The following is a 55047-nucleotide window of genomic DNA, read 5'->3' as shown; positions in this document are numbered from 1 at the left end:
GCCGAGATCGCCCAGCAATACCTCAAGAAGGGCTCCAAGCTCTATGTCGAGGGTCGCCTGCAGACCCGCAAGTGGCAGGACCAGAACGGCCAGGATCGCTACAGCACCGAGATCGTCGCCAACGACATGCAGATGCTCGATTCCCGCGGAGGCGGCGGTGACTTCCAGGGCGGCGGCATGGCGGCCCAGCAGGCCGGCGGCTTCGGTGGCCAGCCTCAGCAGGGCGGTGGCTTCGGCGATCAGCAGCAAGGCGGCAACTACGGTGGCGGCCAACCGCAGCCGCGTCCCGCACCGCGGCCGACGCCCAACCAGGGCGGTGGCCAGCAACAAGGCGGCAACTATGGCGCCCCCGATCCGGGCAGCTTCGACGACTTCGATGACGAGATCCCGTTTTAGCCGCGTAACGCCGAGGAACTGCCGTGAAGCTGCTGATTCTGGATGCCGGCCACTGCCTGAGCCTGGCGCTGGCTCGGGAAGCCAACCGGCGTGCCGATACCGAGCTGACCATCGAGCCGGGATTGGTGCTGGAGGCCGGCCTGTTGGAGGCCGTGCAGCCGGATGCCCTGGTGATTCCACCGTTGTCACGCCCCATCAGCGCCGACCCGGCTGCCGTCACGGCCCATGCCGAGGCGGTCGAGGCCTGCCTGGTGGCGTGTCGCGAGGCGGACATTCCGCTGGTGTGGTGCGTCTCCGACCAGCTCTACGAGGATGGCGTCGATGCCCCCATCGACGAGCACGTGATTCCCGAGCCTCGGGATGATGGCCTGCGTCGACTGGTGCGGGTCGGCGACCGGATCCGCACCGAGTTGCCCCGGCACCTGATCGTGCGGCTGGGGCCACTATTCGCCTTGGAGGGCAGCCATGCCTGGCTGGGCGAGTTAATCGATACCCTGGTGGCCGGTCGCGAAGTGCGGGCCGAGTCCGACGTCATCCTGTGTCCTACCTCGGCGGATGCGGTGGCCATGGCGCTGATCGGGATGCTCCAGCAGCAGCAGTGCGGCGCCGAGGCCTGGGGCAGCTACCACCTGGCCGGCACCGAGCCGGTGAGCACCTACACCTTCGTCTCCGTGATGCGTACCCAGCTCGCCACGCGACTCGAGGGTCGCGGCGAGACGCTCGCGCTGGGCGGCGTCAAGGCGCTCAGCCATCACCATGACCAGCCGCTGCGCCGGGTATTGAACTGTCGCCGGGTCCTGGAGGTATTCGGTGTGCACCAGAAGCCGTGGCGCCTCGAGTTGGGGCGCATGCTGGATACCTGGTGCCTGGCTAGGGACGACGGCAAGACGGCAGAGGAGTCGATGCCACGATGAACGTGATCCGCAGCCTGGTCTTCTATGCCGGTTACTTCCTGGCCATGCTGGTGTGCGGGGTGCTCTTCCTGCCGCCGGCCCCCTTCCTGCCACTGAAGTCCCGCTATCGTCTGCTCAACCTCTACAACCACTTCATCGTCGCCTGGTTTCGTCTGGCCTGCGGGGTGCGCTACGAGATCCGTGGCCACGAGCGGCTTCCCGAGGGGCCCTGCGTGATCCTGGCCAACCACCAGTGCGAGTGGGAGACGGTCTACCTGCAGCTGCTCAAGCCGCCCGTCTGCACGGTGCTCAAGCGCGAGTTGCTCAATATCCCGATCTTTGGCTGGGGGCTGCGTCTTCTGCACCCCATCGCCCTGGACCGTTCCCGCCCCGCCCGCGCCATGAAGCAGGTGCTCACCCAAGGCAAGGTTCGCCTCGAGGAAGGACTCTCGGTGCTGATCTTTCCCGAGGGCACCCGGGTCGCGCCGGGGCACCGGCGCCGCTACAACAAGAGTGGAGCAGTGATCGCCTGCCGCGCCGGCATGCCGGTGGTGCCGGTGGCCCACAATGCCGGGGAGCGCTGGCCGGGGCGGCACTGGGTCAAGCGTCCGGGGCGCCTGACGTTGGTGGTGGGGGAGCCCATCGAGACCGTCGGCCGGACTCCCGAGGCGGTGCTGGCCGAGACCGAGGCCTGGATCGAGGCGCGACTCGCCGAGATTTCCGAGGTGCCGCGTCCCTCGCAGTCGGTCACCGGTCGCGAGACGGTGACCGGCTGACGACGATAACGGTGCATAACGCCAGAAGGCGCCCCTAAGGGCGCCTTCTGGCGTTTCACCGGCGGTGACGACCACGTCAGTCGGTGTACTTCTCCAAGACCAGGCAGGCGTTGGTGCCACCAAAGCCGAAGCTGTTGGTGAGCACCCGCTTGACGCCGGGGGCATCGCGACGCCCGGTGACGATGTCAAAGCCCTTGGCCTGGTCGTCCAGCTGTTCCACGTTGGCGGAGGCGGCGATGAAGTCGTGCTCCAGCATCAGCAGCGAGTAGATCGCCTCCTGTACGCCGGTGGCGCCCAGGGAGTGGCCGGTCAGCGACTTGGTGGAACTCATCGCCGGTGTGGTGTTGCCGAACACCTCGCGGATCGCCTTGAGCTCGGCCATGTCGCCCACCGGGGTGGAGGTGCCGTGGGTGTTGATATAGCTGATGTCGCCGTTCACGGTGGCGAGCGCCTGGCGCATGCAGCGCACCGCCCCCTCGCCGGAGGGCGCGACCATGTCGTGACCGTCGGAGGTCGCCCCGTAACCGATGACTTCCGCGTAGATCTTCGCCCCGCGGGCCTTGGCATGCTCGAGTTCCTCTAGGACCACCATGCCGCCGCCACCGGCGATAACGAAACCATCGCGGGCCTGGTCATAGGGGCGCGAGGCCTTCTCAGGTGTCTCGTTGTAGTGGGTCGACAGGGCGCCCATGGCATCGAACAGGCAGGATAGGGTCCAGTGCTCCTCCTCGCCGCCACCGGCGAAGACCACGTCCTGCTTGCCCATCTGGATCTGCTCCATGGCGCTGCCGATACAGTGGGCCGAGGTGGCGCAGGCCGAGGAGATGGAGTAGTTGACGCCCTTGATTCGGAAGGGCGTGGCCAGACAGGCAGAGACGGTACTGCCCATGGTACGGGTGACCCGATAGGGGCCGACCCGTCGCAGGCCCTTCTCGCGCATCACATCGGCGGCCTCCACCTGGTTGGCGCTGGAGGCGCCACCCGAACCGGCGATCAGCCCGGTACGCTCACTAGAGACCTGTTCCGGCGAGAGCCCGGCATCCTCGATGGCCTGGGCCATGGAGACATAGGCATAGGCCGCGGCGTCGCCCATGAAGCGGCGCAGCTTGCGGTCGATCAGCGCCTCCAGGTCGATGTCGACCACGCCTGCAATCTGACTACGGAAGCCGAGCTCGGCGTACTCTTCCTTGAAGCGAATGCCCGAGCGCCCGCTCCTGAGCGCCTCGAGGACCTGTTGTGCGTCGTTGCCCAGGCAGGACACGATGCCCAGTCCGGTGACTACCACTCGTCGCATGGAAGCCTCCTTCAGAAATTCGCGGTGGAGGTGAACAGGCCGACGCGCAGGTCGTTGGCCTGGTAGATGTCGCGGCCATCCACGGAGACAGTGCCGTCGGCCATGCCCAAGATCAGGCGCCGGGTGATGATGCGCTTGATGTTGATGCGGTAGGTGACCTTCTGGGCCTCGGGCAGGATCTGGCCGGTGAACTTGACCTCGCCGCAGCCCAGGGCGCGGCCTCGGCCGGGATGCCCGAGCCAGCCCAGGTAGAAACCGACCAGCTGCCACATGGCATCGAGCCCCAGGCAGCCGGGCATCACGGGATCTCCCGGGAAGTGGCAGTCGAAGAACCACAGGTCCGGGTGGATATCCAGCTCGGCGATCAGCTCGCCCTTGCCGTGCTCGCCACCCTCTTCGTGGATGTGCGTGATGCGATCAAGCATCAGCATGTTGGGTGCCGGCAACTGGGCGTTGCCGGGGCCGAACAGCTCGCCGCGGCTGCAGGCCAGCAGTGCTTCGCGATCAAAGGAGTGTTGCTTGGTCACTGAGTCGTTCCGAGAGTCGAGATTTTGTGTGCCGCGGCCGGCAGGTGCACCCGGGCGGCCCCGTGCCCGCCTAGTCTACTGTTCACGCACGGTGAATGCACGCCAGGGCCGTCGCGACAAGCCGCACTGCTAACGTCGGCTTTAGCCGTTCGCGACGAATCCTTGCCGGCGCCGCTGGCCGAGGCGCCGGCATAGCCACAGGCAGATCAGCGCCCAGGCCAGCGCCTCGACGGGCAGCAACCAGGGAGCCAGCTCCACGCCCGCCAGGCGCGCTCCGGCGAAATAGGAGAGCGGTCCGCTGGTGGCACCGCCCAGGACCGCCAGCCAGGGGCGCTGCCACAGCCAGGCCAGCGAGTGGTGGAGCAGGGTGGCGAAGAGCGGCCAGAGCAGCCACAGCCAGGGGGGCAGGGGCCCCAGGGTCAGGGTGCCGGCGGGGAAGGCGAACCCCCCGGCCAGCGCCAGAGCGCCGTCGACCCCGAGCCCCAGGACCGCGAAGCCGACCAGCCAGCGCCACTCGCCGGGACGGGCGAGAAGCCGCAGGTGCAGGCCCAGGATGACGGCCGTGACCGCGGCGCCGAGGGCCGACCCCCCCAGTACACAGGCGAACCAGCCCAGTTGGAAGGCGGCGAGGTTGGCGATCAAGCCCAGGGCGTGAGGCGACATGGTGGTTTCTATACCGCGCCGGTCAACGGCGCGGGGCGGGCGCCGGGCTTGGCCAGTAGCAGGTGGCAGGTGCCGATGGTGCGCTCCAGGAAGGCCCCCTCGCAGTAGCAGAAGTAGTAGCGCCACATGCGGATGAAGCGCTCGTCATAGCCGAGCTTGCGTACCCGATCGAGGCTGCCCTCGAAGCGCTGGCGCCACTCGCGCAGGGTACGGGCATAATGCGGGCCGATCTCCTCCAGTGACACCACGTTGAGGGAGGTGCGCCGCGTCAGGCCGTCGAGGATCGCGCGGTGTGAGGGCAAAAAGCCACCGGGAAAGATGTAGCGTTTGATGAAGTCCATCTCCCGCTTGGCGGCCTCGAAGCGTTGGTCGCGGATGGTGATGGCCTGCAGCATGGCCAGGCCGTCGTCGACGAGCAGGCGGTCTAGGGTCGCCAGGTAGGTGTCGAGATACTGGTGGCCGACCGCCTCGATCATCTCCACCGAGATCAGCCGGTCGTAGCGCCCCTCCAGCTCCCGGTAGTCTTGCTTGAGCAGGGTGATGCGATCACCCAGCCTCGCCTGGGCGATGCGTCGGGCCGTATGGGCGTACTGCTCCTCGGAGATGGTGGTGGTGGTGACCCGGCAGCCGCGGGTCCGTGCCGCATGGAGGGCCAGGCCGCCCCAGCCGGTGCCGATCTCCAGCAGGTGGTGATGGGCCCGCACGTCCAGCCGGTCGAGCATTCGGTCGAGCTTGTGGGTGGAGGCCTCCTCCAGGCTGGCCTTGGCATGGGGGAACACCGCGCTGGAATACATGCGGTGGTCGCGGTCGAGGAAGGTCGCGAAGAGCTCGTTGCCGATGTCGTAGTGGGCCGCGATGTTGCGCCGTGACCCATCAAGCGTGTTGCGCTGCAGGCCATAGAGCCCACTGAGCAGCCAGCGACCCAGCCGGGCCAGACCCCCCTCCATGTCGTCGTTGATCCGCTCCAGATTGCGGGCGAACAGACGCACCAAGGCGACCAGGTCGTCGGTGTCCCAATCGCCGTCCAGGTAGGCCTCGGCGGCCCCCACGGTGCCTCCCAGCGCCAAGCGCTTCCAGAGGCGACTGTCGCGGACCACCAGGGTCACCCTCAGCTCGCCGCCCTGTCCGAGGTGATGACACTGGTGGCCGTCGATGAGGGTGATCTCGCCCCCTTCGAGACGGTCCAGCGGGTCGAGCAGCCGGGGCTTGAGCCAGCGGGACCATCGGTCATCGTCGAGGGGCAGGGAGTGAGGGCGGGTGGAACGCAGGGTACTCACGACGATCTCTCCTCGTGGTGGGGAGCGGGGGCTCCCGAGTGGGGGTGACCGGGGTGGGCATGCAGGGGGACGCGCTTGAGCCACAGGCGCAATGCCTCGAAGTGAATGCCGGCCAGGGTCTTCAGCGCCATCCAGGGCTGGCGGGCCAGGGTGGCAACCAGTACGCCGCGGGTCGCCGGACGGGCCTCGAGGGTCAGGGTGGCGTCGAAGTGTCGCGTGCCGTCCTTCCAGGTCTCCATGTGCATCGCGAGCGTCTCGCCCGGCGTGTCGAAGCGCCAGCGGTAGGTCAGGTCCATGGGGTTGAAGGGGGAGACATGCATGGCCTTGACGAACGCGGCCTGGTGGCTGTGGCGTCGTGGGTCCACGGCGCAGGCGTAGGTGGTCCGCTCGCCCCAAGGGGTGTTGCTGACCTCGCCGAGCAGCGCGCGCAGCTCGCCTCCGGCGTCATAGGCGTAATACAGCGAGATGGGGTTGAAGCCCACGCCCAGGGTGCGTAGCTGGGTCAGCAGGCAGATCCGCCCGTCAGGGGCGCTGCCCAGCTGACGGGTGAGCTCCTCGCGCACCGCCTGCTTCAACGGGCGGTCATGGGGCGCCAGATCGTCCCTGAGATAGTCCTCGCGACGGAAACGTGCCAGCGCCGGCCGGCGGGTGCTGTAGCCGGGCACGCCGTCGAACAGCTCGGGCAGCTCGTCCAGGTCGAGCCAGGCCATCCAGACCCCGTAGGTGAAGGCGTGGTGGCGCGGCAGGAAACGCCGGTGGCGCAGTTGCCCACGATAGATGCGCGAGTGCGGTGACCGGATCATGCCAGGGCCTCCGGAGACATGAGACGCGCGTCGGGTGCCGCCTGCTCGTCGCAGCCCAGGGCACGCGCGACGCGCAGGGCGCTCCAGACGCCATCCTCGTGGAAGCCGTTGCGCCAGTAGGCGCCACAGAAGTGGGTGCGCCGTGCCGGCATCGATATCTCGCTGTGACGCGCCTGGGCGCGTTGGCCGGCCAGGGTGAACTGGGGGTGGGCATAGGTGTAGCGACCGAGCACCGTCGCCGGGTCGATGCTTGCGCCGTCGTTGAGGGTGACACAGAAGGTCTGCGGGGCCTCGAGACGCTGCAGGATGTTCATGTCGTAGGTCACCGAGGCCCGGGCGTCGCCGCCGCGGCCATCCAGGCGGTAGTTCCAGCTGGCCCAGGCGCGGCGACGACGTGGCAGCATCCGGGTGTCGGTGTGCAGGACCACCTCGTTGTCTCGGTACGGCAGGGCGCCGAGGATTGCTCGCTCGGCAGGGGAGGCGTCCTCCAGCATCGCCAGCGCCTGGTCGGCATGACAGGCCAGCACCACCTGGTCGAAACGCTCCACGCCGGCGGCGCTGCGCAGTCGCACGCCGTTCGCCTCACGGCGGATCCCCTGCACCGGGGTGGCCAGGCGAATGCGCTCGGCGTAGGGGGCGGTCAGGGCCGGGATGTAGGCCCGCGAGCCGCCCACCAGGGTGTACCACTGTGGCCGGTGAGTCACCGACAGCAGGCCGTGATGGTAGAAGAAGCGCACGAAGAAGCGCAGCGGGAACCCCCGCAGGTCGTGGATGCTGGCCGACCAGATCGCTGCGCCCATGGGCAGGAGGTAGCGTTGCTGGAAGTCGCGGCCGAAGCCACCGCGATCGAGATACTCGCCGAGGGTCAGCCCCGCGGGCAGGCGCTCAGCGACCAGGTCCCGGGTGGCCTCGCGATTGAAGCGCAGGATGTCGCGCAGCAGGCCATGGAAGCGCGGGCGTAGGAGGTTGCTGCGTTGGGCGAACAGGCTCGCCAGGGTGTGGCCGTTGTACTCGAAATCCCGGGCCGTCTCGTGGACCGAGAAGCTCATCTCGGTGGGCTGGCTCGCCACACCCAGGCGCTCGAGCAGTCGCCGGAAGTGGGGGTAGGTCCAGTCGTTGAAGACGATAAAGCCGGTATCGATGGCGTAGGCGCGACCGTCGACGGTGACATCCACGGTGGCGGTATGACCCCCCAGCCGCGTGTCGGCCTCGAAGAGGGTGACCTCGTGGCGACTCGACAGATACCAGCTGGCGGCCATGCCGGCGATGCCGCTGCCGACCACGGCGATGCGTTGGGCGGCACTCCGTTGGGCGGCACTCCGCTGGGAGGCGGCGGGCGAGAAGGGCAGAGTCATGAGCGGGCCTCCCGTGGGGTGCTGTTCGGGTCGCGGGCCAGGCGACGGCCAAGGCGATAGCGCACGCCCGGCGGCAGCACGCCCAGCAGCTTGAGGAGTAAGGTGAAACGCCGCGGGAAGTGGATGTCCAGACGGTGGGCGGTGAGGCCGGCGAGGATGGCCTCCGCAGCTTGTTCGACGCTCACCCGCATCGGCATCGGGAAGTCATTGCGGTCGGTGAGCGGTGTCTTGACGAAGCCGGGATGGATGATGCTCACGTCGATGCCCTCGCCGGCCAGGTCGAGGCGCAGCGACTCCAAAAAGTGACTGAGGGCCGCCTTGGAGGCGCCGTAGGCCTCGGCCCGGGGCAGGGCCAGGTAGGCCGAGGCGCTGGAGGTGGCGGCGAGCAGCGGGCGGCCGCCCTCGGCTCGGGCCCGGCGCAGCAGCGGCAGGGCAGCCTCGATGCCGTACAGGACACCGAAGACGTTGGGGGCGAAGACCCGCTCGACCAGCTCGACATCGAAGTGCCGGGCGTCCAGGTACTCGCAGGTGCCGGCGTTGAGGATCACCAGGTCGAGCCCGCCGAAGCGGGCCTCCAGCCGCCGCCCGGCCGCCAGCACGGTCTGGCGGTCGGTAACGTCCAGGGGCAGCGGCAGGGCGTTGTCCCGGTCGCCGGCCAGGTCGGCCAGGGCCTCGGGACGGCGGGCACTGAGCGCGACCCGATGGCCCTGGTCGAGCAGGCGCTCGGCCAGGGCCCGGCCGATACCGGAGGTGGCCCCAGTCAGCCAGATGCGTTGTGTTGTGTACGCTGCCATCATGTCGTCTCCCGAGGCTCTTGGGGGCCTGGTGTTACGCGGGAGACGGTGGCCTGGGGTCACCCTCCCGCGCGTCGCTTAATCGCGCCTATCAGCCGTCCGATCACCGGCAGGTGCTCGTAGAGCAATGCACCAGCATCGAAATAGTCTTGGTGCCGTCTTGCCCGCCCCGAGCCGTCACCGGCGAAAACCAGGTGCGAGCCGCCTTCCACCGAGATCTCCTTGCCACCCGCCAGACGCGGATGCGCCAGGTGCATGGTCCAGGTGACGAAGGCGTGGTCCCCCTGTCGCAGGCGGTCATGAAAGTCGAAGCGACACGCTGTCACGTTCTCGTACAGGGTCCGGAAGTAGCCTTCCAGGGCCGGCAGTCCATTTATCCGGTGAAGCGGGTCGACGAATTCCACGTCTTGAGTATATATCCTGTATAGCTTTTCTGTACAGTTTTTGTCTAGCTTTTTGTAGAAGGCGCAGAAGGCTTCCAGCGCGGGGTCATGGCTCATGGGAGGATCCTCGGTAGCGGGCAGGGTCAGCGGTCGGGGGGCAGGGCCTTGAAGGCGTCCAGCGCCCGGGTCCGGGCCGCCTTGTGCGCGACGATAGGTGCGGGATAGTCGAGGCGGTCCAGTAGGTCACGGCCAGGGGCATGGCGTGCCTTGGCCGGCAGTGCCGCCAACTCGGGTAGCCACTCGGCCAGGAAGCGGCCATCGGGGTCGAAGCGCTGCGACTGGGTGGTCGGGTTGAAGATGCGGAAGTAGGGAGCGGCGTCGGTGCCGGTGGAGGCCGCCCATTGCCAGCCGCCGTTGTTGGCGGCGAACTCGCCGTCCACCAGGTGGCGCAGGAAGAAGGTCTCGCCGCGCCGCCAGTCGATCAGCAGGTGCTTGGTGAGGAACATGGCGGTGACCATGCGCAGGCGGTTGTGCATCCAGCCGGTGGCCACCAGCTGGCGCATGGCGGCGTCGACGATGGGGTAGCCGGTGCGTCCCTCGCACCAGGCGCGAAAGCCGGCGTCGTCGTCGCGCCAAGGCAGTGCCTCGGTATGGGCCTGGAAGGCGCGGTGACGACAGACCCGGGGGAAACCCACCACCACATGCTGGTAGAACTCCCGCCAGACCAGCTCGTTCACCCAGGCGGTCAGGCCGGCGTCGCCGCCGGCCAGGGCGCCATCGTTCTCGGCGAGTACCGCCTGCAGGCATTGGCGGTGCGAGATCATGCCCAGCGCCAGGTAGGGCGAGAGCTCGCTGGTCCCCCGAATGGCCGGGAAGTCACGTTGATCGGCGTAGTGGCGGCCGCGAAAGCGCAGGAAGCGTTCCAGGCGGTCGGCGGCCGGTCCCTCGCCGGCAGGCCACTGTCGCCCGTCCACCGGCGTGTCCGTCAATTCGGGCGACGCCGGCAGCGGGTCCGGGGCGATGGCTTGGCGGGGCTGGGGGGCCGGCGTGTCGCGCAGGGTCAGGCGCTCGGCGGTGAGCTGGCGGTGCCAGGCCTTGGCGAAGGGCGTGAAGATGCCGTAATAGTCGCCCTTGCCGGTGAGCAGCTCGCCGGGGGCGAAGGCCACGGCGTCGTGGTGGCCGGTGGCGGTCAAGCCGGCGGCAGTGAAGGCCTCGATCACCCGGGCGTCGCGGCGGACCTCGTCGAGGGGATACTCGCGGTTGAAGTGCAGAGCCGCGGCGCCGGTTTCCCGGGCGAGGGCAAGCAGGACCTCGGGCGCCTCATCGAAGGTCGTGATGTCGCGATGCAGCAGCGGGGTATTCAGCCCGGCCAGGGCCTCGCCCAGGGCCGCCACGCCGCGATGCCAGAAGTCCAGCTTGTTGGCTCCGTGCCCGTGCGCCTGCCACTGGGGCAGGCTGCGCAGGAAGACGGCGATGATCGGTCCTCGGCGGGCGGCGGTTATCAGGGCGGTATTGTCGTGGATGCGCAGGTCGCTGCGGAACCAGAGCAGGGTCGGGGACATGATCGGCTCCGAGTGGCAGGCGGCGGCGATTCAGGCGTCCTGAGTCAGGGGCTGCAGGCGTGCCATGGCCTGGGGCAAGTCATCGCCGAGCACCTCGACCCGGGTCGGATCCAGCTCGGCCTCGCGGATGCGTGCCACCGGGCCACATAGCGCCAGGGGCACCGCCAGCTGTTCGGCGAGCCGCGGCAGCTGGCGGCGCACCAGGTCGGCCTTCTCGGCCTGTCCGCTGACCAGCAGCAGGGCGCTGGCATGGAAGCGTTCCACGGCCAAGGGAAGCTCCGTGAAGGGCAGTGGAGTATCGAACAGCTGCACCCGGTAGCCTTGGTCGCTGGCGGCCAGGGCTACCAACAGCACCCAGAGCGGGCCGGGATCGTCGGGTAGCGACACGATCAGCAGCATCGGCCCCCGGGCGACCTGGTTGGCATGGTAGAGACGGGTTCCGATACGGGTGCGCAGGAAGGCCTCCAGGGTACGACGCTGCAGGACGGCGCCCAGGTGGTCGTCCCAGCCCTCCTCGAGCTCACGGACCACCGGTTGCCACAGCTCCTCGATGCAGGTAGCCACCGGGTAGAGCGCCAGCGCCTGGTTGAACAGGGCTTCCAGGCGAGGCTGGTCGAAGGCCTCGACGGCGGCGATCAGCTGACGTCGCTGACTCTCCCAGTCGCCGGCGGCGGGGGGCGGGGCCTCCACGCTGTCCGGCTGCTCCAGCAGGTCGCGGACCTGGCTGACCGGCACGCCGCGATTGAGCCATTGCAGGATGCGTTCGATGCGATCGATGTCCTCACGGGCATAGAGGCGATGCCCCTTCGGGGTGCGTTGCGGGCGGATCAAGCCGTAGCGGCGCTCCCAGGCACGCAGGGTGACCGAGTTCACGCCGGTCAGTCGCGAGACCTCGCGGATCGGGTAGAGCGGCGTGTCGGCTGGGTGGGTCGCCTTGTCACTCATGCTTGCCTCTGCCTTCCTGATGCCTTCCGCGTCGCGGCGAGGCGTGGTCCTGGGGCGCCGGTACGATGGCGGTATCTGATTTTGTACAAATCATTCAGGATGTACAAGGCAAGGGCGCCTAGGCTTCGCGGGCCCCGGTCGTCTCCGCCTGCTCGGCCACCACCGCGGCCAGGGCCTCGACGAAGGCCGGATGTTCGCCTACCGGCGGCAGCAGGGTCAGTGTGATGCCGCGGTGGGCCGCCGCCAGGGCCTCGACCTGCGCGGGCACGTCCTTGCGCAGATGGCGTCCGGCGGCGAAGAAGAGCGGCAGGATCTCGGCGCGTCTCACACCGGCTTCGGCCAGCTCGGCTACGGTGGCCTCCAGGGAAGGCTCGCAGAGTTCCATGTAGGCCAGGCGCAGCGGGGTCGTCAGCCGGCCAGCGAGGGCGTCGGCGAAGTGCTCGAAGGGGGCGCGCCAGTTCGGGTCGCTGGAGCCGTGGGCCAGCAGGATCAGGGCGTCGCGCATGGCGGGGTCTCCGTTCAGGTGAGGGTCGGTTGGTGGACAAGGGCCTCGCCCAGATGGTGGCCCGAGAGCCAGGCATCTTCGATGCGTGGGCCACGCCAGGCGTCGCCGCACAGGGCGAGCCCCGTGGAGGCGCGTCGGTAGTCGCGGTTGACGGGCTCGCCGGCGGCGAAGACATCGGGTTGGGCATAGCGCCAGCGGTGAGCCCCCCGTGCGACCGGCTCGGGCAGGCGGGTGCCGGTCGGCAGACTGTCGCGGAAGGCGTCGAGCAGCTGGCAGGCCACGGCCTCGGCCGCCTCTTCCAGATGCACCCGGCTCCATTCCAGCCGGGCCAGCAGGCTGAGGCTCTCGCCCTGGTCGTCGCGGCCGGGCTTGGTCTGGTTCCGGGCGACGAAGCGTAACGGGCCTTCAGCCAGGCGCAGCGCCTGCCAACCATCCTCGACATCCGGTAGCGAGGGCAGGGGACGGTCGAACAGCACCCAGCCGGTCCAGCAGGGGCGCTGGATCACCTGGTCGCAAGCGTCGGCCAGCGCCGGCTCATGGGCGGCCAACAGAGCTCGGGCCTGGGGGGCGGGAGTGGCGATCACCACCCAGGCGAAGGGGCCTTGACGCTGACCGGCCGCGTCGACCAGCCACCAGCGGTCTTCCCGGTGATCGAGGGAGGCGATGCGAGTGGCGCAGCGAAGCTCGAGGCCATGGGCGAGGTGGCGGGTCACTGCGCTCATGCGAGGCGCACCGCACCAGCGGGGACGGCCGTCGTCGTGGCGTGACCAGCCCTCGGGGCCCGCCTGCCAGGATGAGGTAGGCCATCGCGCGACGACCCCGGCGCGTTGCCAGCGCTCGATCTCCGACCGAAAGGCCGCATCGCGTACGCTGAAGAACTGCGCGCCGAGGTCCACTACCGCCTCACCCAGGCGACGGCTGGCCATCCGCCCACCTGGCCCTCGGGCCTTGTCGAACAGCGTCACCGACCCGCCGGCGGCCTGGAGGTGGCGGGCACAGGCCAGGCCGGCGATACCGGCCCCGATGATGGCGGTGGAACCTGGGGCATGTGACATGGCAACCTCGCGGGTAGTCGGTCTCATCCGCTAGACTAGCAGAAGTGTACAATGGCTGTATAACTCAGTGAGGCAGGGGGAGGGCACCGCATGCGTGTACTGATCACAGGAGGCAGCGGCTTCGTCGGGCAACGCCTGTGCCGGCGACTCAAGGAAGCCGGTCACCGGTTGCTGGTGGTTTCGCGGGACCCGGAGCGGGTGCGCGACCGGCTGCCGGAAGGGACCGAGATTCGCCGCTCGGCGCTGGACTTTGTCGACACGCCGCCGCAGGCGGTCGTCAACCTGGCCGGCGAGTCCATCGCGGCCCGGCGCTGGAGCGAGGAACAGAAGGAACGGCTGATCGACTCCCGGGTCAATGTCACCCGTGACGTGGTGCGCCTATGCGAGCAGTTGCAGGCCAGCGACGGCCATGCGCCGGCGGTGATGGTCTCCGCCTCCGCCATGGGCTACTACGGTGACCAGGGTGATAGAGAGGTCACCGAACAGACACCGCCCCATGACGAGTTCGCCCACCGGCTTTGCAAGCGCTGGGAGGAGGTCGCCCAGGAGGTGGAGGCCTTCGGCACGCGCCTGGCCATCCTGCGCCTCGGGCTGGTGCTGGATGTCGGGGGCGGTAGCCTGCAGAAGATGCTACCGCCCTTCAAGCTGGGGCTCGGCGGGCGCTTCGGCAGCGGCAAGCAGTTCATGCCTTGGGTCCATCGCGAGGACGTGGTGCGGGCCATCCTCTTTCTGATCGAGCGCGACGACCTCTCGGGACCCTTCAACGGCAGTGCCCCGCATCCGGTGACCAACGCCGAGTTCACCCGCACCCTGGCGCGCCACCTCCACCGGCCGGCGATCTTCCCGGTGCCGGCCATCGTGCTGGAGACCGCCTTCGGCGAGATGTCCCGGCTGCTGCTGACCGGTGCCGATATGCGTCCGGCGCGGCTGCTCGAGGCCGGCTTCACGTTCCGTTTCCCGACACTGGAGGAAGCCCTGGCCGATATCCTGGGGTGATACTTCCCGAAAAGCATCGAGGGGCGTCGGGGACAGGCCGAAGAGGAGGTCCTATGCCAGGGATGGCATCGGTAGCGCCCATGGAGGGGTTCACAGCGCCTCCGGAGGGCCGGCCCCGCTCGCAGGCCTGTCCCCGGATCAGCCCCGGCTCGCCGACGTCACCGTGTTTCGTCACCCACGGTGACGATCACTCGCACCGCATCCAGGCGCAGCCGGGCGGTCTCGATGGCCGCGTCCAGGGCCTGGCGCTCATCGCGCAGGGCGGTGAGCTCATCCTCGCGTACCGCGGGGTTGCGGCGTGCCAGCGCCTCGAGGCGGGTGTGCTCGGCATCGAGTTCGGCGCGCATCCGGCCCTGGGCCGCCTCGATGATGCTCGGCAGTTCACGCTCGGCCTCGCCTTCCCCCCTATCGATCAGCTCGCGCAGCTGCGCGAGGCGGCTCTTGATCAGGTCCCGGGCCACCGCCTTCTTGACCTTCTGCAGGTTCTTCGCAAGGCCGGTGAAGGAGACCTTGTCGGTGAGGTTGGCGCCAGACTCATCGAGCAGCACCCGCACCGCCGTGGGCGGCAGGAAGCGGTTGAGGTGCAGGCGCTTCGGGGCCGGGCAGTGGGTGCGGAAGACCAGCTCCACCATCAGCCGCCCGGCAGGGATCGCCGGGTGCTTGAGCAGCGCCAGGGCGGTGTTGCCCATGGTGCCGTTGAGGATGCGCTCCATCATCTCGCGCAGCAGGGGATGCTCCCAGGAGAGCCGCTGGATATCGTCGCGGGCCAGGGCCCGCCCTCGGGAGAGGGTGGCCGAGAAGCCTTCCTCGCCCTTGACCAGGCCCGGCAGGCCGTCGAGCATCTGCGGGCTGGGCTGCAGGTGCAGAAGGCCGCCACCGAGTTCGTGGCTGTCGACGCCGAAGATGTCCAGAGCCTGGTCCAGATAACGGGCCAGCGCCTTGTCGGCATCCAGGGTGCGGATCGCCTCGATCACCGCCTCGGCGCGCTCGTGTCGGCAGGCGTTGAGTTCCAGCAGCCGGTTGCGTCCGGCGTTGCGCTCGGCCAGGCGCGCCTCGAACAGCGCCCGGGTCTCCTCGATGACCTCGTCGAGGCTCTCGTCGTCGAGCAGGACGTCGGCTAGGGCATCGCCGAAGGCGGCGAAGATCTCGCTGCCCAGGCCGTGGGGGGCGCTGAAGGCGTCCATTCCCTCCCGGTACCAGCGCAGTAGCTTCTCGCCGGGACTGCCTGTGAACACAGGCACATGCACGTGGATGGCGTGGCGCTGGCCGATGCGATCGAGGCGGCCGATGCGCTGCTCCAGCTGATCCGGATGCAGTGGCAGGTCGAACATCACCAGGTGACGGCAGAACTGGAAGTTGCGGCCCTCGGAGCCGATCTCCGAACAGACCAGCACCTGGCAGCCCTCCTCCTCGTCGGCGAAGGCCGCGGCGGCCCGGTCGCGCTCGACCAAGGTCAGGCCCTCGTGGAACACCGGCGCATGGAAGCCGCCCAGCACCCGCAGCGCCTCGGCCAGGCCTTGTGCGGTCTCGCGGTCATGGGCGATCACTAGCACCTTGTCGTCAGCGAAGCCGCCCTCGGCGGTGTCGGCCAGGCGCTCGAGCAGCCAGGTGACGCGGGGGTCGAACTGCCACCAGGGTTCGGTGTTAAGGGGATCATCGGCCAGCGCCCGGTACATGGTGTCGAGATAGATCAGCACCTCGGGGTGATCGAGGCCGGTCTCGATCAGCAGCTCGTCCAGGTAATCCTCGTCCCGGCCCAGGCGGCGCAGCACCCGGCGATAGGGGGAGGGCGCCTCGAGGGAAACGACCTCGAGATGTCGCTCGGGGAAGCCGCCCACGTGGCGCCGGCTGTTGCGGAACATCACCCGGCCGGTGCCGTGACGGTCGAGCAGTTGGTCGCGCAGCTGATCCCGGGCCGACTGCCGTTGGGCCTCTGCCCGCTCGGCATCCGCCAAGGTATCAAGCAACGCCAGGCTATCCGGCTCGTCGATCACCGCGGTGACCCGCTCGCGGTCGGCCGCCTCACCGGGCAAACGCTCCAGGGCATCGATGGCCTCGGCGACCTCCACGTAGTGCTGCTCCTCGTCGCGGAACTGCGCCAGGTCATGATAGCGGTCGGGGTCGAGCAGGCGCAGGCGGGCGAAGTGGCTCGTGAGACCCATCTGCTCCGGGGTCGCGGTGAGCAGTAGCACGCCGGCGATCTTCGCGGCCAGTCGCTCCACGCAGGCGTAGCCGGGGCCGACCTCATCCTCGCTCCAGTCCAGGTGATGGGCCTCGTCGACGATCAGCAGGTCCCAGTCGCAGGCTTCGGCCTGGGCCTGGCGATGGGTGTTGGCGAACAGCCAGTCCTGGCTGGCCAGCACCAGCTGGCCGGCCTCGAAGGGGTTGGCCTGGCCATGGGCCTGGCTCTGCGCCTCGTCGAGCAGGGTCACCTCCAGGGAGAAGCGGCGCAGCAGCTCGACCAGCCACTGGTGGGTAAGGCTCGCCGGCACCAGGATCAGGGCCCGCTCGGCGCGGCCGCTGAGCAGCAGCCGATGCAGGATCAGCCCGGCCTCGATGGTCTTGCCTAGGCCCACCTCGTCGGCCAGCAGCACCCGGGGGGCGTGGCGGCGGGCGACCTCGTCGGCGATATACAGCTGGTGGGGAATCAGATCGATGCGCGCCCCGGCCAAGCCCAGCGCCGGATTCTGCTCGATGCGGTGATGGTGGTGCAGGGTACGAAAGCGCAGGTCGAACCAGTCGTTGCGGTCGACCTGGCCGGTGAGCAGGCGGTCGCGGGCCTGATCGAACTGCATGGTGTCGGCGAGGCGGGCCTCGGGGAGCTCGGTGAGCTCGCCGCTGTCGTCCTCGCCGATGTAGACGATCAGGCCATCGACCTCCTTGCTGTCGTCGACGGTCATCTGCCAGCCGTCGGCGGCCTGGAGGCGATCGCCGCTGCCGAAGGCCACTCGGGTGAGGGGGGCGTGCCGGAGGCCGTAGGTACGGGTTTCCTGGCTGGCGCCGAAGAGCACGGTGACGCTGCGGGCGTCGACGTTGAGGATGGTACCCAGGCCGAGTTCGGCCTCGCCGTCGCTGATCCAGCGCTGGCCGGGTGAGAAGTCGCTCATGGTCCCTCGGAGATGCTTAAGATCGATTCATGTACCGCCGGCCAGGCCCGGCAACGACAAGGCGCGGTATCTTACAGCAAAGCCCGGCCGGGCTTAAGCATCCCCACCGATCTCAAGGCGCTGCCAGCCACTCCGTGAGCTGGGCGCGGGTCAACTCGCCCACATGGCGCGCCACCGCGTGCCCCTCGGCATCGAACAGTAGGGTGGTGGGCAGACCCGGGGACTCGGTCAGCACCATCAGTCGCTGTCGCGGGTCGAGCAGGGCATGGCGGAAGTCGAGGCCCTGTTCATCCAGGTAGCGAGCGGCCTGCAGCAGCTCCTCGCCCTGATTGACCACCACCACCGTCACGTCATCTCGCGCGTCGGCCTCGGCCAGCAGTGGCATCTCGCGCCGGCAGGGCGGGCACCAGGTGGCCCAGAGGTTGACCACCACCCGCTCGCCGGTGAGCGAGGCCAGGTTCACCGGCTCCCCCTCGAGGTTTTCCAGGGCGAGGTCGGGCAACTCGCGAAGGGCCATGCCGCCGCTCAGGGGCGCCAGGGTCACCAGTGTCAACCACATCAACGAGGCGCCGATGGCGAGGCCCATGCCACCCAGCATCGCTCCGAGACGGTCGCGCAGCGTCCAGGCGGTCCAGGCCAGCGCCGCCAGCAGCCCCCAGGCCCCGTGGAAGCCCGGCTGCCAGAGCTTGAGAGCATCCAGCGGCGCCTCAGCATAGGCCGGCAGGTGAGTCAGCACGTGGCCGAGCCGGGCACCAAGCAGCCAGGTCACCAGCAGGCCATTGAACCAACGGGCATGGCGGCGGCGTGGCAGGCCGAGCAGGAAGGCGCTGGCCGCCAGCAGCACCAGGGCGGCGGCGAAGGCATACAGGCGAGGCACGGCGATCAGCACCGGGCCCAGGGCGATGGCATCCATGGCGTGGCAACGGCTCCAGAGGGTCGGCGCGGTGCGCCGGACCGGTTACACTCGGCGGATTCGTGTCGCCAAGCCTACTGCCGGCGGGCAGTGCTGTCATCAGCGGGAGCATTCATGGCACAACCGGCCTTCGATACCCTGCGGGCCCTGGCCATCGCCAGTCAGGCGCTGGGGTTCATCCTGATCATCACTCTGGAGACCCTGATGGGCGATGCCGCCCGGCCCTGGCAGGGCTGGACCCTGGCGGCGATGGTGGCAGCGGCGTTGTGGATCGCCCTGGTCCGCCTCTACCGGCGCAACCGGGCGCGCAAGGCGATGGCGCGCCGGCAACTGACCGACGACGAGGAGTGAGCGGTTGCGGGCGTCGTATATCGCCCTTTGCCGACATGGTGGCAGCGTCTAGTCTAGGAGGTAACGTGCCGTTACCGGCTCCCGCCATCCCCAGTAAAGGAAAGGGCTCACTCATGTACCAGTCAATCCTCGTTCCCGTCGACGGCTCCCCGCATGCCGAGAAGGCGCTGGCCTTGGGGGCTCAGCTGGCGCGTGCCAGTTCCGCCATCCTGCACCTGATGACCGTGGCCGAGTTCCCGCCGGACAACATCGGGCTGTTCACCGGCGGCACCGCCGAACCCTTCGACGAGAAAGCGCGCGAGAAGCTGGCGGCGGGTCTCAAGGAAACCGCTCACGAGAACATCGCCAAGGCCCGCGAAGCGGTCGATCTCGAGGGCATCGAGGTCAGGGAGGTGGTCTGCCAGGGGCGTCCCGCGGAGCTGATCCTCAAGGAGGCCGGCAAGCTCGGCGTTGACGTCATCGTCATGGGCAGCCGGGGCATCAGCGATGTGCGCGGCATGGTCTTCGGCAGCGTCTCCCACAAGGTCAGCCATGCCGCCGACTGCTCGGTCATCACCGTGACCTGAGGCCGTGTCTCCTCTTGCGTGTCTTTCGCCCGAGTCGGTCCGTCTTCAGCGATCGGGCCTGATGACTCATTCCCGTGGTGGTGAGGGGTAGACGTAGCGGTCACGACGCCCGGGACTCTGCGCCTGCTCCTGATTCAAGCCCTTAATCAACCCCCAGCTCATCAGCACCAAGGCCAGCGAAAAGGGCAGACCCATGGCCACGGCGGCGGTCTGGAGTGGGTTGAGCGCCGCCGTGGCATCGCCAGCGACGGTCCAGCCGGCGGCCAGCAGCACGGCGGCGATCACTCCTTCCAGCACCGCCCAGAACAGGCGTTGGCCCTTGTTGGGATGGGGGTCTCCGCCATTGGTCAGCATGTCCACCACCAGGGAGCCGGAGTCCGAGGAGGTGGCGAAGAACAGCGAGACGACCAGGATCGCCAGCAGGGAAGCCAGGGTGCCCAGGATGGGCCAGATGGGCAGTTGGTTGAGCAGGATGAACATGGCGTCGTTGGTACCGGCGTTCGCCAAGGGATTGTTTGGGTCGGAAAGGATTCGCTCCAGGGCGCTACCACCGAAGATGGCGAACCAGACGATGGAGGCGCCGACCGGCGCCATCAGGGTCCCGCCGATGAAGGCACGGATGGTGCGACCCCGGGAGACGCGGGCGATGAAGATGCCGACAAAGGGCGACCAGGAGATCCACCAGCCCCAGTAGAAGAGGGTCCAGTCGCCCAGCCACTCGGAACCGGCTGGCGAGAAGGAGTACATCTGGAAGCTGCTTTCCGGCAGGTGCTGAAGGTAGTGGCCGGTGCTGTTGACCATCAGCTCGAGGATGAAGATCGTCGGCCCGACCAGGAACACGAAGACGGCCAGCAGGCTCGCCAGGTACATGTTGACCACCGACAGGCGGCGGATGCCGGCGTCGAGACCCAGCATGACCGAGGTGACCGCGACCGCGGTGATCAGGCCGATGATGATGACCTGGGAGGTAGCCCCGATCTCCAGGCCGAAGACTTCGTTGAGACCGGCGTTGATCTGAGTGGCACCGAGCCCCAGTGAGGTCGCCAGGCCAAAGAGAGTGCCGAAGACCGCCAGGATATCGATGAGGTGACCGACAGGACCGTAGATCTGCTTGCCGATCAAGGGATACAGCGCGGCGGCCGGGCGCATGGGGAGGTCCTTGCGGAAGCAGAAGTAGCCCAGCGAAAGTCCGACGACGATGTAGATGGCCCAGGGGTGCAGGCCCCAGTGGAAGATGGTGATCCCCATGGCCTCGAGGGCGGCCTGGCTGTTGCCGCCCTCGCCGACGGGGGGATCATTGAAGTGGAAGACCGGCTCGGCGACACCGAAGAACACCAGGCCGATGCCCATGCCGGCGGTGAACAGCATCGAAAACCACGACAGAGTGGACCAGTCGGGGCGGCTGTCGTCGGGCCCCAGGCGGATGCGCCCCCAGCGGCTACACATCAAGATCACCACCAGGACCAGGAAGGCGCTGGCGCACAGCATGTACCACCAGCCGAAGACCCGGGTGATCCAATCGTTGATGTCGGAGGCGATCGTGCCGAGGTGAGAAGGAGCCGTCACGCCCCAGCTGACGAAGGCGAGAGCCAGGATGGCCGAGAAGAGAAAGACGGGCGGGTTCGTATGTTTCCGCAGGTAGTCGCGCATGGCGCCACCTCCTGAGCCGTTGGCTGTCCTGGCAGTGTAGAGCACACCATTGCGGCAACGTCCAACACGCCTAGAGCCGGGAAAGCAGGCCAGTTCGGTGGAGGCGATGAGCTTGCGGTTCTGGTGGCGCAGCTGCGCCGGCGCCCCTTCGTACCCTGCCACCTCGAAGTCCAGATGGTGCTGGTCGTGGTAGCGGCGCAGCAGGTCGATGGCCAGCTTAGGAGCGTCTCGATAAGGGCAAACAGGAGGTAAAATAGGAAAGCCCCCGGGAAGACCGAGGGCCTTGAGTCACGATCTGGTCACGTGAGATTCAGGCAGCAGAAGAGAAGATGGGCCTAAATCATTGAATTCGTTGGTCGGAGTAGCAGGATTCGAACCTACGACCTCTGCCTCCCGAAGGCAGCGCTCTACCAAGCTGAGCTATACTCCGAACGTTTCTTGCGTCGTGCCTGTGCTGGCCGACGGAGCGCATTATACGCAAGCCGTGCGAGCATGCAAGCCCCGTGAGCCGCTTTCTGCGGCTCAGTTCTGCCGGTCGACGGCCAGGCGGGCCAGCTCGGCCATGCTGTCGCGGTAGGGGCTCGCCGGCAGGTGTTCGAGCTGCGCCAGCGCCTTGTCGGCCATCTCTTCGGCACGGGCCCGGGTGTAGTCCAGCGCGCCGGTGTCGCGGACGATGGCCAGCACCGCGTCGAGCTGGTCGAGCCCGCCCTTGCGGATCGCCCGGCGGATCAGCTTCGTCTGTTCCGGGGTGCCGGCGACCATGGCCTGGATCAGCGGCAGGGTGGGCTTGCCCTCCGCCAGGTCGTCGCCCACGTTCTTGCCCATGGCGTCGGCATCGCCCTGGTAGTCAAGCAGGTCATCCACCAGCTGGAAGGCCAGGCCCAGGTAGCGGCCATAGTATTGCAGGGCGGCCTCCTGCTCGGGGGTGGCCTCGGCCAGGATCGCCCCGCTGTGGGAGGCCGCCTCGAAGAGCATCGCGGTCTTGCCCTGGATCGTCTCGAAGTAAGCCGCCTCGTCGATGTCGGGGTTGCCGACGTTGGTCAGCTGCTGCACCTCGCCCTCGGCGATGGTGCAGGTGGCCGTCGAGAGCACCCCCATGATCCGCATCGAGCCCACCTCGACCATCATCTGGAAGGAGCGGGAGTAGAGGAAGTCGCCGACCAGCACCGAGGGGGCATTGCCCCAGGCGTCGTTGGCGGTAGCCCTGCCCCGGCGCATATGGGACTCGTCGACCACGTCGTCGTGCAGCAGCGTCGAGGTGTGCATGAACTCGATCAGGGTGGCCAGGGTCACGTGCCGGTCGCCCGTGTAACCCAGCGCGCGGGCCGCCAACAGCACCAGCAGGGGGCGCAGGCGCTTGCCGCCGCTGGCGATGATGTACTGGCCGATGGTCTCGACCAGCGGGATCCGTGAGGCCAGCTGATCCATGATCGTGCGGTTGACAGCCGCGAAGTCCTCGCCGACCACCGCATGGATGGGCGTGGCGGGGACCTCGGGGTGGGGCGACGGACGGTTGGCAGGCATGTAGGTGGCATCGATTGTCGGGTGGGGGCCGAGGCGCGCTGTGGGCCTGTTCCGGCCGGAGATTGTCGGCCATGCTATGGGCCCCCTCGGGGGGCGTCAAGGCGCGGCTGGCAGGCCTCGGGGCCGGCTCGGTGGCGTCCCTGCCCGCGCGGGCCGGTGGGTTGTGCCATCCAGGCGCTACCGTTATAATCCGCGACCCACTCATCACGCTCCCTGTCAGATGGCTGCCGGAAGGGGCGCCACTCGCAGCAGGCCGATCAAGAGCCAACTCCCGATGAGTCCTGGAGAGACAAGTATGTACGCAGTTATCAAGAGCGGTGGCAAGCAGTACCGCGTTCAGGAAGGCCAGACGCTCAAGCTCGAGAAGCTGGAAGTGCCGACCGGCGATACCGTCGAGTTCGACGAGGTGCTGCTGGTAGGCAGTGACGACGACGTGAAGGTCGGTGCCCCGCTGGTCGACGGCGCCAAGGTCTCCGCCGAGATCGTCGCCCACGGTCGTGGCGACAAGGTGACCATCATCAAGTTCCGTCGTCGCAAGCACCATATGAAGCGTCAGGGCCACCGTCAGTGGTTCACCGAAGTCAAGATCACCGGGATCTCCGCGTAAGCGTCAGTCCCCTCAACGAGCGAGGTATTTGCAATGGCTCACAAGAAGGCAGCGGGCTCCACACGTAACGGTCGCGACTCCGAATCCAAGCGCCTTGGCGTCAAGCTGTTCGGCGGCCAGGTCGTGACCCCGGGCAACATCATCGTTCGCCAGCGTGGCACCAAGTTCCATGCCGGCACCGGCGTGGGCATCGGCAAGGACCATACCCTGTTCGCCCTGGACGAAGGCGTGGTCAAGTTCGAGACCAAGGGTCCGAAGAACCGTAAGTTCGTGAGCGTCGTCTCCGCCTGAGACCGCCCGGACCGCAAGTGCCACCCGGCCGGCCGCGCGCCGTGCCGGGTGGTCAGAGAAGGCCCCGCCAGCGCGGGGCCTTCTTGTATCATGGCGGCACAGGCCGCCAGGAGAGTGACAGATGCAGTTCGTCGACGAAGCCTCGATCATCGTGGAAGCCGGCAAGGGCGGCAATGGCTGCCTGAGCTTTCGCCGCGAGAAGTACGTGCCCAAGGGTGGGCCCGACGGTGGGGATGGCGGCCACGGCGGCAGCGTCTACCTGATCGGTGACGATGCCCTCAATACCCTCATCGACTTCAAGTACCAGCGCTTCTACAAGGCCCAGAACGGACAGCCCGGCCAGGGGCGCCAGATGAGCGGGCGGGCTGGCGAGGATCTGCACGTCAAGGTGCCGGTCGGCACCACGGTGATCGATGAAGACACCCTGGAGGTGATCGCCGACGTCACCGAGATCGGCCAGGTGGTGCCGGTAGCCCAGGGGGGGCGCCGGGGGCTTGGCAACATCCACTTCAAGTCCTCTACCAACCGGGCCCCGCGGCGCACCACGCCGGGCACCGAGGGCGAGCGGCGCAACCTGCGCCTGGAGATGAAGGTGATGGCCGACGTGGGCCTGCTGGGCATGCCCAACGCCGGCAAGTCGACGCTGATCCGCGCGGTCTCCGCCGCCAAGCCCAAGGTCGCCAACTACCCCTTCACCACCCTGGTGCCCAACCTCGGCGTGGTGAAGCTCGGCCCCCACGAGCACTTCGTGATGGCCGATATCCCGGGGCTGATCGAGGGGGCCTCCGACGGCGCCGGCCTGGGGCTGCGCTTCCTCAAGCATCTGACGCGCACCCGCTTGCTGTTCCACGTGGTGGACGTGGCGCCCTTCGACGAGAGCGACCCGGTAGCGGCTGCCCGGGCGATCGCCCATGAGCTGGGCGAATTCTCGCCGGCGCTGGCCGAGTTGCCTCGCTGGCTGGTGCTCAACAAGCTCGACCTGCTGCCCGAGGCGGAGCGCGAGGCGGCCGCCGAGGCGATCGTGCAGCGGCTCGGCTGGGAAGGACCGGTGTTTCGCGTCTCGGCGATCAGTGGCGACGGCACCGACGCGCTGGTGCAGGCCGCCCACCGCTGGCTCACCGAGCAGCGCCGACTGGAGAACGAGGATGAGGAGGCCGCCGCACTCGCCCGCGAAATGCGTCGTCGCATGGAAGACGAGGCCGTGGCCCGCACCGAGGCGCGGCTGGGCCGCAAGCGTCGGCGCGATGACGAAGATGACGTCGACGACGATGATGACGATTATGATGTCGAGGTCGAGTACGTGCAGTAGGGGTGAGTGATCCAGGGGTGAGTGAATCAGGAGCGAACGAGATGACGCCCGAAGAACAGGCCCCCGGCCGTGAGGCCCTGCGCGGGGCGCGCCGGGTGGTGGTGAAGATCGGCAGCGCGCTGTTGACCAATGACGGTCGCGGCCTCGACGAGCCCGCCATCGGTGGCTGGGTCGACCAGATCGCCGCGCTGCACCGGCGCGGCATGGAGGTGGTGCTGGTCTCTTCCGGCGCCGTGGCCGCCGGCATGGTGCGCCTGGGTTGGCAGGCGCGCCCTTCGGCGGTGCACGAGCTGCAGGCCGCCGCGGCGGTGGGCCAGAATGGCCTCACCGAATGCTACGAGGGCCACTTTGCCCGCCACGGCTTGCTCACCGCCCAGGTGCTGCTGACCCACGATGATCTCTCCAACCGCAAGCGCTACCTCAATGCCCGCTCGGCGCTGCGCACCCTAGTCGATCTGCGCGTCGTGCCGGTGGTCAACGAGAACGACACCGTGGTCACCGACGAGATCCGCTTCGGTGACAACGACACCCTGGGGGCGCTGGTGGCCAACCTGTTGGAGGCCGATGCGCTGGTGATCCTCACCGACCAAGAGGGGCTTTTCGACGCCGACCCCCGCCATGACCCGCATGCCCGGCTGATTCCTGAGGGGCGCGCCGATGATCCGGCCCTGGCCGCCATGGCCGGCGGAGGCGGTACCCTGGGACGCGGCGGCATGACTACCAAGGTGCGCGCGGCCCGGCTGGCCGCCCGCTCCGGGGCGGTCACGGCTATCGCTAGCGGGCGCCAGCCCGACGTGCTCACCCGGCTGGCCGCCGGCGAGCGGCTGGGCACCCTGCTGCGGCCCGAGCGGGCGCCCATGGCGGCACGCAAGCGCTGGCTGGCTGGCCAGTTGCAAGTGCGTGGCAGCCTCACCCTGGACGCCGGGGCGGTGAAGGTGCTCAAGAGCCGTGGCTCCAGCCTGCTGCCGGTGGGCGTCAAGGCGTTGTCCGGCGACTTCGTGCGCGGCGACATGGTGCTGTGCGTCGACGAGCAGGGCCAGCGGGTGGCCAAGGGGCTGACCAACTACGGCGCCGACGAGGCGCGGCGCATTCTCGGCAAGCCCAGTCACCAGATCGAGGCGCTTCTCGGCTATATGGAGGCCCCGGAGCTGATCCATCGCGATAACCTGGTGGTGCTCTAGCTGCGCCGCAGCGCGCGCTAGCCGCGTGGCACAGCTATGGCAAGCGGGGAGGGGGCGTGATAGGATACGCCATCCTCTCAGACACGGCCCGTGAGCGACGGCTGCCCCGCAGGCAGTCGGTCGGATGGCCAGGCCGACGGGGATTTTTGCATTTCCCTGTTGAGTCAATCAGTTAACATAGATCGCCGGCATCGGCGATAACAACTTTCTCCAAGGAGACAGTCAGTGGCGAACAGCAAGCAAGCCCGCAAGCGTGCCCGTCAGGCCGAACAGCGTCGTGTCCTGAAGGCGGGGCAGCGCAGCATGGTCCGCACCTACGTCAAGCGCGTCATCAAGGCCATCAACGGCGGTGATCACGCCCAGGCCATGGACGCCTTCAAGCAGGCGCAGCCGGTCATCGACCGCATCGCCGACAAGGACGTGCTCTCCAAAAGGAAGGCCGCGCGCCTGAAGAGCCGCCTGAACGCACGCGTCAAGGCCCTGGCCGCGTAAGCACGCCGGACGCCTCCGGGTGCCCGCCATGCGCGGGCATGCCGACGAAAAACCGGCTGCGGCCGGTTTTTTTATTCGTGAAGAGCCCGACACTCTCCTGTGGGAGCGCAATTTATTGCCGGTTCGACGCTTCGACGAATGGCGCCGGCAGGCGCCCGGCGGTGTTGCCTGAGCCGCCGGGGAGGCCTTCGGCCTCCTTCGCGATCTGAAGTCGGAGCGCCGAACCGTCGCTCCCACCGGGGCCATGGCCAGGTGAGGACGCAGACGTGACGGATCGCGAGCAGTCGCCACCGGCCCCGGTGGATGAGAGTGACAAGGCCGTGGCGCCCAAGGCCGCGGGCCTGATGCGCTCCGGCCTGGTCGTCGGGGCCATGACCCTGCTCTCGCGGGTGCTGGGGCTCGCCCGCGACGTGGTGATCGCCGCCTTGTTCGGGGCCGGCCAGGGGGCGGATGCCTTCTTCGTCGCCTTCAAGATCCCCAACTTCCTGCGTCGGCTGTTCGCCGAGGGCGCCTTCAACCAGGCCTTCGTGCCGGTGCTCTCGGAGGCCGCCACCCGGGGCAGTCGGCGTGAGGTGCGCGAACTGCTCGATGCGGTGGCCGGCAGCCTCGCCGCGGTGCTGGCACTGATCACGGCGCTGGCCATGCTCGCCGCGCCCTGGCTGGTGTGGGTTTTCGCGCCAGGCTTCGGGCGTGACCCGGAGAAGCTGGCGCTGACCGCCGATATGCTGCGGCTGACCTTTCCCTACCTGCTGCTGATCTCGCTGACGGCCTTCGCCGGCAGTACGCTCAATACCTGGAACCGCTTCGCGGTGCCGGCCTTCACCCCGGTGCTGCTCAACCTCTCGCTGATCGGCGCGGCCCTCGCGCTCACCCCGCTGTTCGAGGAACCGGCCCTGGCGCTGGCCTGGGGGGTGCTGATCGCCGGGGTGGCCCAGCTGGCCTTCCAGGTGCCCTTCCTGGCGCGGTTGGGGCTGCTGCCGCGCCCCTGGCCCGACTTCGCCCATGCCGGGGTGCGGCGCATCCTGGCCCTGATGGCGCCGGCGCTGTTCGGTGTCTCGGTGTCGCAGATCAACCTGCTGCTGGACACCGTGCTCGCCTCCTTGCTGGCGGCAGGCAGCGTCTCCTGGCTCTACTATTCTGACCGGCTGGTGGAACTGCCGCTGGGGGTCTTCGGCATCGCCATCGGCACGGTGATCCTGCCGGCGCTGTCGCGGCGTCACGCCGAGCAGTCCCGTGAGCATTTCAGCGCCATGCTCGACTGGGCGATCCGCAGCGTGCTACTGCTGGGCTTGCCGGCCGCCCTGGCGCTGGCGGTACTGGCCGAACCCTTGCTGATCACCTTGTTCCACTACGGGGCCATGACCGAGCACGATATCGCCATGGCGGCCATGAGCCTGCGCGCTTATGCCCTGGGGCTGGTGGCCTTCATGCTGATCAAGGTCCTGGCGCCGGGCTTCTTCGCCCGCCAGGACACCAAGACGCCGGTCAAGGTCGGCATCCTCGCCATGGTCGCCAACATGGTCTTCAATCTGATCCTGATCTGGCCGCTGGCCCATGCCGGGCTGGCGCTGGCCACGGCGCTTTCGGCCTTCCTGAATGCCGGCCTGCTGGGCTGGCTGCTCAAGAAGCAGGGGGTGCTGGTCTTCCAGCCGGGCTGGAGGCGCTACGGGGTGCAGCTGCTCGGCGGCTGCACGGTGATGGGCGTGGGGGTCGGCTGGCTGGCGCCGGCGTGGTCCGAATGGCTCGGCTGGAGCGTCTGGATGCGCGCCGGCTGGCTGTCGGCGCTGGTGGTGACCGGCGCGGCGGTCTATTTCGCCTGGCTGGCGACCTTCGGGGTGCGTCTGCGGCATTTTCGAATGAAAAGTTGAAGTGAGCGGATGAAGGGGTAGGCGAAGACCATGCCGCGCCGGCTGTCAAGGGGCCCCCGGTCCGTTATAATCGTGGACTTTATTTCCCAGCGTGATGACGCCCATGCGAGTGATTCGAGGACTGCACAACCTGCGCGAGGAGGATCGCGGCTGCGTGGCGACCATCGGCAATTTCGATGGCGTGCATCGTGGCCACCGAGCGATCCTCGAGCAGTGCCGCGAGCAGGCCGCCCGGCTCGGCCTGCCGGTGACGGTGGTGGTCTTCGAGCCCCAGCCGCGGGAGTTCTTCGCCGGCGACCAGGCGCCGCCGCGGCTGACCCGGCTGCGCGACAAGGTGGCGCTGCTCGGCGAGTGCGGTGTCGACCGTATCCTCTGCCTGCCCTTCAATGATGCCCTGCGTAGCCTCACTGCCCGCGAGTTCATCGACCGCGTCCTGATCGACGGGCTGGACGTGCGCCACCTGGTGGTGGGCGACGACTTCCGCTTCGGCTGCGATCGCCGCGGCGACTTCCACCTGCTCACCGCGGTGGGGGAGTCCCGGGGCTTCGGTGTCGAGCACACCCGCACCTTCACCCTCGACGACGAGCGGGTCTCCAGCACCCGGGTGCGTACCCTGCTGACCAGTGGCAATTTCGCCGCCGCCGCGCGTCTGCTGGGCCGCCCCTACCGGCTGGGCGGCCGGGTGGTGTCCGACCGTCAACTCGGTCGCACCATCGGCGTGCCCACCGCCAACCTGCCGCAGCCGGCACTCTCGCTGGCCCTGCAGGGCGTCTATGCGGTGGTCACCGACCTGCCCGATGGCCGCCGGCTGCCTGGCGTGGCCAATATCGGCTGGCGCCCCACGGTGGGCAGTGAGCGACCGGTGCTCGAGGTGCACCTCTTCGACTTCGACGGCGACCTCTATGGTGAGCGCCTGACGGTGTTCCCCTGCGCCAAGCTGCGCGGCGAGGTGAAGTTCGCGCACTTCGACGCGCTCAAGATGCAGATCCGTGCCGACTTGGCCCGTGCTCGGCACTATTTCGCGGCGCATCCTCCGGGTGACACGCTCGACGATAGGCTTCCTCTGGCATCGGCGCCGCTGGCGCGCGAGGCCGTGATCCCCGATTCCTCGGCGGGTGCGCCCGCCGACCACGACGACGGCTGACCCCCACAATATGAGCGACTACAAGCACACTCTGAACCTGCCAGAAACCGACTTCCCCATGCGCGGCATGCTGCCCAAGAAGGAACCCGCACGGGTGGCGCAGTGGCAGCAGTTGGACCTCTATCATCGCCTGCGTGAGGCGCGTCGTGGCCGCGAGCTTTTCGTGCTCCATGATGGTCCTCCCTACGCCAACGGCAGCATCCACATCGGTCACGCCGTCAACAAGATCCTCAAGGACATCATCGTCAAGTCGCGGAACCTGGCCGGCTTCGATGCCCCCTATGTGCCGGGCTGGGACTGCCATGGCCTGCCCATCGAGCACAAGGTGGAGACCACCCACGGCAAGCACCTCGAGCCCGAGCACGCCCGCGCGCTGTGCCGCGAGTACGCCGCCGAGCAGATTCAGGCGCAGTTGACCGACTTCGTGCGCCTGGGCGTGATCGGTGACTGGGACAACCCCTACCGCTCCATGGACTACGCCAACGAGGCCGGCGAGATCCGCGCCCTGGCCGAGATGGTCAAGGGCGGTTATGTCTTCAAGGGCCTCAAGCCGGTGAACTGGTGCTTCGACTGCGGCTCGGCCTTGGCCGAGGCCGAGGTGGAGTACGCCGACAAGCAGTCCGATGCCATCGACGTGGCCTTCCCCTGTGCCGAGGACGACCGCCTGGCCGCGGCCTTCGGTCTCGACCGGCTTCCCAAGCCCGCCGCCGTGGTGATCTGGACCACCACGCCTTGGACCATCCCCGCCAACCAGGCGCTGAACGTCCACCCCGAGTTCACCTATGCCCTGGTGGACGTGGGAGATCGCCTGCTGGTGCTGGCCGAGGAACTGGTCGAGTCGTGCCTGTCGCGCTTCGCCCTGGACGGCGAGATCATCGCCACCGCGACCGGCGAGCGGCTCGACGGGGTTGCGTTCGCCCATCCCTTCTATGACCGCTGCTCGCCGGTGTACCTCGCCGACTATGTGGCGATCGACGAGGGCAGCACCGGCATCGTCCACTCGGCCCCGGCCTACGGCGTCGACGACTTCGTGACCTGCCGCGCCCACGGCATGAGCTTCGAGGAGATCGAGAGCCCGGTACAGGGCAACGGCGTCTATGTCGACGACCTGCCGTTCTTCGGCGGCCAGATGATCTGGAAGGCCAACCTGCAGATCGTCGCCAAGCTCGACGAGGTGGGGGCGCTAATGGCCCACACGACCATCACCCACAGCTACATGCACTGCTGGCGCCACAAGACGCCGGTGATCTACCGCGCCACCGCCCAGTGGTTCGTGGGCATGGACATGGCAGGTCATGACGACCGGACCCTACGCGAGCAGGCACTGGCGGGCATCGAGGCCACCACCTTCACCCCCGCCTGGGGCAAGGCACGCCTGCACGCCATGATCGCTAACCGTCCGGACTGGTGCATCTCGCGTCAGCGCAACTGGGGCGTGCCGATCCCGTTCTTCCTGCACAAGGCCACCGGCGAGCTGCATCCGCGCACCGTCGAACTGATGGAAGAGGCGGCGAGCCGCGTCGAGCGCGAGGGCATCGATGCCTGGTTCCGTCTCGACCCCGCCGAGCTGCTGGGCGAGGAAGCCGCCGACTATGACAAGGTCACCGACACCCTGGACGTGTGGTTCGATTCCGGCACCACCCATCGCCACGTGCTGCGCGGCTCGCACCCCCACGGTCACGAGAGCGGCCCGCGGGCGGATCTCTACCTGGAAGGCTCCGACCAGCACCGCGGCTGGTTCCACTCCTCGCTGCTCACCGGCTGCGCCATCGACGGCCACCCGCCGTACCGGGGGTTGTTGACCCACGGCTTCACCGTGGATGCCCATGGCCGCAAGATGTCCAAGTCCGTGGGCAACGTGGTAGCGCCCCAGGAGGTGATGGACAAGCTTGGCGCCGACATCCTGCGCCTGTGGGTCGCCTCGACCGACTACGGCGGCGAGATGGCGGTCTCCGACGAGATCCTCAAGCGCACCGCCGACGTCTACCGGCGCATCCGCAATACCGCGCGCTTTTTGCTGGCCAACCTCCATGGCTTCGATCCCCGCCGCGACGCCCTGGCCTTCGGCGAGATGCTGGCCCTGGACCAGTGGGTGGTAGATCGCGCCGCCCAGTTGCAGGCCCGCATCGAGCGCGCCTATGTGGAATACCGCTTCCTCGACGTCTACCAGCAGGTGCACGGCTTCTGCGCCCGGGAGCTGGGTGGCTTCTACCTGGACGTGATCAAGGACCGCCAGTACACCACCCAGGCCGATTCCGTGGCCCGGCGCAGCGCCCAGACCGCGCTGTACCACGTGGTCGAGGCCTTGGTGCGCTGGGTGGCCCCGATCCTCTCCTTCACCGCCGAGGAAATCTTCGAACACATTCCGGGCAAGCGCGGCCAGAGCGTGCTGCTCGAGGAATACTACCAAGGGCTCGCTACTCTGGCCGATGATGCCGAGATGGGGCGCGACTTCTGGGAGCGGGTGCTCGAGATCAAGCAGGCGGTCAACAAGTGCCTGGAGGACGCCCGCAACGCCAAGACCATCAAGGGCAGCCTGGCCGCCGAGGTCACCCTCTACGTGGATGAAGACCTGCAGGCGACGCTCGCCAGGTTGGGCGACGAGCTGCGCTTCGTGATGCTCACCAGCGCGGTGCGCCTGGCGCCCTTGTCTGATAGCGAACAGCCCGAGGGGCGTGCGGCCGAGGCCACCGAGCTTGCGGGGCTGAAGGTCGCGGTGGCGGCCAGCCCCCACCCCAAGTGCGAGCGCTGCTGGCACCATCGCGAGGACGTGGGCGCGCACGCCGAACATGTCGACCTGTGTGGCCGCTGCATCAGCAACCTGCCGGACGGTCCCGGCGAGACCCGATACTTTGCGTGAGCCGACCACCATGACCCAGGGAGACGACACCGCCGTGAGCGACAAGCAGCAAACAGGCGCGGCCGACGTGGCCCCCATGCACCGGCCGCTGCGCTGGCTGTGGCTGGCCGCCGCGGTGATCGCGCTGGACCTCGCCACCAAGTACGCCGCCAGTGCCTGGCTGGCCTACGCCCGGCCGGTGGAGGTGCTGCCGTTCTTCAACCTGACTCTGCTGCACAACACCGGCGCGGCCTTCAGCTTCCTGGCCGGCCACCCCGGTTGGCAGCGCTGGCTGTTCGCCGCCATCGCGGTGGGGGCGAGCATCGGCCTGACGGTCTGGATGCGCCGCCTCAAGCGCGACGAGACGCTGCTGGCCGTGTCTCTGGCGCTGATCATCGGTGGGGCCCTGGGCAACCTCTACGACCGGCTGGTGCATGGCTACGTGGTGGACTTTTTGTCCTTCCACGTGGCCGGCTGGTACTACCCCGCCTTCAATATCGCCGATATCGGCATCACCCTAGGCGCCATCGGGCTGATCTGGGAGTCGGTATTCGGCGAGAAACGTCGCGCGCGCAAGCGAAACTCCTGACCGAGCCCTTCAAACAGAGACTTTCAATGAGCGACTACCGTATCGACGAGGGCATGGAAGTGACCCTGCACTTCACCCTCAAGCTGGAAGACGGCACCGTGGTGGATTCCACCCGTGACAAGGCGCCGGCCACCTTCCAGGTGGGCGACGGCAACCTGCCGCCGGGCTTCGAGCACCCCATCAAGGGCCTGGGCGCCGGCGAGACCGGCACCTACGAGATCACCCCCGAGCATGCCTTCGGCCAGCACAACCCGCAGAACATTCAGGTGCTCAAGCGCGAGGACTTCGACAGCGACGAACCCGAGGTGGGCATGGTGATGTCCTTCGCCGATGCCGCCGGCGGCGAGCTGCCCGGGGTGATCAAGCGGATCGACGACGAGCAGGTCGAGGTGGACTTCAATCATCCGCTGGCCGGGCGTACCCTGACCTTCGAGGTGGAAGTGATCGACGTGAAGCCCGCCACGACGCATTGAGGTGGCCCATGCAGGACACCCCGGCCGGTAACAGCGACTACGACTCACCCTGGAAAGAGGCGCTGGAACACTATTTCCCGCAGTTCCTCGAACTGTTGCTACCCTCGATACATGCCGAGATCGACTGGTCGCGACCGCACGAATTCCTCGATAAGGAGCTGCAGCAGGTCGTACGGGATACTGACGCCGGGCGGCGCCATACCGATAAGCTGGTCAAGGTGTTTACCCTGGAGGGTAGCGAGACCTGGGTGCTGGTCCATGTGGAGGTGCAGGGCCGGGCCGATCGACGCTTCAATGCCCGGATGTATCGGTACTACTACCGGCTGCAGGACAAGTACCCGAGCCGGCGCATCGCCAGCATCGCGATTCTGACCGACCAGCGCAGTCGGGCCGCGATCGGTTATCATGAGCAGCAGCTCTGGCAGACACGGCTGACCTTCAGTTTTCCGGTAGTCAATCTGCTGGAGCTGGCTCAGGAACGTAGCGTACTGGAGAACAGCACCAACCCCTTTGCTGTCGTAGTCCTGGCACAGCTGGAAGCACACCACACCAAGGGCGATGACGGTGCCCGCTTGGTCAGCAAGTTCAGCCTGATGAAGCAGCTTTACCTGCGTGGGTACGCCCGTGAAGAAGTGCTGGAGCTATTGCGCCTGGTCGACTGGATGTTGGCTTTGCCGACGGCGTTGGAGGAGCAGCTGGAAGTCCAGCTGCTTCGTTTCGAGGAGGAAATACAGATGGCCTATGTCACATCCTTCGAGCGCATAGCCGAAAAGCGTGGCATGCAGCGTGGCATGCAGCGTGGCATGCAGCAGGGCAAGGTAAGTGGCCGTGCCGAGCTGCTGTTGAAACTGCTGGCACTGAAATTCGGTGAGTTGCCTGAGGAGGTGGAGTCAAGGGTGGCACAAGCCGGGGTGGAAGAGCTGGATCGATGGGCTGAACGTGTCCTGACAGCCGACACCCTGAATGACATCTTCGACTGATCTTTGATCAAGGCAAGGCCTCAATGCAATCCAATTCTATGCAAGCTAACTCCATGCAAATCAAGCTGGCCAACCCCCGTGGCTTCTGCGCCGGCGTCGATCGCGCCATCGACATCGTCAACAGCGCCCTGGACGTCTTCGGGCCGCCCATCTACGTGCGCCACGAGGTGGTCCATAACCGCTTCGTGGTCGACAGCCTGCGTGAGCGTGGGGCGATCTTCGTCGAGGAGCTGCACGAGGTGCCCAACGACGTCATCGTGATCTTCTCCGCCCATGGCGTCTCGCGGGCCGTGCAGCAGGAGGCCGAGCAGCGTGGACTCAAGGTCTTCGATGCCACCTGCCCGCTGGTCACCAAGGTCCACATGGAGGTGCTGCGCTACGCCAAGCGCGGCCAGGAGTGCATCCTGATCGGCCATGAAGGCCACCCGGAGGTGGAGGGCACCATGGGGCGCTACGACACCTCCTACGGTGGCCACATCTACCTGGTGGAGGACGAGGACGACGTGGCGCGCCTGGAGGTTAAGGACCCCAGCCGGCTGGCCTTCGTCACCCAGACGACCCTCTCCATGGACGACACCGCCAAGGTGATCGATGCCCTGCGGGCGAAGTTCCCCGAGATCGACGGGCCGCGCAAGGACGACATCTGCTACGCCACCCAGAACCGCCAAGACGCGGTACGCGACCTGGCCGCGACCTGCGATCTGGTGCTGGTGGTGGGCAGCCCCAACAGCTCCAACTCCAACCGCCTGCGCGAGCTCGCCGAACGGGTCGGCACCCCCGCCTACCTGGTCGACAGCGCCGAGCAGATCGACCCGGCCTGGCTAGAAGACGTGACCGGCATCGGCGTGACCGCCGGTGCCAGCGCCCCCGAGGTGCTGGTCGAAGGCGTGATCGAGCGCCTCAAGGCCCTGGGCGCCAGCGCCCCCGAGGAACTCGAAGGCCGCGAGGAGACCATCACCTTCTCCATGCCCCGTGAGCTGCGGGAACGGGTGATCGTCAGCGAGTGAGCTCGCTTGCTCCGGGCGACACGACAACACCGCCGTCATGGTCGTGACGGCGGTGTTGTCGTTGAGGCAGGTGATGGCGCACGCCGGGTGGGGCCTCTCATCGCCATTGGTCAGCTGGAAGTATTAGGTAGCGGGCGTCGTCTGACGTATGCTTATGCTCACAAGCCGGTGAAAACAGTTCGGGCATCCTGTTCGGCCGAGGGCTTACATCTTTGGTCGCAGGAAGCCTCATCCGACTGGTCACTCCGGCATCAGACCCTATCGCCACGCCCGAGCTTGATACATACTGAAACACTAGCCACGATCCGCAGGGAGGTCCCCGGTGTGACCCCGACCCGCACCCGACACCTGGCCACCCATGGCTGCCGCCACTCAGGCTTTACGCTGATCGAGCTGCTGATTGCGGTGGCGATTATCGGCATCCTCGCGGCGATTGCATATCCCAGCTATCAAAACTACGTGCAAAACGCACGTGTCAGTGACGGTCAGGCGAAGTTGATGGAACTGGCAGGCGAGCTGGAGCGTTGCTACACCGCTGACTACACCTATAACGGCTGTATCAGCCTACCCGTCGATTCCGATGAGGGGTATTACGAGATTACGGGATCCCCCTCGGCTTCCTCTTATACGCTGACTGCCACGCATGATGGCAACCAGGTCAAGGCGGTGTGCAAGACATTGACGATTGACGAGGCGGGAGCCACGACGCCTGAGTCAGGGTGCTGGTGAGACGATGCGATATCGTGGCTTTACCCTTATCGAGCTTCTGGTCACCATCGCCGTGATCGTCATCATGGCGACCATCGCCGTACCAGGTTTCCAGAGCATGATGGCGAGCAACCAGATGGCCACTGAGTACAACGAGATCCTGTCCGGCCTCAACTATGCCCGCAGCGAAGCCATCAAGCGGCGCGAGCTTGTGACCTTCGACCTTGATCAAGGCTGGTCCTACCAGGTGGTGGATAGCGAAGCTAATGTGCTACGACAACGAAGCGGAGGCAGTGGCAAGGTAAATGTGAGTGCCGATCTGGCGATCACCTTCAATGGTGCGGGCCGGGTCGATGATGGCTCTACCGACTGCAGCAGCGGTTGCACCATTACGCTGAGTCATGATTACAGCTCGGCAAAAGCCATTGCCGTCAGCCGCTTCGGCCGGGTCGGCAAGTCATTGGCAGAGGGAGCGTAGATCTCCATGGCAAGGTTCAGGGCATCCCGAGGCTTTACTCTAATCGAGGCACTGATCGCGCTGCTGGTACTTTCCATCGGCCTGCTGGGGGTAGCGGGGATGCAGCTCAAGGCGCTGCAGAGCGCGCATGCTGGGTATCAGCGTTCTGTCGCCTCGCTTGCGGCGCAAGATGCTCAGGAGCGGCTGTGGGCAGAGCTAGAAGCGTCGTTTCCCGCCTGCCCCGATCCAGATGATGTGGATGCGGTGGGCTGGCAATCCAACTGGTCATCGAGGTTGCCCGGCCTGAGTGCCCTATCGTACGCGCCATCGGGTGACTGCTCCTTTACGGTGAATGTGACTTGGAATGAAATGCGCTTCGGCGGTACGACCGAGACGCTTAGCTACACCTTTCGCTTACCGGGCACGCCATGAAGCAAATAAAAAGCGCATACTGTCAGCAAGGGTTTAGCTTGGTCGAGCTGATGATCGCCTTGGTGATTGGCTTGATCATTACGCTGGGGGCCGGACAGCTTTTCCTGTTGGGGCTACAGAACTTTCGGCAGATAGAGCAGCTCGGTGACAAGCAGGCGGCGCTCACGTTCGCATCGGATGTCCTGGTTCGCGAGATTCGTAGCGGCAGTTTTGACCAAGATCGCTACGAATTCAAAGATTCAGAGGATGGGCACAGTTGCACCCTTTACGACACTGACGAGGATCAACCTCTGGTAGATGGTTTTTCCGATGCCGATGGCTGCAGCGGGACACTGAAGGCTACTCCGGATGCAGACACTGATGGGCTTTACTTGATTTCCTTGACTTTGGGTAGGGGGTCGTCGCCTATCGAGTTTTATGCGATGAGTCGCAGAGAGGCGGTTGCTGGTGTCGGCAACACTGGCGAAACCGGCGAAACCGGCGAAACCGGCGAAACCGGCGAAACCGGCGAAACCGGCGAAACCGGCGAAACCGGCGAAACCGGCGATGATGATCCAAGTCAGACCCCGAATCCTGATAACCCCGGTTATTACATGGATGGCTCGAAGATGTATGGGAATAATTGCTATAATGCTCATGGTTATAAGGATGGGTGTGAGTGATGTTTAATAAGCAAGGTGGTGCAGCACTTATTGTTGTGCTTTCACTTCTGACAGTATCACTGATGCTGGGTGTCTCGGGTATGCAGTCAGCGCTGATAGAGGAGCGCCTGGCGGGTAACTACAAGGCTATGGCTGAGGCGCAGATGGGGGCTGAAATGGCTGCATCGGAGGGGTGGGAAAAACTTGGAAGTGGGGTCATGAACTTCTCTTCTGCATCGAAATCTTCTATTGAGGCAATGAACTGGAGTGACTTTGTTGATGATGGTAATTTTGAATTTGCGAAAAGTGGCGATGCCTGTGGTGGAGGAGTGACCTGCTACTATCGCTATATTGAGGATGGCTTTGATCAGTATATTGTAGCGATGGGGGCCACCGAAAATGGTAGTGGCGCCCAAAGCGATCCGGTTTTTGTTGAGTTCAACCTTTCCGGTTTTGGTGACCCTTCTGCGACAGTATTTCCAGGCGGTATAGCAGAGAATGCAGAAGTGCAGTGGCCTAACTCTCAGCAAAGCAGGATGGCGGGTGGTGTTATTGAGGTTGATGGGGTGTCAAACAAGGTGTATGCGGTGTCTCTCTATGAGGCAGAAGGAGGGCTGAGTGCGCAAGATATAATGGATGGCATTACAGGGAATAATAAGACAGGGCTGTCGCTGGAAGAGGGGAGTGAGACCTTGGCTGGGAACGGTTATCCCTACCTTGGGTTAGTTGAGATTATTAAGGGGATGTACAAGCAATACTTGGATGAAGGTGTTAATGCTTCAAGCAAGTACCCGGGTGTCCATTTTTATGAATATGGCCTGGATGTAACCGGTAATAGTAACCTTGAGGGCCTCCATGTCGTGCTGAATGGTCAGGCGCGTATAGGAGGGAACGCAGATCTTTCTGGTATGTTGGTTGTGATGAACGTGGACTTTTCTGGTGATGATTGGACTCCTATGATGGCTACAAGAGCTAAGTTCAATGGTGGCGGTAACAAGGGGACCGTGTGGTTCGATGAGACTGCCGTGGAACAGGCTATCTCGCCATTTGGAGTGACGGTTCAGGAGCTTCTTGGGTTGGATGAAGGTGACGGAGGTGGCTCTGCAAGCTTTAAGGAAATCCTTGAATGGAATTGAGTGGGAGGTGCATCGTTTTTTAATATCTCTACTTTGACTATGATCGATTCGCTACTGCACGGATGAGAGAAGCATGTTTTGCGAAGGTGTAGTCAGGTATCTGGGCAAGATGGCTGTGTTGTCTCAACTCGAACTCTACCGAAATTACTGACAACAACCTGTGCTCCAGCATCGCCATGACCACATAGGCTGAAAGTGCCATTATATCCTGTAGTCCTTCCTAGTTCTCCATACTGTACTGGACGATCGTTTCTGCTGAAACTGGCAGTAACTCCATCCATGCTTTTCAGCTGCCTGAGAATAGTATGACCGGTCAATCTTCCTCCCGTTACCTTCCCTTCAACGATAACCCAGTCGTGGCTCCAGTCATCGAAGTCGCAAGTCTCATAAAGTGGCCCAGTGCTTGAGCACACTGTGATCTTCGTTCTCCGCGCGATCGCCGTATTCCGGGCTATCGAAAGAGCTGTCTTGATCCTGAGTACCTCAGCGGCGACTTCATTGCGTGCGCTGAACTGCTGAAAGCTCGGCACGGCCCAAGTGATCGTGATTACCAGCACGGCGAGGGCGACCAGCAGCTCGATCAGGGTTACACCGCCCTGGGGCGGCTTTGCCAGCCGGCTGGCCTTGCCGGTATGGTGTTGGCCGCGGGTGGTGACGAGACGCATGGCTCCCTCCTGGAACGCCCCCTCCCTGGGGCTTCCTTCACGCTAGCCTGTCACCGCTTTTTCTCCATAAGCCATTTCGGATATCGCCTGTGAGTGATTTTCTCGTCGTGGGGGGGGGCGTCATCGGCATGATGACCACCCTGCAACTGGCCGATGCCGGCCATTCGGTGACTCTGCTCGAGCGCGGCCAGTGCGGCCGCGAGGCCTCCTGGGCCGGGGGCGGTATCGTCTCGCCGCTCTATCCTTGGCGCTACTCGGCGCCCATCTCGCGCTTGTCCACCTGGTCGGAGGGCTTCTACCCCGAGCTGGCGCTGCGCCTGCTGGAAGAGACCGGCATCGACCCGGAATATCGCCAGCGGGGCTTGCTCTACCTGCGCGTCGACGACGAGAGCAGGGCGCTGGCCTGGGCCCGCAAGGTGGGCAAGCCGCTGGAGCGGGTGGGGTCAGACTTCCTGTACGCCAAGGAGCCCAATGTCGCACCGGGCTGTGACGGGGCGCTGTGGATGCCGACCCTGGGCAGCATCCGCAACCCTCGTCTCACGCAGGCACTGCGGCGTCGGCTGGCAGACATGCCGGGGGTCACGCTCCGCGAGGGCTGCGAGGTGCAGGGGTTTCGCCGGTCCGGCGGGCGGGTCACGGCGGTGGAGACCGCCACCGGGCCACTAGCGGCCGACCAGGTGATCGTCTGCGGTGGGGCCTGGGCGGCGGGGCTGCTCGAGACGACCGGCCTCCGGCTGCCGGTGCGTCCGGTGAAGGGGCAGATGATCCTCTTCAAGGCGCCCCCCGACCTGGTTCGGCGGGTGGTGCTGATGGACGGGCGGTACGTCATCCCGCGGGCCGACGGCCGGGTGCTGGCCGGTTCGACCCTGGAGGAGGTGGGCTTCGACAAGACGGTTACCGAGGAAGCACACGTCTCGCTGCGGCAGAGCGCCACGCGCATCGTGCCGGCCCTGGCCGACTGCGCGGTGGAACATCACTGGGCGGGGCTGCGCCCCGGCTCGCCCGATGGCATGCCCTTCATCGGCGCGGTGCCGGGCCTTGAGAACTTGCACGTGAACGCGGGCCACTACCGCAACGGCCTGGTGCTGGCCCCGGCCTCGACCCGGCTGCTGGTCGACCAGTTGCTGGGTCGTGAACCGATCCTGGATCCTATGCCCTATCGGCTGAAAGACCGGTAGTGCGGGCCGGTAACAAGTTTCGTTACAGTTCGCGGAAACTGGGAGGTCGTGGGAGCGCAGCTTGCTGCGCGATGTGTCGGCGCGCTGTGGTGTGTACTGGGCGCCTGGCGGCGCCATCGCGCAATAAATTGCGCTCCCACGAAAACCCGCCTAGCTGCCCGGGAGGTGCCGCTGCCACCATCCTGCTTGGCTGCTTGGCTGCTTGGCTGCTTGGCTGCTTGGCTGCTTGGCTGCTTGGCCCTCACTCCTCCCGCTTCTGCTCCTCGAGATACTTGTCCCGGTGGTCGGGGGAGCAGAACCACTGCCCCCGCTCGCGCAGGGCGTCGTCTTCCGGGAGGTGCACCTGGCACCAGGCACAGCGCACCATCTGGCCGCCCTGGGGCACACTGCGGTCGGCTTCCTCGCGCTCCAGCTTCCACTCCCGGTACATGCGGTAGAGCTTGAGGCCGGCGAAGAGCAGCACGGCGAAGATGATCAGGCGTATCAGCAACAGGTTCATCCTTACGGTGACTCCCTGGATGGGGTCGGTCGCCTTTGCCACTCGACCGCCCTTGCGGGACAATGCAGGTATCAGAGGATTCTCGAGAGATTTCTACGCCCATGCAAGACCTGACATTGGTGATGGCTCAGCTGGACCCGCTGGTCGGGGACATTCCCGGCAATACCGATAGTGCCATCGAGGCGGTGCGCGAGGCGCGCCTCGAGCATGGAGCCGATATCGTGGTGCTGCCGGAACTCTTCCTGACCGGCTATCCGCCGGAAGACCTGCTCTTCCGCCCTTCCATGGAAACGCGCCTGCGTCATGCGCGCACGCGCATGGCCGAGAAGGTGGTACGCGACGTCATGGTGATCGTCGGCTATCCCGGCCGCCGCGAAGGGCATACCTGGAACCTGGCCGGGGTGCTCTACAACGGCGAGTGGCTGGACGAGTATGCCAAGCAGGCACTCCCCAACTACCTGGTGTTCGATGAGCGTCGCTACTTCACGCCGGGCAGTCGCCCGCTGGTGATCGAGCACAAGGGGGCCAGGCTCGGTATCCTGATCTGCGAGGATATCTGGGCGGAGGAGCCGGTGAAGCAGGCGAGCGATGCCGGCGCCGAGATCCTCCTCACCCTCAACGCGTCACCCTACCACCAGGACAAGCCGGCCGAACGCCTGGCGCTGTTCGAGCAGCGTGCCCGGGATGTCCGGCTGCCGCTGGTTTACGTCAACATGATCGGCGGACAGGACGAGCTCGTCTTCGATGGCGGATCGGCCTGTGTAAGCCGCGAGGGGGAACTGCGGGTCCAGGCGCCGCATTGGGAAGTGGGGCTGATGCCGGTGCAGTTCGTGCGCGAGAACGGCAGGTGGGAGCCGCGTCTCGGCGAGACCCAGCCCGAGGTCGAGCCCGAGGAGGATCTCTACGCGGCGCTTGTCACGGGGGTGCGTGACTACGTCAACAAGTGCCGCTTCCAAGGGGTGGTCATGGGGCTTTCCGGGGGCATCGATTCGGCCTTGTCACTGGCCATCGCCGTCGACGCCCTGGGGGCGGATCGCGTCCATGCCATGATGATGCCCTATCACTACACGGCGGACATCTCCAAGGACGATGCCGCCGAACAGGCGAGGCTGCTCGGCGTCGGCTATGACGTGCTGTCCATCGAGACGGTGGTCGAGGCCTTCAACGAGAGCCTGGCCAAGAGTTTCGCCGGCACCCTGCCCGACACCACCGAGGAGAACCTGCAGTCGCGCTGTCGCGGCGTGGTGCTGATGGCGATCTCCAACAAGAAGGGGCTGATGGTGCTGACCACCGGCAACAAGAGCGAGATGGCGGTGGGCTACGCGACGCTCTACGGCGACATGGTAGGGGGATACAACGCGCTCAAGGACGTCTACAAGACCTGGGTCTATCGCCTTGCCCGCTGGCGCAACGCCCAGTCGCCGGCGATCCCCGAGCGGGTGATCGATCGCCCGCCCTCGGCCGAGCTGGCGCCGGGCCAGGAGGATATCGATTCGCTGCCTCACTACGATGTGCTGGATGCCATCCTGGTGCGCTACATCGAGGGGGATATGAGCGCCGAGGCGATCATCGAGGCGGGCTTCGAGCGCGATGACGTCTACCAGGTGGTCAAGCTGGTGGATCGCAACGAGTACAAGCGCCGCCAGGCCCCGGTGGGCGTGCGGGTCACCCGCCGCGGCTTCGGCCGGGATCGCCGCTACCCCATCGTCAACGGCTGGCAGCCGGGGGAGTAAGCGCCCTTCGGGCAGCGCCGAGCGCCCAGCCCAAAGCAACGCCACCGCTCTTCCGGGCGGTGGCGTTCTACCAAGGGGGGAGGGTCAGTGCGAATGTGAGCCGTGCTGTTCCAGACGCTCGGCGAGCCAGATCTTGATGATCGATTGGCGAGTGACGCCGAGACGAGCGGCTTCCCGGTCCAGCGAGTCGATCATCCAGGTCGGGAAATCGACGTTGACACGCTTCTGCTTTCTGAGCGGGCGCCTGGCTTGCGTCAGGTCAAGCTCATCGATGATGTCGTCACCTTCATCGAAGCGGCTATCGAGATCATGGGCTTTCATAGAGGGCTACCTCACTGCTGCGTGAGCGCCTGACCGAGATCAGGCGAATGTGCTTTTCTCGGTAGGTAATGATACCGGACCAGTGCTTCCCATCGATCTTGCCAATCACTACGAACCGTGGCTCATCCATGGTCTTTGCCGGGACCTCCAGCAAGTCCGGGTCTTCCCAGAGACGCTGGGCATCGACAAAGTCGATGCCGTGCTTATGCCGGTTTGCCTCGCTCTTGCGCGAGTCGAACTCGAAAGCGTCCATGGATAAAAAGTATACCTTTTCTATATTCGTGGAAAAGGGATTTGTTCCAAGGCTGGGTATAAGAACGGCACTATTCCTGACAGCCCGGGGAATGACGACAGCGCCCAGCTGCAAGCGCCGAGCTGCTCAGTGACGGGCGGCGGATATCGAGGCAGTACACGAGAAACCCCACCGGACTCGACACCCGGTGGGGTTTCTCATTGGCGCCAGATCCGAATTCGGCATCATACTGCTCGGCGCTCGGCGCTCGGCGCTCGGCGCTCGGCGCTCGGCGCTCGGCGCTCGGCGCTCGGCGCTCGGCGCTCGGCGCTCGGCGCTCGCCTCAGACCGAGACCGGTCGGGCGTCGACGTGCTGCGGCCTGAAGGTGCGGCCGTCCAGGCGCTCATGATCGGGGGCGTTGTCGATCAGCACCCGCAGGGTCTCGCGGGCACGATCGCGCATGTCGAGGCCCAGGTAACCCTCCACCATCATCGCCAGGGCGTCGCGGGTGGCCTGGGACTGGGGATAGTTCTCCAGCACCCAGCGGCCGCGCTCCACGGCGGCCACGTAGGCCCCTTTGCGTAGGTAGAAGTCGGCCACGTGCAGCTCATGGCGGGCCAGTAGGTTGCGCAGGTAGACGATGCGCTGGCGGGCGTCCGGTGCGTACTGGCTGTCAGGGAACCGCTGGACCAGCTCGCTGAAGTCGCTGTAGGCGTCGCGAGTGGCGCCCAGGTCGCGCTTGGAGATATCGATCAGCCGCAGGCCTTCGAGGCTGAAGCGGCCGGCCTGCCAGGCGGCCAGGCCACGCATGTAGTAGGCGTAGTCGACCTGGGGGTGCTCCGGGTGCAGGCGGATGAAACGGCTGGCGGCGGCCCGGGCGGCTTCCCAGTCGTCGGTCTCGTAGTAGGCGTAGATCAGCTCTAGCTGGGCCTGCTCGGCGTGTTCACCGAAGGGAAAGCGGGTATCGATGGCCTCGAGGCGGTTGATGGCGGTGGTCAGGCGGCCACCCTCCAGGGCCTCGCGCCCCTCCTCGTAGAGTTCGCGCTCGGCGACGCCGTCGAGCTCGGCTTCCTCGTCCTCGGGAGTGCTGGCACAGCCGGCCAGCAGGGCGCCGGCCAGCAGCAGGGCGGCCAGGCGGGCGGGGGAGCTGATAAGGTGCATCGTGATCCTCATGTCAAACAACCCGGGGCGACCGTGCTAGAATCGGCCGACATCCGCCCACTATAAAGCACCTCGCGGCGAAACGCAGTCATCCGGCCGCATGCCGCCGGGCCATCGGCGGGCGGTGCAGACCCAAGCAGACGGACCCATTCGCGAGCCCATGTCCCAGACCCTCGAAGCCCAGCAACGCGTTCCCGAGCGCATGGCCGGCCTGCGCCTCGACCAGGCCGCCGCCGAACTCTTCGCCGACTTCTCCCGGGAGCGTCTTAAGGGATGGATCAAGGACGGTGCCTTGACCGTCGACGGCAGCCCCGCCAAACCCAAGGATAAGGTCTATGGGGGCGAGGCGCTGGCGCTTGCCGCCGAGATCGAGGATGACACCCGCTTCGAGCCGGAACAGATCCCGCTGGACATCGTCTTCGAAGACGATGAGGTGCTGGTGCTCGACAAGCCGCCCGGCCTGGTGGTGCACCCGGCCGCCGGCAATCCCGACGGCACGCTGCTCAACGGCCTGCTGCATCACTGCCCGGGGCTCGCGGCGATCCCCCGGGCCGGCATCGTGCACCGCCTGGACAAGGACACCAGCGGCCTGATGGTGGTGGCCAAGACCCTGGCGGCCCAGACCACCCTGGTGGAGCAGCTCCAGGCGCGCAGCGTGTCCCGGGAGTACGATGCCGTGGTGGTCGGGGTAATGACCGCCGGCGGTACCGTGGACGCCCCCATCGGCCGCCACCCGAAGGACCGCAAGCGCCAGGCAGTCAATGCCTCCGGCAAGCCCGCGGTGACCCACTACCGGGTAGTGGAGCGCTTTCGCGCCCATACCCATGTGCGCTGTCGCCTGGAAACCGGTCGCACCCACCAGATCCGGGTGCACCTGGCACACCTGCGTTACCCGCTGATCGGTGATCCTGTCTACGGAGGGCGGTTGAAGCTGCCGGGCGGCGCCGGCGAGCCCCTCAAGGAAGTGCTGCGCGAGTTTCCCCGTCAGGCGCTGCATGCCCGCAAGCTAGCCTTCGTGCACCCGGGCAGCGGCGAGCAAATGGTCTTCCGCGCGCCGCTGCCGGATGACCTGCTGATGCTGCTCGACTTCCTTCGCGACGACGCCGAGACGATGCAATGAGCGATGCCCTGGAACTGCGCCCGACCCTGATCACGCCCGACTGGCCGGCGCCCGCTAACGTGGGCGCCTTCGTCACCACCCGCGAGACCGGTCCCAGCCAGGGGGAGTTCGCCGCCTTCAACCCTGCCGAGCATGTGGACGACAATCCCTACCACGTGGCGCTCTGTCGTCGGCAGTTGCACAAGATGATCGGCGACGACCGTCCGCTGCTGTGGCTGGACCAGGTGCACGGGGCGCGGGTGCAGCAGGAGTTCTCGAGCCAGGTGCCCGAGGCCGATGCTGCGGTAGCCACGGGGCGCGACTACGCCTGCGTGGTGCTGACCGCCGATTGCCTGCCGGTGTTCTTCTGCGACCGGGCCGGCGAGCGCATCGGAGTGGCTCATGCCGGCTGGCGTGGGCTGGCCGGCGGCGTGCTCGAGGCGACGGTGGCGGCCCTGGGCATTCCCGCCGAGGAGTTGATGGCCTGGCTCGGCCCCGCCATCTCCAATGCCCAGTTCGAGGTGGGCCCGGAGGTGCGTCAGGCCTTCGTCGCGGTGCACCCGGAGTCCCTCGGCGCCTTCGAGCCCAGCCCCTACCGTCTGGGCCACTTCATGGCCGACCTCTACAAGCTGGCACGCCTGCGCCTGGAACGCCTCGGGGTGGCCCACATCAGCGGTGGGCACTTCTGCACCGCCTGCGAGTCCCGCTTCTACTCCTACCGTCGCGATGACGGCGTCACCGGTCGCATGGCCAGCGTGATCTGGCTCAGGTAGCAACGGGCCACGGGCTTCGAGCTTCGGGCAGTTGACGGGGACTGGCAGCGTCAGAGATTGCAGCCCGCAGCCCGCAGCCCGCAGCCCGCAGCCCGCAGCCCGCAGCCCGCAGCCCGCAGCCCGCAGCCCGCAGCCCGCACCCTTGACCCATATCAACCCGCTTCGCTTTCCGGTGGCTGGCGCCTTGAAAGCCGGCCATCCTGACGCCACTTAGGTTGTCAAGACCCATGACACCGGGACAGGCGGTGCGTCCGAATCGCGCCGTCTCCCCCGACGGAGGAAAGCGTATGCGATTCGACAAGTTCACCGCCAAGCTGCAGAACGCCGTGGCCGATGCCCAGTCCCTGGCCGTGGGGCGCGGGCATAACCAGCTCGAGCCCGGTCATTTGCTGCTGGCCCTGTTCGATGCCCGGGATACCGGCGTCAAGGCGCTGGTGCAGAAGGCCGGCGGTGATGCCGCACGGCTGCGTGATGCCCTGGTGGGGCACCTGGATGATCTACCCAAGGTCAGCCAGTTCGAGGGTGAGGTGCAGCCCTCCCGTGACCTGATCAAGTTGTTCAACCTCACCGACCGCGAGGCCCAGAATCGCGGCGATCAGTACATCGCCAGCGAACTGGTGCTGCTCGCCGCGCTGGAGATGCGTCATGCGGTGAGCAAATTGCTGGGCCAGGCAGGGATCACCCGCAAGGCACTCGAGGCCGCCATCGACAGCGTGCGGGGCGGCGAGAAGGTCGACGATCCCAATGCCGAGGATCAGCGTGAGGCGCTGGAGAAGTACACCCTGGACCTCAACGAACGGGCCGCCAACGGCAAGCTCGACCCGGTCATCGGCCGCGACGACGAGATCCGCCGTACCATCCAGGTGCTGCAGCGGCGCACCAAGAACAACCCGGTGCTGATCGGCGAGCCCGGCGTGGGCAAGACCGCCATCGTCGAGGGCCTGGCCCAGCGCATCGTCGATGGTGAGGTACCGGAAGGGCTCAAGGACAAGCGGGTGCTGTCGCTGGACATGGGCGCGCTGCTCGCCGGCGCCAAGTTCCGCGGCGAGTTCGAGGAGCGCTTGAAGGCGGTGCTCAAGGAGCTGGCCCAGGAGGAGGGCCGGGTGATCCTGTTCATCGACGAGCTGCATACCATGGTCGGCGCCGGTAAGGCCGAGGGCGCCATGGATGCCGGCAACATGCTCAAGCCGGCGCTGGCGCGCGGCGAGCTGCACTGCGTGGGGGCCACCACTCTGGACGAGTACCGCCAGCACATCGAGAAGGATGCGGCGCTTGAGCGACGTTTCCAGAAGGTGCTGGTCGACGAGCCCAGCGAGGAGGACACCGTGGCGATCCTGCGCGGCCTCAAGGAGCGCTACGAAGTGCACCACGGGGTGGACATCACCGATGGCGCCATCATCGCCGCGGCCAAACTCTCGACCCGCTATATCACCGACCGCCAGCTGCCCGACAAGGCCATCGACCTGGTCGACGAGGCCTGTTCGCGGATCCGCATGGAGCTCGACTCCAAGCCGGAGGAGATGGACCGTCTCGACCGCCGGCTGATCCAGCTCAAGATGGAGCGCGAGCACCTCAAGAAGGAGACCGACGAGGCGGCCAAAAAGCGCCTGGAGAGCCTCGAGGAGCAGATCGACGAGCTCGAGCGGGAGTATGCCGACCTCGACGAGATCTGGAAGGCCGAGAAGGCCAGCATCCAGGGGGCGGCGCAGTTCAAGGACGAGCTCGACCGGGCACGCACCGACCTCGAGCAGGCGCGTCGCCAGGGGGATCTGGGGCGCATGTCGGAGCTGCAGTACGGGGTGATTCCCGAGCTCGAGAAGAAGATCGCCGAGGCCGGCGAGGGAGAGGCGGACACCTCCGGCCACAAGCTGCTGCGCTCTAACGTCACCGAGGAGGAGATCGCCGAGGTGGTGTCGCGCTGGACCGGCATCCCGGTGGCCAAGATGCTCGAGGGCGAGCGCGACAAGCTGCTGCGCATGGAGGAGGCACTCCACGAGCGGGTGATCGGCCAGGACGAGGCTGTCACCGCCGTGGCCAACGCGGTGCGTCGCTCCCGGGCCGGGCTCGCCGACCCGAACCGGCCCAACGGCTCCTTCCTGTTCCTCGGTCCCACCGGGGTCGGCAAGACGGAGCTGTGCAAGGCGCTGGCGGGTTTCCTCTTCGATACCGAGGAGGCGATGGTACGCATCGACATGTCGGAGTTCATGGAGAAGCACTCCGTGGCGCGGCTGATCGGGGCGCCTCCCGGCTATGTGGGCTACGAGGAGGGGGGCTATCTGACCGAGGCGGTGCGCCGCAAGCCCTACTCGGTGCTGCTGCTCGATGAGGTGGAAAAGGCCCACCCGGATGTCTTCAACATCCTGCTGCAGGTGCTCGAGGATGGCCGGCTCACCGATGGCCAAGGGCGCACCGTGGACTTCCGCAACACCGTCATCGTGATGACCTCCAACATGGGCTCGGACATCATCCAGCGCCTGGGCGGTGACGAGCACTATGAGGAGATGAAGAGTGCAGTCATGGAGGTGGTGGGTGCTCATTTCCGCCCCGAGCTGATCAACCGCATCGACGAGGTGGTGGTGTTCCACGCCCTGCAGCAGGCGCAGATCCAGGCCATTGCCGGCATCCAGCTCGACCGGCTGCGCGCACGGCTGGCCGAGCATGAGCTTTCCCTCGAGGTCAGCGACGCAGCCATGGCCCAGTTGGCCATGGTGGGCTTCGATCCGGTGTTCGGCGCCCGACCGCTGAAGCGCGCGATCCAAAGTCGACTCGAGAACCCGCTGGCCCAGGACCTGCTGGCGGGGCGCTTCTCGCCGGGCGACGTGATCCGTGTCGATGCCGAGGGGGAACACCTGGTGTTTCACAAGTAACGGGGCACAATTCGTTACATCGCCGACCGGGTAACCGGTCGGCGACGTACTACACTTCTCATCAGGTTGCGTCCTGTAACCCCCTTGCCCGCCCGGCTTCCTGCCCGGCGGGCTTTTTGCGGGCTTCCGTCCGGGGCCTGTATACCGGGGCCGTGTCAGATCTTGGCGGGGCGCGGTTGACACTTCCGCGATGCTAATAGAATCTTGAGCGTTCCTGATCGTGGGCACGGACACCAGCGGGCAACCCCCCAACCCCGTGCGAAGGGTAGGCCGAGCGCCTCTACCCGCCCAAGGACTTCCGGGCCCGAGCCAACCGCTCGGCCTGGCCAACGCCCCGACGCGGTGAACCGCCGTGATGAGAGTGCAGGCCCCAACAGGGCTATTTGCCAGGGTTTGGCATCAGGTGCCGGCAATGTCGGCAGCGGCATACCGTCGCACTCGACCCCGTGTTCCGCACTAAGGACACGGATCGCACTCGAGACCTTCAGGGGAGAAACATCTGTGGAATTGCTTTCCGGCGCGGACATGATCGCCCGCTTCCTTCAGGACGAGGGCGTCGAATACATCTATGGCTATCCCGGTGGGGCGGCGCTGCATATCTACGACGCCCTGTTCCGCCAGGACAAGGTCAAGCACATCCTGGTCCGCCACGAACAGGCCGCCACCCATGCGGCCGATGGCTATGCCCGGGCTTCCGGCAAGCCGGGCACGGTGCTGGTGACCTCCGGCCCCGGGGCCACCAATGCGGTCACCGGCATCGCCACCGCCTACATGGACTCGATTCCCATGGTAGTGCTGTGCGGCCAGGTGATGAGCCACTTGATCGGCGACGACGCCTTCCAGGAGACCGATATCATCGGCGTGACCCGGCCGATCGTGAAGCACAGCTTCTCGATCCGTCACCCCAGCGAGATTCCGGAAGTCCTCAAGAAGGCCTACTACCTGGCCGCCACCGGCCGCCCCGGCCCGGTGGTGGTGGACATTCCCAAGGACATGACGGCGCCTACCGAGCGCTACGAGTACGTCTACCCGAAGAAGGTCAGGATGCGCTCGTACAACCCCGTGGCCCGCGGCCATACCGGCCAGATCAAGAAGGCCGTGGAGCTGATGCTCAAGGCGCGTCGTCCGGTGTTCTACACCGGTGGCGGCGTGGTCACCGGGCGAGCCTGCGAAGGCCTGACCGATCTGGTCAAGCGGCTGGGCTTCCCGATCACCACCACCCTGATGGGCATCGGCGCCTATCCACAGAGCGATGCTCAGTCGCTGGGCTGGCTGGGCATGCACGGCTCCTATGAGTCGAACATGGCCATGCACCATGCCGACCTGATCATCGCCATCGGCGCGCGCTTCGACGACCGGGTGACCAACAATACCTCGAAGTTCTGCCCCACGGCCAAGATCATCCATGTGGACATCGACCCGAGCTCCGTCTCCAAGACGGTACGCGCCGATGTGCCGATCGTGGGGCCGGCGGCGAGCGTGATCGACGAGATGATCAGCCTCGTGCAGGGCAAGGAGATCGCCAATCCCGAGGCGCTGGCCGAGTGGTGGAAGACCATCGACGGCTGGCGCGAGACGCGCCGCGGCAAGCTCTACGAGCCGTCCCGTCCCGGCGAGCCGATCAAGCCCCAGGAGGTCATCGAGGCCTTGTGCCGGGTGACGCGCGGCGAGGCCTACGTGACCACCGATGTGGGCCAGCACCAGATGTTCGCGGCCCAGTACTACAAGTTCGACAAGCCCAACCGCTTCATCACCTCCGGGGGGCTCGGCACCATGGGCTTCGGCTTCCCGGCGGCCATGGGCATCAAGCAGCACTTCCCGGACGAGCAGGTGATCTGCGTGACCGGCGAGGGCAGCTTCCAGATGATGATGCAGGAGCTGTCGACCTGTAAGCAGTTCGGTGGCGGCGTGAAGATCGTCAACCTCAACAATGCCTCGCTGGGCATGGTGCGCCAGTGGCAGGACCTCAACTATAAGTCTCGGCACGCGCATTCCTACATGGAGTCGCTACCCGATTTCCAGAAACTGATCGAGTCGTATGGCTTTACCGCGCTGCGGGTGGAGACCCTCGAGGAGCTCGAGCCGGCACTGGAGCGTACCTTTGCCGACAAGCATGAGCTGATCTTCCTCGATGTTCTCGTCGACCCGCACGAGCACGTCTATCCGATGCAGGTGCCCCTGGGCTCCATGCGTGACATGCTGCTTTCCAAGACGGAGCGGACCTGATGCGCCATATCATCTCGATTCTGATGGAAAACGAACCGGGTGCCCTGTCGCGCGTGGTGGGACTGTTCTCCCAGCGTAACTTCAACATCGAGACGCTGAACGTGGCGCCCACCGACGACGAGACCCTGTCGCGGCTGACCGTGACCACCGTGGGCGACGACCGGGTGATCGAGCAGATCACCAAGCACCTCAACAAGCTGATCGACGTGGTCAAGCTGGTGGATCTCACCGAGGGCAACCACATCGAGCGTGAGCTGATGCTGGTCAAGGTCAAGGCGCTGGGGGCGGCTCGTGACGAGGTCAAGCGCACGGTGGACATCTTCCGCGCCCAGGTGGTGGACGTGACGCCGAGCCTCTACACGGTGCAGATCACCGGCGATGCCGCCAAGCTAGACGCCTTCCTCCAGGCCATGGCGCCGGTGGGGGTGCTCGAGGTGGCGCGCACCGGGGTGTCGGGGATCGCCCGGGGAGATAAAGTCCTTTCCCTGTAAGTTTGCCCATCTCCCGACTGCAAAGGCCGCCCTTCGGGGCGGTTTTTTCGTGGCCGCTCACCCGCGCTCCTCGACCTCGTCCCACAGGGCGGCGATCAGTGGGCTCTTCCGGCGGCGATTGAGCACGCACAGCCCCACGTCGTAGTGGGGCAGCTCGGGCTTGACCGGCAGGATGCGGACCCGTTCCGAGAGCGGGCTGGTATCGAGCACGATCTTCGGCACCACGCCGACTCCGAAGCCCAAGCCAACCATGCTGACGATGGCCTCATGGCCGGCGACCTGGGCATAGATACGCGGCGTCACGCCCAGTGCCTTGAACCAGGTATCGCTGACCTCCCGGGACAGCCCCGCTTCGGAGAGCACCATGGGGACTGCCTGCCACTGGGCGGTGCTGGGGCTCTCGGGGGCGGGAGGAATCCAGGGCGCACCATTCCGCGGGGCGATAAAGACCAGCGGCGAGCGGGTCAGCGACTTGAAGGCCAAGGCCTCGGGCAGCTGGCGGGGCCGGGAGGTGATCGCCATGTCCTCGCTGCCGGCCAACACCCGGGGCATGGACTGGGCCGGGTCGCCGGTATGCAGCTTGAGCTCGATGCCCGGGTAACGGGAGCGGAACGCGCTGAGCAGATCGTAGAGGAAGCTGTAGCTGGCGGTCACCGAGCAGTAGATGCTGATCTCGCCGGTCAGGGTGCGGGCCTCGCTCATCAGCGATTGGCGCAACTGTTCCCACTGCTCCAGGGTATCCCGGGCCCAGGTCTGGAAGGTGTGGCCCTGTCGGGTCAGCACCACATGGCGATTGTCCCGCTCGAAGAGCCGCACGCCACCCAGGCTCTCCTCCAACTGGCGGATCGAACGGGAAAGCGTCGAGGGGCTGACGTGACAGGCCTCGCTGGCGCGGCCGAAGTGCAGGGTCTCGGCCAGCGCGAGGAAGTGCTTGAGGGGGCGCATGTCCATGGGGGCAAGTATTGCACATTCCGGGATGTGGTATTGCAAATATCGCGTTTTACGCAACGCAGAGGGCTGGCGTAAAGTGACGTCATCGGCTTTAACGGATCCCAGCGCCGCACCAGACGGCGCGGGTGGCCATCAACGCTGACACTCGTTTTCCACTTCTTCCGATCAGGAGCACAGCATGAGTATGCGCGTCTACTACGACAAGGACTGCGATCTCTCCCTCATCCAGGGCAAGCAGGTGGCCATCGTGGGCTACGGCTCCCAGGGCCACGCCCATGCCAACAACCTCAAGGAGTCCGGCGTCGACGTCACCGTCGCCCTGCGTCAGGGATCTTCCTCCGCCGCCAAGGCCGAGGCCGCCGGCCTGAAGGTCGCCTCCGTCGAGGAGGCCGCCAAGGTGGCCGATGTGGTAATGGTGCTGGCGCCTGACGAGAACCAGAAGGCGATCTACGAAAACCAGATCGCGCCGAACCTGAAGCAGGGGGCCACCCTGGCCTTCGCCCACGGTTTCAATATCCACTACAACCAGATCGAGCCGCGCCAGGACCTGGACGTGGTGATGATTGCGCCCAAGGCGCCGGGCCATACCGTGCGCTCCGAGTTCGTGCGGGGCGGTGGCATTCCCGACCTGATCGCCATCCACCAGGACGCCTCCGGCAACGCCAAGGAACTGTCGCTCTCCTACGCGGCCGCCATCGGCGGCGGTCGCAGCGGCATCATCGAGACCACCTTCAAGGACGAGACCGAGACCGACCTGTTCGGTGAGCAGGCGGTGCTGTGCGGCGGCGCCGTGGAGCTGGTCAAGGCCGGTTTCGAGACCCTGACCGAGGCGGGCTACGCACCGGAGATGGCCTACTTCGAGTGCCTGCACGAGCTCAAGCTGATCGTCGATCTGATGTACGAGGGCGGCATCGCCAACATGAACTACTCCATCTCCAACAATGCGGAGTATGGCGAGTACGTGACCGGCACCGAGGTCATCAACGAGCAGTCTCGCGAGGCCATGCGCCATGCGCTCAAGCGCATCCAGACCGGCGAGTACGCCAAGATGTTCATCAACGAGGGCAACAGCAACTACCCGTCGATGACCGCGCGTCGCCGCCTGAATGCCGAGCACCCGATCGAGCAGGTCGGCGAAAAGCTCCGCGCCATGATGCCGTGGATCGCCGCTAACCAACTGGTCGACAAGTCGAAGAACTGATCCGAGGGAACGGTTCCGGTAGTTTGCACGAGGGCACGGGCATCCGTGCCCTCGTCACGTTTCAGGATAGGGGTGTCATCACGATGAGCCAAGCGCTGCTGTGTGTGTAGAATGGGGCCGACGACAAGCCGCAACGGACAGGACTGATGAGCCAGGACCCCAGCAACAATGAACGCGAGCCGTCCCGGTCGGGTGATGACGATCTGGCCTCGAGCTTCCTGCGCGAGTCGGAGGTGATCGAGGAGGCCGAGGAAGGCGGCAAGAAGGTGCGACGAAAGGGCGTCTATCTGCTGCCCAACCTGTTTACCACCTCGGCGCTGTTCTCCGGTTTCTTCGCTGTGGTGGCCGGCATCAACGGTGACTTCACCGCAGCCTCGGTGGCCATCTTCATCGCTATGGTCCTCGATGGCGTGGACGGTCGCGTGGCACGCCTGACCAATACCCAGAGTGCATTCGGGGCGGAGTACGACAGCCTTGCCGACATGATCTCCTTCGGCATGGCGCCGGCGCTGGTGGCCTTCACCTGGATCCTCCAGGATGTCGGCAAGACCGGCTGGGTGGTGGCCTTCCTCTATGTCGCCTGCGCCGCCCTGCGCCTGGCCCGCTTCAATGTGCAGATCGGCAGCGTCGACAAGAAGTGGTTCATCGGTCTGCCGAGTCCCTCCGCGGCGGCTCTGGTGGCCGCGTGTGTCTGGACCTTCCACAATTTCGATGCCGAGGCCTTCGGCTTCAAGCTGCTGATGCTCCTGGTGGTGGGGGTGACGGGAATCCTGATGGTCAGCAATATCCGCTATTACAGCTTCAAGGACCTGGACCTCAAGGGACCGGTGCCCTTCGTGGTCTTGCTGGCAATCGTGCTCGGCTTTGTGGTGATCTCCATCGAACCCTCGGTGATGCTGCTGTTGCTGTTCGGTAGCTATGTGAGCTCGGGGCCACTGCTGGCGATGATGCGCAAGCTCCGCCATACCCCGTCCCATAGCTGATGCCTGACGCCGAGATATCATGCCTTCGATCTTCGCCGGAAACTTTTTCCCCGCAGGGCTTGCGTGGCCCGCGGATAATCCGTAAAGTACGCATCCGCTGCCGGCGACGGGCTACGTTGCAGGCGGTGATGAGTGGCAGAAGGGCTTGTTCTGCTTGAGGTTTTTCGAAACGCTACG

55 protein-coding genes and 1 tRNA gene (1 of these 56 only partly in view) are annotated in these 55047 nt (G+C 66.2%); 33 read left to right on the top strand and 23 right to left on the bottom strand.

What is annotated here, in order from left to right; genetic code table 11:
* The 3 genes in view from ssb to FHR94_RS14710 are tightly spaced (at most 23 nt apart) and all read left to right on the top strand, a layout consistent with a single transcriptional unit that may run on beyond the window.
* On the top strand, window positions 1-396 hold the 3' portion of the coding sequence (gene ssb / locus FHR94_RS14720; RefSeq protein WP_183326636.1) for a single-stranded DNA-binding protein. It extends 189 nt beyond the left edge of the window; only the last 396 of its 585 coding nucleotides appear in the window; its start codon lies beyond the left edge, outside the window; its stop codon occupies window positions 394-396.
* 23 nt (window positions 397-419) lie between these two features.
* A complete protein-coding gene (locus tag FHR94_RS14715) occupies window positions 420-1310 on the top strand; it encodes a sugar nucleotide-binding protein (RefSeq protein WP_183326634.1) in 891 nt (296 codons plus the stop codon).
* Window positions 1307-2065 (top strand): lysophospholipid acyltransferase family protein, encoded by a 759-nt coding sequence (locus FHR94_RS14710; RefSeq protein WP_183326632.1) that lies wholly within the window; start codon window positions 1307-1309, stop codon window positions 2063-2065. The genes FHR94_RS14715 and FHR94_RS14710 overlap by 4 nt, the downstream gene beginning before the upstream one ends.
* A gap of 76 nt (window positions 2066-2141) precedes the next feature.
* Here FHR94_RS14710 and fabB read toward each other — a convergent pair whose 3' ends face one another.
* The 12 genes from fabB to FHR94_RS14650 all read right to left on the bottom strand — a co-directional run bounded on the left by fabB (window position 2142) and on the right by FHR94_RS14650 (window position 13228).
* The gene (gene fabB, locus FHR94_RS14705) at window positions 2142-3359 is read right to left on the bottom strand and encodes a beta-ketoacyl-ACP synthase I (RefSeq protein WP_183326630.1); all 1218 of its coding nucleotides are present in this window, start codon (window positions 3357-3359) and stop codon (window positions 2142-2144) included.
* Between the two features lie 11 nt (window positions 3360-3370).
* Window positions 3371-3886: a 3-hydroxyacyl-[acyl-carrier-protein] dehydratase FabA gene (fabA, locus tag FHR94_RS14700; protein ID WP_183326627.1), complete on the bottom strand. Its 516-nt coding sequence runs from the start codon at window positions 3884-3886 to the stop codon at window positions 3371-3373.
* Between the two features lie 141 nt (window positions 3887-4027).
* On the bottom strand, window positions 4028-4549 hold the full coding sequence (locus tag FHR94_RS14695) for a DUF2878 domain-containing protein (RefSeq protein ID WP_183326625.1): 522 nt from the start codon (window positions 4547-4549) through the stop codon (window positions 4028-4030).
* Window positions 4550-4557: 8 nt separating this feature from the next.
* On the bottom strand, window positions 4558-5826 hold the full coding sequence (locus FHR94_RS14690) for a class I SAM-dependent methyltransferase (RefSeq protein WP_183326623.1): 1269 nt from the start codon (window positions 5824-5826) through the stop codon (window positions 4558-4560).
* Entirely contained in the window at window positions 5823-6629 is an 807-nt protein-coding gene (locus FHR94_RS14685; protein WP_183326621.1) for a DUF1365 domain-containing protein, read from the bottom strand. The genes FHR94_RS14690 and FHR94_RS14685 overlap by 4 nt, the downstream gene beginning before the upstream one ends.
* A complete protein-coding gene (locus FHR94_RS14680) occupies window positions 6626-7984 on the bottom strand; it encodes an NAD(P)/FAD-dependent oxidoreductase (protein ID WP_183326619.1) in 1359 nt (452 codons plus the stop codon). The genes FHR94_RS14685 and FHR94_RS14680 overlap by 4 nt, the downstream gene beginning before the upstream one ends.
* Window positions 7981-8781, bottom strand: a complete 801-nt coding sequence (locus FHR94_RS14675; protein ID WP_183326617.1) for an SDR family NAD(P)-dependent oxidoreductase — start codon at window positions 8779-8781, stop codon at window positions 7981-7983. The genes FHR94_RS14680 and FHR94_RS14675 overlap by 4 nt, the downstream gene beginning before the upstream one ends.
* A 56-nt stretch (window positions 8782-8837) precedes the next feature.
* Window positions 8838-9278, bottom strand: a complete 441-nt coding sequence (locus tag FHR94_RS14670) for a nuclear transport factor 2 family protein (protein WP_183326615.1) — start codon at window positions 9276-9278, stop codon at window positions 8838-8840.
* A gap of 26 nt (window positions 9279-9304) precedes the next feature.
* The gene (phrB, locus tag FHR94_RS14665; RefSeq protein ID WP_183326613.1) at window positions 9305-10723 is read right to left on the bottom strand and encodes a deoxyribodipyrimidine photo-lyase; all 1419 of its coding nucleotides are present in this window, start codon (window positions 10721-10723) and stop codon (window positions 9305-9307) included.
* Window positions 10724-10753: 30 nt separating this feature from the next.
* The gene (locus FHR94_RS14660; protein ID WP_183326611.1) at window positions 10754-11668 is read right to left on the bottom strand and encodes a MerR family transcriptional regulator; all 915 of its coding nucleotides are present in this window, start codon (window positions 11666-11668) and stop codon (window positions 10754-10756) included.
* A gap of 118 nt (window positions 11669-11786) precedes the next feature.
* Window positions 11787-12173 (bottom strand): sirohydrochlorin chelatase, encoded by a 387-nt coding sequence (locus tag FHR94_RS14655; protein WP_183326609.1) that lies wholly within the window; start codon window positions 12171-12173, stop codon window positions 11787-11789.
* A gap of 14 nt (window positions 12174-12187) precedes the next feature.
* The gene (locus FHR94_RS14650) at window positions 12188-13228 is read right to left on the bottom strand and encodes an NAD(P)/FAD-dependent oxidoreductase (protein ID WP_246389982.1); all 1041 of its coding nucleotides are present in this window, start codon (window positions 13226-13228) and stop codon (window positions 12188-12190) included.
* Between the two features lie 90 nt (window positions 13229-13318).
* Between FHR94_RS14650 and FHR94_RS14645 the strand changes: the two genes are divergently transcribed.
* Window positions 13319-14224, top strand: a complete 906-nt coding sequence (locus FHR94_RS14645; protein WP_183326605.1) for a TIGR01777 family oxidoreductase — start codon at window positions 13319-13321, stop codon at window positions 14222-14224.
* A gap of 158 nt (window positions 14225-14382) precedes the next feature.
* On the opposite strand, the gene rapA is transcribed toward FHR94_RS14645, so the two are convergent.
* Both rapA and FHR94_RS14635 read right to left on the bottom strand, forming a co-directional pair.
* On the bottom strand, window positions 14383-17331 hold the full coding sequence (gene rapA / locus FHR94_RS14640) for an RNA polymerase-associated protein RapA (RefSeq protein WP_183326604.1): 2949 nt from the start codon (window positions 17329-17331) through the stop codon (window positions 14383-14385).
* Window positions 17332-17443: 112 nt separating this feature from the next.
* On the bottom strand, window positions 17444-18244 hold the full coding sequence (locus FHR94_RS14635) for a TlpA family protein disulfide reductase (protein ID WP_183326602.1): 801 nt from the start codon (window positions 18242-18244) through the stop codon (window positions 17444-17446).
* 114 nt (window positions 18245-18358) lie between these two features.
* On the opposite strand from FHR94_RS14635, the gene FHR94_RS14630 reads away from it, so the two are divergent.
* Together FHR94_RS14630 and FHR94_RS14625 are read left to right on the top strand one after the other, a co-directional pair.
* On the top strand, window positions 18359-18595 hold the full coding sequence (locus FHR94_RS14630) for a hypothetical protein (protein ID WP_183326600.1): 237 nt from the start codon (window positions 18359-18361) through the stop codon (window positions 18593-18595).
* Window positions 18596-18708: 113 nt separating this feature from the next.
* Window positions 18709-19161, top strand: coding sequence for a universal stress protein (locus FHR94_RS14625; protein WP_183326598.1), 453 nt, complete (start codon window positions 18709-18711; stop codon window positions 19159-19161).
* A 66-nt stretch (window positions 19162-19227) separates the two neighbouring features.
* Here FHR94_RS14625 and FHR94_RS14620 read toward each other — a convergent pair whose 3' ends face one another.
* From FHR94_RS14620 to ispB, 3 genes are all read right to left on the bottom strand, one after another.
* Complete coding sequence (locus FHR94_RS14620; protein ID WP_183326596.1) at window positions 19228-20811, bottom strand: BCCT family transporter; 1584 nt, start codon at window positions 20809-20811, stop codon at window positions 19228-19230.
* A 353-nt stretch (window positions 20812-21164) separates the two neighbouring features.
* Window positions 21165-21241 (bottom strand) — tRNA-Pro (locus FHR94_RS14615).
* 92 nt (window positions 21242-21333) lie between these two features.
* Window positions 21334-22335, bottom strand: a complete 1002-nt coding sequence (gene ispB / locus FHR94_RS14610) for an octaprenyl diphosphate synthase (protein WP_183326594.1) — start codon at window positions 22333-22335, stop codon at window positions 21334-21336.
* Between the two features lie 295 nt (window positions 22336-22630).
* Between ispB and rplU the strand changes: the two genes are divergently transcribed.
* The 18 genes from rplU (at window position 22631) to FHR94_RS14520 (ending at window position 38489) form a co-directional block, all read left to right on the top strand.
* Window positions 22631-22942, top strand: a complete 312-nt coding sequence (gene rplU / locus FHR94_RS14605; RefSeq protein WP_183326592.1) for a 50S ribosomal protein L21 — start codon at window positions 22631-22633, stop codon at window positions 22940-22942.
* 33 nt (window positions 22943-22975) lie between these two features.
* The gene (gene rpmA, locus FHR94_RS14600) at window positions 22976-23233 is read left to right on the top strand and encodes a 50S ribosomal protein L27 (protein ID WP_183326590.1); all 258 of its coding nucleotides are present in this window, start codon (window positions 22976-22978) and stop codon (window positions 23231-23233) included.
* 121 nt (window positions 23234-23354) lie between these two features.
* The gene (gene cgtA, locus FHR94_RS14595) at window positions 23355-24542 is read left to right on the top strand and encodes an Obg family GTPase CgtA (RefSeq protein WP_183326588.1); all 1188 of its coding nucleotides are present in this window, start codon (window positions 23355-23357) and stop codon (window positions 24540-24542) included.
* A gap of 41 nt (window positions 24543-24583) precedes the next feature.
* Window positions 24584-25723 (top strand): glutamate 5-kinase, encoded by a 1140-nt coding sequence (gene proB, locus FHR94_RS14590; protein WP_183326586.1) that lies wholly within the window; start codon window positions 24584-24586, stop codon window positions 25721-25723.
* A gap of 225 nt (window positions 25724-25948) precedes the next feature.
* Window positions 25949-26215 (top strand): 30S ribosomal protein S20, encoded by a 267-nt coding sequence (gene rpsT, locus FHR94_RS14585; RefSeq protein WP_183326584.1) that lies wholly within the window; start codon window positions 25949-25951, stop codon window positions 26213-26215.
* A gap of 28 nt (window positions 26216-26243) precedes the next feature.
* Window positions 26244-26387 carry a hypothetical protein gene (locus FHR94_RS14580; protein ID WP_183326582.1) on the top strand — a complete coding sequence of 48 codons (144 nt, stop codon included), beginning with the start codon at window positions 26244-26246 and terminating at the stop codon, window positions 26385-26387.
* A 172-nt stretch (window positions 26388-26559) separates the two neighbouring features.
* Window positions 26560-28083, top strand: coding sequence for a murein biosynthesis integral membrane protein MurJ (gene murJ, locus FHR94_RS14575; RefSeq protein WP_183326716.1), 1524 nt, complete (start codon window positions 26560-26562; stop codon window positions 28081-28083).
* Between the two features lie 103 nt (window positions 28084-28186).
* Window positions 28187-29227, top strand: coding sequence for a bifunctional riboflavin kinase/FAD synthetase (gene ribF, locus FHR94_RS14570; RefSeq protein WP_183326580.1), 1041 nt, complete (start codon window positions 28187-28189; stop codon window positions 29225-29227).
* A 10-nt stretch (window positions 29228-29237) separates the two neighbouring features.
* Window positions 29238-32087: an isoleucine--tRNA ligase gene (gene ileS / locus FHR94_RS14565; RefSeq protein WP_183326578.1), complete on the top strand. Its 2850-nt coding sequence runs from the start codon at window positions 29238-29240 to the stop codon at window positions 32085-32087.
* Window positions 32088-32163: 76 nt separating this feature from the next.
* Window positions 32164-32655 (top strand): signal peptidase II, encoded by a 492-nt coding sequence (lspA, locus tag FHR94_RS14560; protein ID WP_183326714.1) that lies wholly within the window; start codon window positions 32164-32166, stop codon window positions 32653-32655.
* A gap of 26 nt (window positions 32656-32681) precedes the next feature.
* Entirely contained in the window at window positions 32682-33128 is a 447-nt protein-coding gene (gene fkpB / locus FHR94_RS14555) for an FKBP-type peptidyl-prolyl cis-trans isomerase (protein WP_183326576.1), read from the top strand.
* Window positions 33129-33136: 8 nt separating this feature from the next.
* On the top strand, window positions 33137-34108 hold the full coding sequence (locus FHR94_RS14550; RefSeq protein WP_183326574.1) for a DUF4351 domain-containing protein: 972 nt from the start codon (window positions 33137-33139) through the stop codon (window positions 34106-34108).
* A 53-nt stretch (window positions 34109-34161) separates the two neighbouring features.
* Entirely contained in the window at window positions 34162-35115 is a 954-nt protein-coding gene (gene ispH / locus FHR94_RS14545; RefSeq protein ID WP_183326572.1) for a 4-hydroxy-3-methylbut-2-enyl diphosphate reductase, read from the top strand.
* Window positions 35116-35439: 324 nt separating this feature from the next.
* Complete coding sequence (locus FHR94_RS14540) at window positions 35440-35844, top strand: type IV pilin protein (RefSeq protein ID WP_425485387.1); 405 nt, start codon at window positions 35440-35442, stop codon at window positions 35842-35844.
* 4 nt (window positions 35845-35848) lie between these two features.
* On the top strand, window positions 35849-36301 hold the full coding sequence (locus FHR94_RS14535; RefSeq protein ID WP_183326570.1) for a GspH/FimT family pseudopilin: 453 nt from the start codon (window positions 35849-35851) through the stop codon (window positions 36299-36301).
* 6 nt (window positions 36302-36307) lie between these two features.
* Window positions 36308-36712 (top strand): type IV pilus modification protein PilV, encoded by a 405-nt coding sequence (gene pilV / locus FHR94_RS19695; protein ID WP_246389980.1) that lies wholly within the window; start codon window positions 36308-36310, stop codon window positions 36710-36712.
* Complete coding sequence (locus tag FHR94_RS14525; protein ID WP_183326568.1) at window positions 36709-37374, top strand: PilW family protein; 666 nt, start codon at window positions 36709-36711, stop codon at window positions 37372-37374. The genes pilV and FHR94_RS14525 overlap by 4 nt, the downstream gene beginning before the upstream one ends.
* Window positions 37374-38489, top strand: coding sequence for a pilus assembly PilX family protein (locus FHR94_RS14520; protein ID WP_183326566.1), 1116 nt, complete (start codon window positions 37374-37376; stop codon window positions 38487-38489). Before FHR94_RS14525 ends, FHR94_RS14520 begins: the two co-directional genes overlap by 1 nt.
* A 92-nt stretch (window positions 38490-38581) precedes the next feature.
* On the opposite strand, the gene FHR94_RS14515 is transcribed toward FHR94_RS14520, so the two are convergent.
* Window positions 38582-39154 carry a GspH/FimT family pseudopilin gene (locus FHR94_RS14515; protein WP_183326564.1) on the bottom strand — a complete coding sequence of 191 codons (573 nt, stop codon included), beginning with the start codon at window positions 39152-39154 and terminating at the stop codon, window positions 38582-38584.
* Window positions 39155-39243: 89 nt separating this feature from the next.
* Between FHR94_RS14515 and thiO the strand changes: the two genes are divergently transcribed.
* Window positions 39244-40332: a glycine oxidase ThiO gene (gene thiO, locus FHR94_RS14510; RefSeq protein ID WP_183326562.1), complete on the top strand. Its 1089-nt coding sequence runs from the start codon at window positions 39244-39246 to the stop codon at window positions 40330-40332.
* A 241-nt stretch (window positions 40333-40573) separates the two neighbouring features.
* Here thiO and FHR94_RS14505 read toward each other — a convergent pair whose 3' ends face one another.
* A complete protein-coding gene (locus FHR94_RS14505) occupies window positions 40574-40831 on the bottom strand; it encodes a PP0621 family protein (RefSeq protein ID WP_183326560.1) in 258 nt (85 codons plus the stop codon).
* A 101-nt stretch (window positions 40832-40932) separates the two neighbouring features.
* Between FHR94_RS14505 and FHR94_RS14500 the strand changes: the two genes are divergently transcribed.
* Window positions 40933-42564: an NAD+ synthase gene (locus tag FHR94_RS14500; protein ID WP_183326558.1), complete on the top strand. Its 1632-nt coding sequence runs from the start codon at window positions 40933-40935 to the stop codon at window positions 42562-42564.
* Between the two features lie 84 nt (window positions 42565-42648).
* Here the strand turns inward: FHR94_RS14500 and brnA are convergent, their stop codons facing one another.
* From brnA to FHR94_RS14485, 3 genes are all read right to left on the bottom strand, one after another.
* On the bottom strand, window positions 42649-42885 hold the full coding sequence (gene brnA, locus FHR94_RS14495; RefSeq protein WP_183326556.1) for a type II toxin-antitoxin system BrnA family antitoxin: 237 nt from the start codon (window positions 42883-42885) through the stop codon (window positions 42649-42651).
* Window positions 42872-43138 carry a BrnT family toxin gene (locus FHR94_RS14490; protein ID WP_183326554.1) on the bottom strand — a complete coding sequence of 89 codons (267 nt, stop codon included), beginning with the start codon at window positions 43136-43138 and terminating at the stop codon, window positions 42872-42874. Before FHR94_RS14490 ends, brnA begins: the two co-directional genes overlap by 14 nt.
* Before the next feature lie 322 nt (window positions 43139-43460).
* Window positions 43461-44279, bottom strand: coding sequence for an outer membrane protein assembly factor BamD (locus FHR94_RS14485; RefSeq protein WP_183326552.1), 819 nt, complete (start codon window positions 44277-44279; stop codon window positions 43461-43463).
* Between the two features lie 160 nt (window positions 44280-44439).
* Here FHR94_RS14485 and rluD point away from each other — a divergent pair, with 160 nt between their 5' ends.
* The 5 genes from rluD to ilvN all read left to right on the top strand — a co-directional run bounded on the left by rluD (window position 44440) and on the right by ilvN (window position 51735).
* Window positions 44440-45399: a 23S rRNA pseudouridine(1911/1915/1917) synthase RluD gene (gene rluD, locus FHR94_RS14480; RefSeq protein WP_183326550.1), complete on the top strand. Its 960-nt coding sequence runs from the start codon at window positions 44440-44442 to the stop codon at window positions 45397-45399.
* A complete protein-coding gene (pgeF, locus tag FHR94_RS14475) occupies window positions 45396-46151 on the top strand; it encodes a peptidoglycan editing factor PgeF (protein ID WP_183326548.1) in 756 nt (251 codons plus the stop codon). The genes rluD and pgeF overlap by 4 nt, the downstream gene beginning before the upstream one ends.
* 287 nt (window positions 46152-46438) lie before the next feature.
* Window positions 46439-49018 carry an ATP-dependent chaperone ClpB gene (gene clpB / locus FHR94_RS14470; RefSeq protein ID WP_183326545.1) on the top strand — a complete coding sequence of 860 codons (2580 nt, stop codon included), beginning with the start codon at window positions 46439-46441 and terminating at the stop codon, window positions 49016-49018.
* Window positions 49019-49519: 501 nt separating this feature from the next.
* The gene (locus tag FHR94_RS14465; RefSeq protein WP_183326543.1) at window positions 49520-51244 is read left to right on the top strand and encodes an acetolactate synthase 3 large subunit; all 1725 of its coding nucleotides are present in this window, start codon (window positions 49520-49522) and stop codon (window positions 51242-51244) included.
* The gene (gene ilvN / locus FHR94_RS14460; RefSeq protein WP_183326541.1) at window positions 51244-51735 is read left to right on the top strand and encodes an acetolactate synthase small subunit; all 492 of its coding nucleotides are present in this window, start codon (window positions 51244-51246) and stop codon (window positions 51733-51735) included. Before FHR94_RS14465 ends, ilvN begins: the two co-directional genes overlap by 1 nt.
* 57 nt (window positions 51736-51792) lie before the next feature.
* Here ilvN and ilvY read toward each other — a convergent pair whose 3' ends face one another.
* Entirely contained in the window at window positions 51793-52686 is an 894-nt protein-coding gene (gene ilvY, locus FHR94_RS14455) for an HTH-type transcriptional activator IlvY (RefSeq protein ID WP_183326540.1), read from the bottom strand.
* A gap of 184 nt (window positions 52687-52870) precedes the next feature.
* Between ilvY and ilvC the strand changes: the two genes are divergently transcribed.
* Both ilvC and pssA read left to right on the top strand, forming a co-directional pair.
* Complete coding sequence (gene ilvC / locus FHR94_RS14450) at window positions 52871-53887, top strand: ketol-acid reductoisomerase (RefSeq protein WP_183326710.1); 1017 nt, start codon at window positions 52871-52873, stop codon at window positions 53885-53887.
* Between the two features lie 146 nt (window positions 53888-54033).
* The gene (gene pssA / locus FHR94_RS14445; protein WP_183326538.1) at window positions 54034-54870 is read left to right on the top strand and encodes a CDP-diacylglycerol--serine O-phosphatidyltransferase; all 837 of its coding nucleotides are present in this window, start codon (window positions 54034-54036) and stop codon (window positions 54868-54870) included.
* The last annotated feature ends 177 nt before the right edge of the window (window positions 54871-55047 follow it).

Source organism: Halomonas cerina, from assembly GCF_014192215.1.
GTDB classification, from domain to species: Bacteria; Pseudomonadota; Gammaproteobacteria; order Pseudomonadales; family Halomonadaceae; genus Halomonas; species Halomonas cerina.
The sequence above is the reverse complement of the archived record's forward strand: the minus strand, read 5'-3'. Positions and strand labels throughout refer to the sequence as shown.

Excerpts from the sequence above, each read along its gene's own strand:
- FHR94_RS14710 (WP_183326632.1), top strand. The coding sequence starts at position 1,307 with ATGAACGTGATCCGCAGCCTGGTCTTCTATGCCGGTTACTTCCTGGCC.
- fabB (WP_183326630.1), bottom strand. The coding sequence starts at position 3,359 with ATGCGACGAGTGGTAGTCACCGGACTGGGCATCGTGTCCTGCCTGGGC.
- FHR94_RS14695 (WP_183326625.1), bottom strand. The coding sequence starts at position 4,549 with ATGTCGCCTCACGCCCTGGGCTTGATCGCCAACCTCGCCGCCTTCCAA.
- FHR94_RS14685 (WP_183326621.1), bottom strand. The coding sequence starts at position 6,629 with ATGATCCGGTCACCGCACTCGCGCATCTATCGTGGGCAACTGCGCCAC.
- FHR94_RS14680 (WP_183326619.1), bottom strand. The coding sequence starts at position 7,984 with ATGACTCTGCCCTTCTCGCCCGCCGCCTCCCAGCGGAGTGCCGCCCAA.
- FHR94_RS14675 (WP_183326617.1), bottom strand. The coding sequence starts at position 8,781 with ATGATGGCAGCGTACACAACACAACGCATCTGGCTGACTGGGGCCACC.
- FHR94_RS14670 (WP_183326615.1), bottom strand. The coding sequence starts at position 9,278 with ATGAGCCATGACCCCGCGCTGGAAGCCTTCTGCGCCTTCTACAAAAAG.
- phrB (WP_183326613.1), bottom strand. The coding sequence starts at position 10,723 with ATGTCCCCGACCCTGCTCTGGTTCCGCAGCGACCTGCGCATCCACGAC.
- FHR94_RS14660 (WP_183326611.1), bottom strand. The coding sequence starts at position 11,668 with ATGAGTGACAAGGCGACCCACCCAGCCGACACGCCGCTCTACCCGATC.
- FHR94_RS14655 (WP_183326609.1), bottom strand. The coding sequence starts at position 12,173 with ATGCGCGACGCCCTGATCCTGCTGGCCCACGGCTCCAGCGACCCGAAC.
- FHR94_RS14650 (WP_246389982.1), bottom strand. The coding sequence starts at position 13,228 with ATGTCACATGCCCCAGGTTCCACCGCCATCATCGGGGCCGGTATCGCC.
- FHR94_RS14645 (WP_183326605.1), top strand. The coding sequence starts at position 13,319 with ATGCGTGTACTGATCACAGGAGGCAGCGGCTTCGTCGGGCAACGCCTG.
- rapA (WP_183326604.1), bottom strand. The coding sequence starts at position 17,331 with ATGAGCGACTTCTCACCCGGCCAGCGCTGGATCAGCGACGGCGAGGCC.
- FHR94_RS14635 (WP_183326602.1), bottom strand. The coding sequence starts at position 18,244 with ATGGATGCCATCGCCCTGGGCCCGGTGCTGATCGCCGTGCCTCGCCTG.
- FHR94_RS14630 (WP_183326600.1), top strand. The coding sequence starts at position 18,359 with ATGGCACAACCGGCCTTCGATACCCTGCGGGCCCTGGCCATCGCCAGT.
- FHR94_RS14625 (WP_183326598.1), top strand. The coding sequence starts at position 18,709 with ATGTACCAGTCAATCCTCGTTCCCGTCGACGGCTCCCCGCATGCCGAG.
- FHR94_RS14620 (WP_183326596.1), bottom strand. The coding sequence starts at position 20,811 with ATGCGCGACTACCTGCGGAAACATACGAACCCGCCCGTCTTTCTCTTC.
- ispB (WP_183326594.1), bottom strand. The coding sequence starts at position 22,335 with ATGCCTGCCAACCGTCCGTCGCCCCACCCCGAGGTCCCCGCCACGCCC.
- rplU (WP_183326592.1), top strand. The coding sequence starts at position 22,631 with ATGTACGCAGTTATCAAGAGCGGTGGCAAGCAGTACCGCGTTCAGGAA.
- rpmA (WP_183326590.1), top strand. The coding sequence starts at position 22,976 with ATGGCTCACAAGAAGGCAGCGGGCTCCACACGTAACGGTCGCGACTCC.
- cgtA (WP_183326588.1), top strand. The coding sequence starts at position 23,355 with ATGCAGTTCGTCGACGAAGCCTCGATCATCGTGGAAGCCGGCAAGGGC.
- proB (WP_183326586.1), top strand. The coding sequence starts at position 24,584 with ATGACGCCCGAAGAACAGGCCCCCGGCCGTGAGGCCCTGCGCGGGGCG.
- FHR94_RS14580 (WP_183326582.1), top strand. The coding sequence starts at position 26,244 with ATGCGCGGGCATGCCGACGAAAAACCGGCTGCGGCCGGTTTTTTTATT.
- murJ (WP_183326716.1), top strand. The coding sequence starts at position 26,560 with ATGCGCTCCGGCCTGGTCGTCGGGGCCATGACCCTGCTCTCGCGGGTG.
- ribF (WP_183326580.1), top strand. The coding sequence starts at position 28,187 with ATGCGAGTGATTCGAGGACTGCACAACCTGCGCGAGGAGGATCGCGGC.
- ileS (WP_183326578.1), top strand. The coding sequence starts at position 29,238 with ATGAGCGACTACAAGCACACTCTGAACCTGCCAGAAACCGACTTCCCC.
- lspA (WP_183326714.1), top strand. The coding sequence starts at position 32,164 with ATGCACCGGCCGCTGCGCTGGCTGTGGCTGGCCGCCGCGGTGATCGCG.
- fkpB (WP_183326576.1), top strand. The coding sequence starts at position 32,682 with ATGAGCGACTACCGTATCGACGAGGGCATGGAAGTGACCCTGCACTTC.
- FHR94_RS14550 (WP_183326574.1), top strand. The coding sequence starts at position 33,137 with ATGCAGGACACCCCGGCCGGTAACAGCGACTACGACTCACCCTGGAAA.
- ispH (WP_183326572.1), top strand. The coding sequence starts at position 34,162 with ATGCAAATCAAGCTGGCCAACCCCCGTGGCTTCTGCGCCGGCGTCGAT.
- FHR94_RS14535 (WP_183326570.1), top strand. The coding sequence starts at position 35,849 with ATGCGATATCGTGGCTTTACCCTTATCGAGCTTCTGGTCACCATCGCC.
- pilV (WP_246389980.1), top strand. The coding sequence starts at position 36,308 with ATGGCAAGGTTCAGGGCATCCCGAGGCTTTACTCTAATCGAGGCACTG.
- FHR94_RS14525 (WP_183326568.1), top strand. The coding sequence starts at position 36,709 with ATGAAGCAAATAAAAAGCGCATACTGTCAGCAAGGGTTTAGCTTGGTC.
- FHR94_RS14520 (WP_183326566.1), top strand. The coding sequence starts at position 37,374 with ATGTTTAATAAGCAAGGTGGTGCAGCACTTATTGTTGTGCTTTCACTT.
- FHR94_RS14515 (WP_183326564.1), bottom strand. The coding sequence starts at position 39,154 with ATGCGTCTCGTCACCACCCGCGGCCAACACCATACCGGCAAGGCCAGC.
- FHR94_RS14505 (WP_183326560.1), bottom strand. The coding sequence starts at position 40,831 with ATGAACCTGTTGCTGATACGCCTGATCATCTTCGCCGTGCTGCTCTTC.
- FHR94_RS14500 (WP_183326558.1), top strand. The coding sequence starts at position 40,933 with ATGCAAGACCTGACATTGGTGATGGCTCAGCTGGACCCGCTGGTCGGG.
- brnA (WP_183326556.1), bottom strand. The coding sequence starts at position 42,885 with ATGAAAGCCCATGATCTCGATAGCCGCTTCGATGAAGGTGACGACATC.
- FHR94_RS14490 (WP_183326554.1), bottom strand. The coding sequence starts at position 43,138 with ATGGACGCTTTCGAGTTCGACTCGCGCAAGAGCGAGGCAAACCGGCAT.
- FHR94_RS14485 (WP_183326552.1), bottom strand. The coding sequence starts at position 44,279 with ATGCACCTTATCAGCTCCCCCGCCCGCCTGGCCGCCCTGCTGCTGGCC.
- rluD (WP_183326550.1), top strand. The coding sequence starts at position 44,440 with ATGTCCCAGACCCTCGAAGCCCAGCAACGCGTTCCCGAGCGCATGGCC.
- pgeF (WP_183326548.1), top strand. The coding sequence starts at position 45,396 with ATGAGCGATGCCCTGGAACTGCGCCCGACCCTGATCACGCCCGACTGG.
- clpB (WP_183326545.1), top strand. The coding sequence starts at position 46,439 with ATGCGATTCGACAAGTTCACCGCCAAGCTGCAGAACGCCGTGGCCGAT.
- ilvN (WP_183326541.1), top strand. The coding sequence starts at position 51,244 with ATGCGCCATATCATCTCGATTCTGATGGAAAACGAACCGGGTGCCCTG.
- ilvY (WP_183326540.1), bottom strand. The coding sequence starts at position 52,686 with ATGGACATGCGCCCCCTCAAGCACTTCCTCGCGCTGGCCGAGACCCTG.
- ilvC (WP_183326710.1), top strand. The coding sequence starts at position 52,871 with ATGCGCGTCTACTACGACAAGGACTGCGATCTCTCCCTCATCCAGGGC.
- pssA (WP_183326538.1), top strand. The coding sequence starts at position 54,034 with ATGAGCCAGGACCCCAGCAACAATGAACGCGAGCCGTCCCGGTCGGGT.